The sequence below is a fragment of the Microbacterium sp. cx-59 genome (genome assembly GCF_020805625.1).
Lineage (GTDB): Bacteria > Actinomycetota > Actinomycetes > Actinomycetales > Microbacteriaceae > Microbacterium.
This window is the reverse complement of sequence record NZ_JAJHGO010000005.1, coordinates 1-57671: the sequence shown is the minus strand read 5'-3', so window position 1 is coordinate 57671 and position 57671 is coordinate 1. Positions and strand designations below refer to the sequence as shown.

47 protein-coding genes (1 of these 47 running past the window's edge) are annotated in these 57671 nt (G+C 69.5%); 24 read left to right on the top strand and 23 right to left on the bottom strand.

Features of this window, described 5'->3' with window-relative positions:
- The 3 genes in view from LMI96_RS06080 to LMI96_RS06070 are tightly spaced (each overlapping or abutting the next) and all read right to left on the bottom strand, a layout consistent with a single transcriptional unit that may run on beyond the window.
- Positions 1-427, bottom strand: partial view of a GNAT family N-acetyltransferase gene (locus LMI96_RS06080; protein ID WP_374197470.1) — the 5' portion only. Its footprint begins 173 nt before the window's first position; 427 of the gene's 600 nt are visible here — the first part of the coding sequence; it begins with the start codon at positions 425-427; its stop codon lies beyond the left edge, outside the window.
- Complete coding sequence (locus LMI96_RS06075) at positions 424-2121, bottom strand: phospho-sugar mutase (protein ID WP_228360840.1); 1698 nt, start codon at positions 2119-2121, stop codon at positions 424-426. Before LMI96_RS06075 ends, LMI96_RS06080 begins: the two co-directional genes overlap by 4 nt.
- On the bottom strand, positions 2118-2951 hold the full coding sequence (locus LMI96_RS06070) for a purine-nucleoside phosphorylase (protein WP_223721901.1): 834 nt from the start codon (positions 2949-2951) through the stop codon (positions 2118-2120). Before LMI96_RS06070 ends, LMI96_RS06075 begins: the two co-directional genes overlap by 4 nt.
- 85 nt (positions 2952-3036) lie before the next feature.
- Between LMI96_RS06070 and LMI96_RS06065 the strand changes: the two genes are divergently transcribed.
- A complete protein-coding gene (locus LMI96_RS06065; protein ID WP_223721902.1) occupies positions 3037-4488 on the top strand; it encodes an NAD(P)H-quinone dehydrogenase in 1452 nt (483 codons plus the stop codon).
- Between the two features lie 110 nt (positions 4489-4598).
- On the opposite strand, the gene LMI96_RS06060 is transcribed toward LMI96_RS06065, so the two are convergent.
- Positions 4599-6365: a biotin carboxylase N-terminal domain-containing protein gene (locus LMI96_RS06060; protein WP_223721903.1), complete on the bottom strand. Its 1767-nt coding sequence runs from the start codon at positions 6363-6365 to the stop codon at positions 4599-4601.
- 78 nt (positions 6366-6443) lie between these two features.
- A complete protein-coding gene (locus LMI96_RS06055) occupies positions 6444-7097 on the bottom strand; it encodes a nucleoside triphosphate pyrophosphatase (protein ID WP_223721904.1) in 654 nt (217 codons plus the stop codon).
- Positions 7098-7166: 69 nt separating this feature from the next.
- On the opposite strand from LMI96_RS06055, the gene LMI96_RS06050 reads away from it, so the two are divergent.
- From LMI96_RS06050 to LMI96_RS06035, 4 genes are read left to right on the top strand one after another with little or no spacing between them, the layout of a single operon-like run.
- Positions 7167-8450: a class I SAM-dependent RNA methyltransferase gene (locus tag LMI96_RS06050; RefSeq protein ID WP_228360839.1), complete on the top strand. Its 1284-nt coding sequence runs from the start codon at positions 7167-7169 to the stop codon at positions 8448-8450.
- A gap of 42 nt (positions 8451-8492) precedes the next feature.
- A complete protein-coding gene (locus LMI96_RS06045; protein ID WP_228360838.1) occupies positions 8493-9158 on the top strand; it encodes a response regulator transcription factor in 666 nt (221 codons plus the stop codon).
- On the top strand, positions 9148-10380 hold the full coding sequence (locus tag LMI96_RS06040) for a sensor histidine kinase (RefSeq protein ID WP_223721907.1): 1233 nt from the start codon (positions 9148-9150) through the stop codon (positions 10378-10380). The genes LMI96_RS06045 and LMI96_RS06040 overlap by 11 nt, the downstream gene beginning before the upstream one ends.
- Positions 10377-11423 carry a hypothetical protein gene (locus LMI96_RS06035; RefSeq protein ID WP_228360837.1) on the top strand — a complete coding sequence of 349 codons (1047 nt, stop codon included), beginning with the start codon at positions 10377-10379 and terminating at the stop codon, positions 11421-11423. The genes LMI96_RS06040 and LMI96_RS06035 overlap by 4 nt, the downstream gene beginning before the upstream one ends.
- 335 nt (positions 11424-11758) lie before the next feature.
- On the opposite strand, the gene LMI96_RS06030 is transcribed toward LMI96_RS06035, so the two are convergent.
- The 3 genes from LMI96_RS06030 to LMI96_RS06020 all read right to left on the bottom strand — a co-directional run bounded on the left by LMI96_RS06030 (position 11759) and on the right by LMI96_RS06020 (position 14844).
- Positions 11759-11980 carry an acyl-CoA carboxylase subunit epsilon gene (locus LMI96_RS06030; RefSeq protein ID WP_228360836.1) on the bottom strand — a complete coding sequence of 74 codons (222 nt, stop codon included), beginning with the start codon at positions 11978-11980 and terminating at the stop codon, positions 11759-11761.
- A complete protein-coding gene (locus LMI96_RS06025; RefSeq protein WP_223721910.1) occupies positions 11977-13566 on the bottom strand; it encodes an acyl-CoA carboxylase subunit beta in 1590 nt (529 codons plus the stop codon). The genes LMI96_RS06030 and LMI96_RS06025 overlap by 4 nt, the downstream gene beginning before the upstream one ends.
- A 402-nt stretch (positions 13567-13968) precedes the next feature.
- A complete protein-coding gene (locus tag LMI96_RS06020) occupies positions 13969-14844 on the bottom strand; it encodes a DNA/RNA helicase (RefSeq protein WP_228360835.1) in 876 nt (291 codons plus the stop codon).
- Positions 14845-15240: 396 nt separating this feature from the next.
- On the opposite strand from LMI96_RS06020, the gene LMI96_RS06015 reads away from it, so the two are divergent.
- From LMI96_RS06015 to LMI96_RS05990, 6 genes are all read left to right on the top strand, one after another.
- Positions 15241-16041: a biotin--[acetyl-CoA-carboxylase] ligase gene (locus LMI96_RS06015; RefSeq protein ID WP_228360834.1), complete on the top strand. Its 801-nt coding sequence runs from the start codon at positions 15241-15243 to the stop codon at positions 16039-16041.
- Between the two features lie 104 nt (positions 16042-16145).
- Positions 16146-16709, top strand: a complete 564-nt coding sequence (locus LMI96_RS06010) for a PH domain-containing protein (protein WP_228360833.1) — start codon at positions 16146-16148, stop codon at positions 16707-16709.
- 72 nt (positions 16710-16781) lie between these two features.
- Positions 16782-17918 carry a 5-(carboxyamino)imidazole ribonucleotide synthase gene (locus LMI96_RS06005; RefSeq protein WP_228360832.1) on the top strand — a complete coding sequence of 379 codons (1137 nt, stop codon included), beginning with the start codon at positions 16782-16784 and terminating at the stop codon, positions 17916-17918.
- Between the two features lie 124 nt (positions 17919-18042).
- Positions 18043-18510: a 5-(carboxyamino)imidazole ribonucleotide mutase gene (gene purE / locus LMI96_RS06000; protein ID WP_223722530.1), complete on the top strand. Its 468-nt coding sequence runs from the start codon at positions 18043-18045 to the stop codon at positions 18508-18510.
- A gap of 2 nt (positions 18511-18512) precedes the next feature.
- On the top strand, positions 18513-19985 hold the full coding sequence (locus LMI96_RS05995) for an LCP family protein (RefSeq protein WP_228360890.1): 1473 nt from the start codon (positions 18513-18515) through the stop codon (positions 19983-19985).
- Between the two features lie 63 nt (positions 19986-20048).
- A complete protein-coding gene (locus LMI96_RS05990) occupies positions 20049-21155 on the top strand; it encodes a glycosyltransferase (RefSeq protein WP_228360831.1) in 1107 nt (368 codons plus the stop codon).
- Between the two features lie 64 nt (positions 21156-21219).
- On the opposite strand, the gene LMI96_RS05985 is transcribed toward LMI96_RS05990, so the two are convergent.
- From LMI96_RS05985 to LMI96_RS05965, 5 genes are read right to left on the bottom strand one after another with little or no spacing between them, the layout of a single operon-like run.
- Positions 21220-22629, bottom strand: coding sequence for a bifunctional dTDP-4-dehydrorhamnose 3,5-epimerase family protein/NAD(P)-dependent oxidoreductase (locus LMI96_RS05985; protein ID WP_228360830.1), 1410 nt, complete (start codon positions 22627-22629; stop codon positions 21220-21222).
- 6 nt (positions 22630-22635) lie between these two features.
- On the bottom strand, positions 22636-23637 hold the full coding sequence (gene rfbB, locus LMI96_RS05980) for a dTDP-glucose 4,6-dehydratase (RefSeq protein WP_228360829.1): 1002 nt from the start codon (positions 23635-23637) through the stop codon (positions 22636-22638).
- A 4-nt stretch (positions 23638-23641) separates the two neighbouring features.
- Positions 23642-24511 (bottom strand): glucose-1-phosphate thymidylyltransferase RfbA, encoded by an 870-nt coding sequence (rfbA, locus tag LMI96_RS05975; protein ID WP_228360828.1) that lies wholly within the window; start codon positions 24509-24511, stop codon positions 23642-23644.
- A gap of 60 nt (positions 24512-24571) precedes the next feature.
- Entirely contained in the window at positions 24572-25315 is a 744-nt protein-coding gene (locus LMI96_RS05970) for an ABC transporter ATP-binding protein (RefSeq protein WP_228360827.1), read from the bottom strand.
- Positions 25299-26162, bottom strand: coding sequence for an ABC transporter permease (locus LMI96_RS05965; RefSeq protein WP_228360826.1), 864 nt, complete (start codon positions 26160-26162; stop codon positions 25299-25301). Before LMI96_RS05965 ends, LMI96_RS05970 begins: the two co-directional genes overlap by 17 nt.
- A 225-nt stretch (positions 26163-26387) precedes the next feature.
- Here LMI96_RS05965 and LMI96_RS05960 point away from each other — a divergent pair, with 225 nt between their 5' ends.
- The 3 genes from LMI96_RS05960 to LMI96_RS05950 all read left to right on the top strand — a co-directional run bounded on the left by LMI96_RS05960 (position 26388) and on the right by LMI96_RS05950 (position 31065).
- The gene (locus LMI96_RS05960) at positions 26388-29057 is read left to right on the top strand and encodes an LGFP repeat-containing protein (RefSeq protein WP_228360825.1); all 2670 of its coding nucleotides are present in this window, start codon (positions 26388-26390) and stop codon (positions 29055-29057) included.
- 62 nt (positions 29058-29119) lie between these two features.
- Positions 29120-30148, top strand: a complete 1029-nt coding sequence (locus tag LMI96_RS05955; RefSeq protein ID WP_228360824.1) for a GDP-mannose 4,6-dehydratase — start codon at positions 29120-29122, stop codon at positions 30146-30148.
- Positions 30145-31065: an NAD-dependent epimerase/dehydratase family protein gene (locus LMI96_RS05950; protein ID WP_228360823.1), complete on the top strand. Its 921-nt coding sequence runs from the start codon at positions 30145-30147 to the stop codon at positions 31063-31065. Before LMI96_RS05955 ends, LMI96_RS05950 begins: the two co-directional genes overlap by 4 nt.
- Positions 31066-31068: 3 nt before the next feature.
- On the opposite strand, the gene LMI96_RS05945 is transcribed toward LMI96_RS05950, so the two are convergent.
- From LMI96_RS05945 to LMI96_RS05925, 5 genes are read right to left on the bottom strand one after another with little or no spacing between them, the layout of a single operon-like run.
- Positions 31069-32166, bottom strand: coding sequence for a glycosyltransferase family 1 protein (locus LMI96_RS05945; protein WP_228360822.1), 1098 nt, complete (start codon positions 32164-32166; stop codon positions 31069-31071).
- A 9-nt stretch (positions 32167-32175) separates the two neighbouring features.
- Positions 32176-33468, bottom strand: a complete 1293-nt coding sequence (locus LMI96_RS05940) for a lipopolysaccharide biosynthesis protein (RefSeq protein ID WP_228360821.1) — start codon at positions 33466-33468, stop codon at positions 32176-32178.
- Positions 33465-34655, bottom strand: coding sequence for a glycosyltransferase family 2 protein (locus tag LMI96_RS05935; protein WP_228360820.1), 1191 nt, complete (start codon positions 34653-34655; stop codon positions 33465-33467). Before LMI96_RS05935 ends, LMI96_RS05940 begins: the two co-directional genes overlap by 4 nt.
- Positions 34652-35833, bottom strand: coding sequence for a glycosyltransferase family 4 protein (locus tag LMI96_RS05930; RefSeq protein WP_228360819.1), 1182 nt, complete (start codon positions 35831-35833; stop codon positions 34652-34654). The genes LMI96_RS05935 and LMI96_RS05930 overlap by 4 nt, the downstream gene beginning before the upstream one ends.
- On the bottom strand, positions 35830-37767 hold the full coding sequence (locus tag LMI96_RS05925; protein WP_228360818.1) for a DUF6541 family protein: 1938 nt from the start codon (positions 37765-37767) through the stop codon (positions 35830-35832). Before LMI96_RS05925 ends, LMI96_RS05930 begins: the two co-directional genes overlap by 4 nt.
- A gap of 153 nt (positions 37768-37920) precedes the next feature.
- On the opposite strand from LMI96_RS05925, the gene glf reads away from it, so the two are divergent.
- Genes glf through LMI96_RS05905 form a run of 4 tightly spaced genes read left to right on the top strand, consistent with a single transcriptional unit; the run spans position 37921 to position 42684 of the window.
- On the top strand, positions 37921-39057 hold the full coding sequence (glf, locus tag LMI96_RS05920; protein ID WP_228360817.1) for a UDP-galactopyranose mutase: 1137 nt from the start codon (positions 37921-37923) through the stop codon (positions 39055-39057).
- Between the two features lie 18 nt (positions 39058-39075).
- Positions 39076-41097: an acyltransferase family protein gene (locus LMI96_RS05915; RefSeq protein WP_228360816.1), complete on the top strand. Its 2022-nt coding sequence runs from the start codon at positions 39076-39078 to the stop codon at positions 41095-41097.
- A gap of 52 nt (positions 41098-41149) precedes the next feature.
- Positions 41150-41941 carry an ABC transporter permease gene (locus LMI96_RS05910; RefSeq protein ID WP_228360815.1) on the top strand — a complete coding sequence of 264 codons (792 nt, stop codon included), beginning with the start codon at positions 41150-41152 and terminating at the stop codon, positions 41939-41941.
- The gene (locus LMI96_RS05905; protein WP_228360814.1) at positions 41941-42684 is read left to right on the top strand and encodes an ABC transporter ATP-binding protein; all 744 of its coding nucleotides are present in this window, start codon (positions 41941-41943) and stop codon (positions 42682-42684) included. Before LMI96_RS05910 ends, LMI96_RS05905 begins: the two co-directional genes overlap by 1 nt.
- Here LMI96_RS05905 and LMI96_RS05900 read toward each other — a convergent pair.
- From LMI96_RS05900 to LMI96_RS05885, 4 genes are read right to left on the bottom strand one after another with little or no spacing between them, the layout of a single operon-like run.
- Positions 42669-43643, bottom strand: a complete 975-nt coding sequence (locus LMI96_RS05900) for a glycosyltransferase (RefSeq protein WP_228360813.1) — start codon at positions 43641-43643, stop codon at positions 42669-42671. The two genes, LMI96_RS05905 and LMI96_RS05900, sit on opposite strands and share 16 nt — an antisense overlap.
- Entirely contained in the window at positions 43640-45550 is a 1911-nt protein-coding gene (locus tag LMI96_RS05895) for a glycosyltransferase (protein WP_228360812.1), read from the bottom strand. Before LMI96_RS05895 ends, LMI96_RS05900 begins: the two co-directional genes overlap by 4 nt.
- A gap of 54 nt (positions 45551-45604) precedes the next feature.
- On the bottom strand, positions 45605-46933 hold the full coding sequence (locus LMI96_RS05890) for an O-antigen ligase (protein WP_228360811.1): 1329 nt from the start codon (positions 46931-46933) through the stop codon (positions 45605-45607).
- A complete protein-coding gene (locus LMI96_RS05885) occupies positions 46930-48330 on the bottom strand; it encodes an O-antigen ligase (protein WP_228360810.1) in 1401 nt (466 codons plus the stop codon). Before LMI96_RS05885 ends, LMI96_RS05890 begins: the two co-directional genes overlap by 4 nt.
- A 42-nt stretch (positions 48331-48372) precedes the next feature.
- Between LMI96_RS05885 and manA the strand changes: the two genes are divergently transcribed.
- The 4 genes from manA (at position 48373) to LMI96_RS05865 (ending at position 55205) form a co-directional block, all read left to right on the top strand.
- Positions 48373-49569, top strand: a complete 1197-nt coding sequence (gene manA, locus LMI96_RS05880) for a mannose-6-phosphate isomerase, class I (protein WP_228360809.1) — start codon at positions 48373-48375, stop codon at positions 49567-49569.
- A gap of 783 nt (positions 49570-50352) precedes the next feature.
- Positions 50353-50676: a WhiB family transcriptional regulator gene (locus LMI96_RS05875; RefSeq protein WP_223721937.1), complete on the top strand. Its 324-nt coding sequence runs from the start codon at positions 50353-50355 to the stop codon at positions 50674-50676.
- 255 nt (positions 50677-50931) lie between these two features.
- Positions 50932-53802, top strand: coding sequence for a glycosyltransferase (locus tag LMI96_RS05870; RefSeq protein WP_228360808.1), 2871 nt, complete (start codon positions 50932-50934; stop codon positions 53800-53802).
- Positions 53799-55205, top strand: a complete 1407-nt coding sequence (locus LMI96_RS05865) for a DUF5719 family protein (protein WP_228360807.1) — start codon at positions 53799-53801, stop codon at positions 55203-55205. The genes LMI96_RS05870 and LMI96_RS05865 overlap by 4 nt, the downstream gene beginning before the upstream one ends.
- Before the next feature lie 135 nt (positions 55206-55340).
- Here the strand turns inward: LMI96_RS05865 and LMI96_RS05860 are convergent, their stop codons facing one another.
- Positions 55341-55778 (bottom strand): metallopeptidase family protein, encoded by a 438-nt coding sequence (locus tag LMI96_RS05860; RefSeq protein WP_223721940.1) that lies wholly within the window; start codon positions 55776-55778, stop codon positions 55341-55343.
- A gap of 147 nt (positions 55779-55925) precedes the next feature.
- Here LMI96_RS05860 and LMI96_RS05855 point away from each other — a divergent pair, with 147 nt between their 5' ends.
- Complete coding sequence (locus tag LMI96_RS05855; RefSeq protein WP_223721941.1) at positions 55926-56132, top strand: DUF3499 family protein; 207 nt, start codon at positions 55926-55928, stop codon at positions 56130-56132.
- A gap of 63 nt (positions 56133-56195) precedes the next feature.
- Entirely contained in the window at positions 56196-57656 is a 1461-nt protein-coding gene (ahcY, locus tag LMI96_RS05850) for an adenosylhomocysteinase (protein ID WP_228360806.1), read from the top strand.
- The last annotated feature ends 15 nt before the right edge of the window (positions 57657-57671 follow it).

Below are 57671 nucleotides of genomic sequence, written 5' to 3'. Positions count from 1 at the left end.
GGTTGTGCCAGTGTGTGCGGAACTCCACCGCGATGCAGTCGAGGTCCTCGAACGCGCGCGTGAGCAGCAGCAGCTTCGCCGCCGGGTTGACCCCGGTGCTCTGCGCCGCCGCACCGATCCAGGTCGAGCCGATCTCCAGACGCCGGTTGGGGGCGTCGATGTTCATGTACGTGGTCATCCCCACGGCGCGACCGGTCGACACCGGCACGATCGCCCACGGCGCCATGGTCCCGCTCCGCTGCGCGGCGAGCCGCCGTTCGATCTCGGCCGGCACCGCGTCGGGCGCGGGGATGCGGGTGTACCAGGTGCGCCACAGGTCATCGACCGCGACCGCTTCCGCAAGGTCGGCGGCGTGCGAGAGCGCCAGCGGCTCGAGGCGAACGATGTCGTTCTCGAGCGCCGGCGTCGCGGCGAACCCCTCGCTCACGACAGGCTGTCGAGAAGCGCTCGTGCGCCGGAGGACAGCGCGTCCAGGCGGGTGCGGGCAGCATCCGCGGAGTCGCCCCGCACGTCGAGGTACAGCTTGAGTTTCGGTTCGGTACCGGAGGGGCGCACGATCAGGCGCCCGCCGCCCTTGACCGCGTACCGCAGCACATCGCCGGGCGGCAGGTCGCCGGATCCCTCGAGCAGGTCGTCGACGCGGGTGACCTTGGTCTCGCCGATCCGGGCCGGATGCTGCGCCCGCAGCGCAGCCATGATCCGGGCGATCGTCGAGACATCGTCGACCCGCACCGAGATCTGATCGCTCGCGTAGTACCCGAAGGTCTCGTCGAACTCGGTCAGCAGATCGGAGAGCGTGCGGCCGTCGGCGCGCGCCTCGGCGACGAGGCCGAGGATCGCGACCGCGGCCGAGATCCCGTCCTTGTCGCGCACGGTTCCGGGATTCACGAGGTAGCCGAGGGCTTCTTCGAACCCGTAGGCGAGGCCGGGGGCGCGCGAGATCCACTTGAAGCCCGTCAGGGTGGCGTGAAAGTCGAGCCCGTAGTGCGTCGCCACGGCCTCGAGGCCGGGGGAGGAGACCAGCGAGCACGCGAGCGCTGCGCCTTCGGTGGCATCGGATGCAGCGACCAGCCGCGCAGCGCGCCAGCCGAGCAGCAGCCCGACCTGGTTGCCGGTCAGGCGTCGCCATCCGCCGTCGGCGTCCGCATCCGGGATCGCGACCGCCAAGCGGTCGGCGTCGGGGTCGTTCGCGATGATCAGTTCGGCGTTCTCGCGCCGCGCGGTCTCGAACGCGAGGTCCATCGCGCCCGGCTCCTCGGGGTTCGGGAAGGCCACCGTCGGGAACGCGGCATCGGGCTGGATCTGCTCGGCGACCACGATGGGGGCCGGGTACCCCGCGGTCGACACGATGCGTCCGAGCGTCTCCGCTCCGACGCCGTGCAGGGCGGTGTAGACCCAGCGGAGCCCCTCGGCGCCGGCGACCGCGGGGGCGACGGCGGAGGTCGCCTCGACGTAGGCGTCCACGACGGACTCGGGCACCGTGCGGTAGGCGAGGGACCGCGGCAGTTCGCTGACGGGAGCAGATGCAGCGACCCGCGCGATGTGCGCGGCGATCTCGCCGTCGGCGGGCGGAACGATCTGCGAGCCGTCGTCGGCGCCGCCGAGGTACACCTTGTACCCGTTGTCGTTCGGCGGATTGTGGCTCGCCGTGACCATGACGCCGGCGTCGGCGCCGAGGGCGCGCACGGCGAAGGCCAGCACGGGCGTCGGCAGAAGACGCGGCAGCAGCACGGCATCGAAGTCGGCGCCGGCGAAGATCTCGGCGGAGTCGCGCGCGAAGACGTCGGAGTTCTTGCGCCCGTCGTAGCCGACGACCACGGTCGGCGTCCGGCCGGCCGGGGCGTGTTCCCGCAGGTAGCCCGCGAGTCCCGCGGCGGCCTGCGCGACGAGCACCCGGTTCATCCGCTGCGGGCCGGCGCCGAGCTCGCCGCGGAGGCCGGCCGTGCCGAACTCGAGTCGACCGTCGAAGCGGTCCGCGAGTTCGGCGGATGCGGCGGCGTCGCCCGCATCCGCCCGCTCCAGGATGGCCTCGAGCTCTGCACGGGTCTCCGGATCGGGATCCTGCGCGAGCCAGTCGCGTGCCGCAGCGGCGAAACCGCCCGCCGCGTCCGGGGCGCTCACAGCGCGCCGATCACGCGAGCGAGCAGGGCAGAGATCACGGGCTCCGCCTCGCGGCCCGCCTCGATCACCTCGGCGTGGCTGAGCGGCGTGGTCTGGATGCCGGCGGCGAGGTTCGTGATGAGCGAGAACCCGAGGATCTCCATGCCGGCCTGTCGCGCGGCGATCGCCTCGAGCGCGGTCGACATGCCGACGATGTGCCCGCCGATGATCCGCGCCATCTGCACCTCGGCGGGAGTCTCGTAGTGCGGACCGCGGAACTGCACGTACACACCCTCGTCGAGCGACGGGTCGATCCCGCGGGCCAGCTCGCGCAGGCGCGTGGAGTAGAGGTCGGTGAGGTCGATGAACGTGGCGCCCTCGAGCGGCGAGTCGGCGGTCAGGTTGATGTGGTCGCTGATGAGCACCGGCTGCCCGGGCGTCCACTCGCGCTTGATGCCGCCGGCGCCGTTGGTGAGCACCATCGTCTTCACGCCCGTCGCGGCCGCGGTTCGCACGCTGTGCACGACCCGGCGGACGCCGTGGTCCTCGTAGTAGTGGGTGCGCGCGCCGATGACGAGCACGTTCTTGCCGCCGGGCGTGCGGACGCTGCGGAGCGTGCCGACGTGTCCCTCGAGCGCGGGCTTGCTGAAGCCGGTCACCTCGGTCGCCGGGATCGTCGCGACGGTCTCGCCGATGAGCTCCGCGGCCTTACCCCATCCGCTGCCGAGGGTGAGCGCGATGTCGTGCTGGGCGACGCCGGTCAGGCGCGCGATGTCGTCCGCGGCTTGGCGTGCGACCTCGAACGGGTCGGCTGCGGGATCGTCGAGGGGGTGGGTGCCGGTAACTGCCATCCCCCCACCTTATGAATCCGCGCCCCGCGGGGCCACTCGGGCGCGCGGTTTCGCGCTGCCCGCGCGCGCGGGAGACAATGAGCACATGTCCGTCAGCTTCGAGAGTTCGCAGAGCGTCGCCATCATCGGTGGAGGGCCCGGCGGATACGACGCCGCGCTCGCCGCCGCCCAGCTGGGGGCCGAGGTGACGGTCGTCGAGCGCTCCGGCATCGGCGGCTCGGCCGTGATCACCGACGTCGTCCCATCCAAGACGCTGATCGCGACGGCGGATGCGGCGGTGTCGATCGCGGGTGCCGGCGACCTGGGCGTGCAGCTGTTCGCGCGGAACGGCGACGGCACGCCCCTTCAGCCCCACATCGCGATCAACCTCGCGGCCGTCAACCGCCGCACGCTCGCGCTCGCTCGCCAGCAGTCCGACGACATGCGCGCCACTCTCGTCGAGGCCGGCGTCCGCATCATCTCCGGGCACGGGCGCCTGGAAGGTCCGCGGGCTGTCGTCGTCTCGACGGGCCCCGGCGGCACCGATTTCGACCGCGTCGAAGCCGACACCCTGGTCGTCTCGGTCGGCGCCTCGCCGCGTGAGCTTCCGACGGCGAAGCCCGATGGCAGCCGCATCCTCACGTGGACTCAGCTGTACGACATGAAGACGGTCCCCGAGCACCTCATCGTGGTCGGCTCGGGCGTGACCGGCGCCGAGTTCGCTTCGGCGTACATGAACCTCGGCGCGAAGGTGACCCTCGTGTCGAGCCGCGACCAGGTGCTCCCGGGTGAGGATGCGGATGCGGCGGCGGTGCTCGAGAAGGTGTTCGCCCGCGGCGGCATGACGCTTCTCGCGAAGGCGCGCGCCGACCGGGTCGTGAACACGGGTTCGGGTGTCGTCGTGACCCTTTCCGATGGGCGGACCGTCGAGGGCAGCCACTGCCTGATGGCGGTCGGGTCGGTACCGAACACCGCCGGCATCGGGCTGGAAGAGGCCGGGATCGAGATGACCGAGTCCGGCCACATCCGGGTCAATCGGGTCGCCCGCACCTCCGTGCCGAACATCTACGCCGCGGGGGACTGCACGACGTTCGTGCCGCTCGCGTCGGTCGCCTCGATGCAGGGGCGCACGGCGATCTTCCACGCGCTCGGCGATGTCGTCATCCCGCTCGACCAGCGCCGTATCGCCGCCAACATCTTCACCGCGCCCGAGATCGCGACCGTCGGGTGGCAGGAGAAGGACATCGCGGAGGGCACCGTCAACGGCGTCGTCCGCAAGCTCCCGCTCGCCGCGAACCCGCGCGCGAAGATGATGGGCATCAAGGACGGCTTCGTCAAGATCATCGCCCAGAAGAACAGCGGCACTGTGCTGGGCGGCGTGATCGTCGGACCCCGCGCATCCGACATGATCTACCCGATCGCGATCGCCGCCGAGCGCCGCCTGACGGTCGACCAGGTCTCTCGCGTGTTCGCGGTGTACCCGTCGCTCTCGGGCAGCATCACCGACGCGATGCGCGCGATGCACGTCGTCGAGCGCTCCGGCGAAGACGAGGACTGACCCCGCGCGGGCGGGTGCGGCCCGCCCCCGTTCCCGCAGTCCCTTGTCGCGCGCTACTTTTCTGCTCCCGCGCCACAGATCTGAGGCGCGGGAGCAGAAAAGTGGCGCGCCTAGGTGATCGTGAGCAGTCGGTGGCCGGCGGAGACGGTCGTGCCGGGGGCGGCGTCGATCCCGCCGACCACGCCGTCCTTGTGGGCCTGGATCGGCTGCTCCATCTTCATGGCTTCGAGCACGACGACGAGGTCGCCCTTGACGACCTGCTGGCCGTCCTCGACGGCGAGTTTCACGATCGTGGCCTGCATCGGAGCCTTGACCGCGTCGCCCGATGCTCCCGCGACGACCGAAGTCTGGTGCGAGCGGCGCGAGGGCGGCACGATCGCGGGGCGTCCGGATGCGGCGGGCGCCGCAGCGATGCGGTCGGGCAGGCTCACCTCGAGGCGCTTGCCACCGACCTCGACGACGACCGTGTGGCGCGCCTCCGCCGGGGCCGGGTCGCCCAACTCGCCGTCCCACGCGGGGATGTCGTTGTCGAACTCGGTCTCGATCCAGCGGGTGAAGACGCCGAATTCGCCGCTCTCCGCGGTGAAGGCGGGGTCGCGGACGACCTTGCGGTGGAAGGGGATCACGGTCGGAAGCCCGGCGACCTCGAACTCGTCGAGCGCGCGGCGGGCGCGAGCGAGCGCCTCGTCGCGGTCGCGACCGGTGACGATGAGCTTCGCGAGCAGCGAGTCGAACGCGCCCGAGACGGCATCGCCCGCGGTCACTCCCGAATCGAGTCTGATGCCGGGACCGCCGAACGTCTTGAAGACGCTGATCGGGCCGGGCTGGGGCAGGAAGCCGCGGCCGGGGTCTTCGCCGTTGATCCGGAACTCGATCGAGTGGCCGACCGGCGCCGGGTCGTCGTATCCGATGAGCTCGCCCTCGGCGATGCGGAACTGCTCGCGGACGAGGTCGATCCCGGTGACTTCCTCCGAGACCGTGTGCTCCACCTGCAGTCGCGTGTTGACCTCGAGGAAGGAGATCGTGCCGTCGGCGCCGATGAGGAACTCGCACGTGCCGGCGCCGAGATATCCGACCTCGCGGAGGATCGCCTTCGACGACTCGTAGAGGATGCGGTTCTGCTCTGCGGTCAGGAACGGCGCGGGCGCCTCCTCGACGAGCTTCTGGTGGCGACGCTGTAGAGAGCAGTCGCGGGTGGAGATGATGACGACGTTGCCGGCCGCATCCGCTAGGCACTGCGTCTCGACGTGGCGGGGCTTGTCGAGGTACTTCTCGACGAAGCACTCGCCGCGACCGAACGCGGTGATCGCCTCGCGGGTGGCGGATTCGAACAGTTCCTCGACCTCGTCGAGTTCGCGCGCGACCTTGAGGCCGCGCCCGCCGCCGCCGTATGCCGCCTTGATGGCGATCGGCAGCCCGAACTCCCGAGCGAACGCGACCACTTCGTCGGCACCGGACACGGGCCCCGGCGTGCCGGGGGCGAGTGGCGCGCCGACCTTCTCGGCCACGTGGCGGGCGGTCACCTTGTCGCCGAGCGACTCGATGGCGTCGGGGGACGGCCCGATCCAGATGAGCCCCGCTGCGATGACCGCGCGGGCGAACTCGGCGTTCTCCGCAAGGAAGCCGTAGCCGGGGTGCACTGCATCCGCCCCCGAACGGCGGGCGATCGAGAGGATCTTCTCGATGGAGAGGTACGTGTCGGCGCTCGTTGCGCCCTCGAGTGCGTAGGCCTCATCGGCGAGGCGGACGTGGAGGGCGTCGCGATCCTGGTCGGCGTAGACGGCGACGGACGCCTTGCCGGAGTCGCGAGCGGCACGGATGATGCGGACGGCGATCTCGCCGCGATTCGCGATGAGGACCTTGGCGATTCGAGGCATGGGTGCCAGCCTACCGAGCGTTTCCCGACTGTTTTTGACCGAACCTCACAAAACGGCGGACAAACCGTGGGTGGGTTCCTACGACACGTCCCACAGGTCGGTCCAGGTCACGTCGAGTTGCCGGCAGAGCTGCCGGAGAGTCGACAGCGACATGCCGACGACGGTCGAGGGGTCGCCCTCGACCCGCGTGATGAAGGCCCCGCCGAGGCTGTCGACCGTGAACGCGCCCGCGACCAGCAGCGGTTCTCCGGTGGCGACGTACGCCGCGACCTCGCCGTCGGTGACGTCAGCGGCGAAGGTGACGGATGCGGCCGCCACCGCGTGCGCCTCCTGCGGGGGTCGTCCGGGAGAGAGTCGCACGACGCTGTGGCCGGAATGCAGCACGCCGGTGCGCCCGCGCATCTGGTGCCAGCGGGCCGTGGCCGCCTCCGGCGTGTAGGGCTTGCCCAGGATCTCGCCGTCGATCTCGAACATCGAGTCGCCGCCGATGACGATGCCGTCGAACGCGGGGTCGTCGGCTTCGACGACGGCGGTGACGGCGGCCGCTTTCCGGCGAGCGAGCAGCAGGACGTGCTCGTCGGGGGCGAGTGTGCGCCCCTCTCCGGCCTCGACGGCGGCGATGACGGCCTCTTCGTCGACGTCCGGTGCCTGCGTCTCGGGTTCGATGCCGGCCTGGCGCAGCAGCATGAGCCTGGCGGGAGACGTGGAGGCGAGCAGCACGCGAAGGGGCATGATCTCCACGGTAGTGCGCCCCGGTCCGCCCGGCGATCGGCCCGCCACGGCATGTGACAGGCTCGACGTATGGACACCGGTGACGTCATCGACCTCGAGATCACGGATGTCGCCCACGGCGGCGTCTTCGTCGGCCGCCACGGCGAGCCCGGCGAGAAGGGGCGTGTCGTGTTCGTGCCCGACACGATGCCCGGCGAGCGGGTGCGGGTGCGTCTGACCGATACCCGCAAGCCCGCGTTCTGGCGTGGCGAGGTCGTCGAGGTGCTCGACGCGTCGCCGCACCGCCGGCCGCACGTGTGGGCGCAGGCGGGCCTCGACCACCCGGCCGACGATCGTCCCGGCGGGGCCGACTTCGGGCACATCGCGCTGGACGAGCAACGCGCCCTCAAGCTCCGCGTCGTCGAGGATGCCCTCGCGCGGATCGGCAAACTGGACCTCCCGGCGACGATCGAGCCGCCGCGTCCGGTGACCGACGCCGCGGGCGCCGTGCACGAGGAGTCCGAGGACGGCACCGGCTGGCGTACGCGCGTCAGCCTGCACGTGGATGCGGACGGCCGCATCGGACCGTTCGGCGCGCGCAGCCATCGGGTGGTTCCGGTCTCGGAGCATCCGTTGGCGACCGCTGCGATCGCGAATACCGCCGCACGCCTCGATCACGGTCGGCCGGGACGGATCGACCTCGTCCAGCCCGCCGACGGGCGTGTGCGCGTGCTGCCGCGCCCCGACGCTCGGCCGGCGCGCCGGGCGACCCCGGAGGTCGTCCGCGAGATCGTCGGCGAGCGGGAGTTCCGCGTGGACGCCGGCGGATTCTGGCAGGTGCATCGCCTCGCGCCCCGCACCCTGACCGATCTCGTCACCGACGCGTTGCGCGAGGTCGGAGCGGATGCGGACGGCTGGCACCTCGACCTCTACGGCGGTGTCGGCCTGCTGGCCGCGGCCATCGGTGGCGTCGTCGGCCCGCTCGCGCGCATCACGACGGTCGAATCCGACGCTCGGGCGACCGAGCACGCGGGGGAGAATCTCGCGGAATGGGTCGGCGCGCGTGCGGAGACGGCCCGCGTCGAGCGCTGGGTCGACGCGCTGGCGAGCGGCGCGAGCGCCGCGGAGCAGGAGCGGCTGCAGCGCGGTGTCGTGGTACTCGACCCGCCCCGGTCGGGTGCGGGAACGCAGACGACGCGCGCGATCGCCAGGCTCGCTCCGCGCGCGATCGTCTACGTCGCGTGCGACCCGGTCGCGCTCGCCCGGGACCTCGCGGTTTTCCGCGAGGAGGGCTACGAGGCCGCCACGGTGCGGGCCGTCGATCTGTTCCCGCACTCGCATCACATCGAAGCCGTCGTCGCCCTCACCCGGTGACGCCTCGCCATCCGGTGTCGGTGCCGCGGTTAGCATGAGCGCATGACGCGCGTTGCTTTCGTCGATGACCACGAGTCCGTCCGGCTCGGGGTCGAGGCGGCGTGCGCACGCACCGGCACCACCCAGGTGATCTTCTCGGGTGCCACCGTCGACGCCTACCTCGCGTGGCGCCGTGAGGACGGCGGCGCCCCGGCGGATGTCGTCGTGCTCGATCTGACCCTCGGCGACGGAACGACGGTCTCCGAGAACGTCAACCGCCTCGTCGACGACGGCAGCGCGGTCATCATCTACAGCGTCGCCGACCGGCCCGCCGCCGTTCGCGAGGCGCTCCAGGCGGGCGCGGCCGGCGTCATCAGCAAGGCCTCACCCGTGCACGACGTCGTCTCGGCGATCGAGACGGTCGCGGCCGGCGACGCGCTGAACACCGTCGAGTGGGCGAGCGCCATCGAAGGTGACCGCGCGTTCGCCGACGCGCAGCTCTCGATCCGCGAGCGCGAGGTGTTGCGGCTGTACGCCGCGGGTCTGCCGCTGAAAGCCGTCGGCGAGCGGCTCGGGATCGCGTTCTCGACCGCGAAAGAGAACATCACCCGCATCCGGATCAAGTACGTCGAAGTCGGGCGCCCCGCGCCCACGAAGGTGGACCTGCTGCGCCGCGCGCTCGAAGACGGCCTGCTCGAGGAGTACTCGGTGGGCGCCAATGGCGGCTAAGGCCCCCGCGGCGCCGACCGTCGACGAGTACGCGGGAATCCCGGGCATCGCATCCTTCACACGCGAGCGCGTGGAACGGGTCATGGCGGTGTCCGTGGCGATCGGAATCCTGGCCCTCGGGGCCCAGGGGTTCTTCGCCTCGATCGGGGCGCCCGATGTTCGTCCGGGCTGGCTGCTGCCGCTACAGCTTCTGACCTTCGTTCCCCTCGTCCTCACCGTGATCTCGTTCTTCTCCGGCACGGCGGTGAGAACGTTCGGCACGATCTTCGTCGCCGCGTACGTGATCGTGCTCCTGCTCTGGCCGATGGCGACGGCCGGATCGCAGACCGCCATCACCTTCCAGCCGTGGATCTACTTCATCGTGAACGTGGCCACGGTCGCCGCGGTGATCGTCATGCCGTTCCGGGTGCACCTCGTCGTCACCATCGCGATTCCGGTGCTGTACTGCCTGGTGCGGATGGTCGAGGCGCAGTTCGTCCCCGAAGCGTGGATCGCGGTCGTGCTCGACAGCTCCTACTCGCTCATCCTCGGGAGCGTCCTGATGATGGTCGGGTGGACGTTCCGCACCGCCGCGACCACGATCGACGATCGACGCGCGCGCGCCGTGTCGTCCTACGCGCAGGCCGCCGCGGTGAACGCCACCGAGCGGGAGCGCGTCGCGGTCGCGGCGCTGATGCACGACAGCGTGCTGGCGGCGCTCATCGCGGCGGAGCGGGCCGAGACCCCCCGGGAACGCGACCTCGCCGTGTCGATGGCTCGCGAGGCGCTGACCCGGTTGGCCAACACCGACCGCGACGTCGGCGAGGGCAGCGATGCGCCGGTACCGGCCGACTCGATCGTCGACGGCATCCGGAACGTCCTGGTCGAGATGCGGGCGGATGCAGACATCCGGGTGCAGATGCATCCGGACACCCCGACCGTGCCCGGACGTGTGGCGCGCGCACTCGTGCTGGCGGCGACCCAGGCGCTGGCGAACGCCGTCGAGCACGCCGGCGCCGCCGACCTGACCGTCACCGTCGAGGGACGCCCGGCACCCGAGGGCGTCATCATCACCGTGCAAGACGCCGGAGGCGGCTTCGACATCCGCAGCGTGCCCGCCGATCGGCTCGGCATCCGGGCGTCGATCCTCGCCCGGGTGAGTGCGTTCGGTGGCGAAGCCGTCGTCGACTCCGACGAAACCGGCACCCGCATCACGATGGTCTGGCGAAGCGGGGCGGCATGATCAGCATCCGTTTCGTCATCTCGATGCTCGGCGTCGCTTTCACGTCGTTCCTGATCGCGCGCGCGGCCTGGCTCACCGGGCCCGTCGACAATCTGCCCCTGCTCTACACGACGATGGTCGTCTACCTCGTGAGCGCGTGGCTCTGCATCTTCTGGGGACTATCGTGGCGCACCGCGGCCCGCACGAACAGCGTGTCGGTCGGGCGCGGAAACGAACGGCTGCCGGTGTGGGTGTGCCTGGTGGCGTTGGTCGTCGCGATGATCCTCCCGCCGGCGGTGAGCCTCGGCGTCGGCAGCGGAGCGCTGACCGAGCAGTACGCGACCTGGTACATCGGCGGCATCGGCGCGACGATGACGATCCTCGTCGTCCGCCGCCGTCCGTGGCCGGCGTGGAGCGGTACGGCTCTGCTCGCCGGCCGGTCGATGTTCCTGCTCGGCCCGGGCGATGCGCTCGGTCTCGGTCTGGTCGGGTCGGTCGTCTGGGTCGCGGGCGCGCAGTTCTTCACCTTCGCACTGGATCGCGCGGCGCGCGACACCGAGCGGCTCAGCGAGCTGCAGCGCAAGGCATCCGCCGTGCACGCCGCACAGAGCGGGCAGCAGCGGGAGCGCCGCATCCAGGTGCAGCGGGCGCTCGCCGTCGCCGGGCCCGTTCTCGGCCGCACGATCGCGAGCGGCGGATCGCTCACCCCGGAGGAGCGCACCGAGGCGCGGATCGCCGAGGGGCGGCTGCGCGACGAGCTGCGCGGACCGCGCCTTCTCGACGAGGCCGTGCGGGAGGCGCTGGACGCGGCGCGGCGCCGTGGTGCGCTCGTGACGGTGCTCGACGAGGGCGGCCTGGACGGTCTCGACGACGGGCAGCTCGGCGAGATCCGACGCGAGCTCGCCGACACGCTGCGGAGCGCCCGCTCGGAACGGCTCTACATCCGCACGTCCCCCGACGACCGCGTCGCGGTGACGGTCGTGGGGCGGGCCGCGTCGGCGCTCGGACTGTCGGACGAAGACAGCGTCGACCTCTGGCGCGAGATCGAACACCCCGTTCGCTGAGCGCGCTTGCGGGTGAGGGTGCGGTCGCGGCCGCGCGCATGAACGGATGCGGCGGCACGCGCTCGAGAAAGTGGCACGCACGCGAGAGAGCGGCACGCACGCGAGAACGTGACCCGCGCGATCGTCGCGGTGAAGGGGAGGGGAGCGGGAGGCGGCGAAACGCACGCCCCCCGCCCCGGGCAGACGGTTACCCGAAAACCGTCTGCGAGGCCGGTCCCGTCTGTCTACCCTGGTCGACAGCGGAACGACCGAACGCGAAAACGCGTTCCAGCGGTTCAAGTATCGCTAGCGGTGCGCGCGTCGTCTGTAGGTCTTTTGGGGGACATTTTCCGGGCTCAGCCGGAGAATCCGCCCCAGCCCAGATCCCGGCGCAGGGGGGAGCGGAGCCCGCGCTGCGAGATCTCCCACCGCGAGCGGCGGCTCTCATCGGCGCGGGCGTCTTCGGACTCCTCCACGTAGCCGGTCGTGACGACGGCGATCACCGCGGCGAGTTCTTCCTCGGTGGGGTGTCCGCGCCGAACATCCACCCTCAGACCGGGGGCAGTCTCAGCGGTCACAGGGGGATGTTCCCGTGCTTCTTGGGCGGCAGGCTGGCGCGCTTGCCGCGCAGCGAACGCAGCGCCTTCGCGATCGCGACACGCGTCTGCGCGGGCTCGATGATGCTGTCGAGCTCGCCGCGCTCTGCTGCGAGGAAGGGCGACGCGACGTTGTAGGTGTACTCGTTCGCGAGCTTGGTGCGGACCGCGGCGACGTCTTCGCCGGCCTCTTCGGCGCGCTTGAGTTCGCCCCGGTAGAGGATGTTGACCGCGCCCTGACCGCCCATCACGGCGATCTCCGCGGTCGGCCACGCGAGGTTCACATCGGCGCCGAGCTGCTTGGAGCCCATCACGATGTACGCGCCGCCGTAGGCCTTGCGGAGGATGACCGTCACGAGCGGCACGGTGGCCTCTGCGTACGCGTACAGCAGCTTCGCGCCGCGACGGATGACACCCGTCCACTCCTGGTCGGTGCCCGGCAGGTATCCGGGCACGTCGACGAGCGTGACGATCGGGATGGAGAAGGCGTCGCAGAACCGCACGAAGCGGCTGGCCTTCTCGCCCGCGTCGATGTTCAGCGTGCCGGCCATCTGCGACGGCTGGTTCGCGATGATGCCGACCGAACGGCCCTCGACGCGACCGAAACCGATCATGATGTTCGGCGCGAACAGCGGCTGGACCTCGAGGAACTCACCGCCGTCGACGATGTGCTCGATGACCTGACGGATGTCGTAGGGCTGGTTGGCCGAGTCGGGGATGACGGTGTTGAGGAAGCGGTCCGCATCCGTCGTCTCGAACTCGAACGCGCTCTCGTACGTCGGGATCTCGGCCATGTTGTTGTCGGGCAGGTACCCGAGCAGCGAACGGACGTAGTCGATCGCGTCGTCTTCGTCGTCGGCGAGGTAGTGCGCGACCCCGGAGCGGGAGTTGTGGGTGTGGGCGCCGCCGAGTTCTTCCATGCCGACGTCCTCGCCCGTGACGGTCTTGATCACGTCGGGGCCGGTGACGAACATCTGGCTGGTCTTATCGACCATGATGACGAAGTCGGTGAGGGCGGGGGAGTACACCGCGCCGCCGGCCGCGGGGCCCATGATGATCGAGATCTGCGGGATGACCCCGGATGCGGCGGTGTTCAGCCGGAAGATCTCGCCGTACTTGCCGAGGGCGACGACGCCTTCCTGGATGCGGGCGCCGCCGGAGTCGAGGATGCCGATGCAGGGCATGCCGCCGCGCAGGGCGAACTCCATGACCTTGATGATCTTGTCGCCCGCGGCCTCGCCGAGCGAGCCACCGAAGGTGGAGAAGTCCTGCGCGTACACGGCGACCGTGCGGCCATGGATCGTGCCGACGCCCGTGACGACGGAGTCGCCGTAGGGGCGGGACTTGTCCATCCCGAACGCGGTCGTGCGGTGACGCACGTACTCGTCCATCTCGACGAAGCTGCCGTGATCGACGAGCATCTCGATGCGCTCGCGCGCCGTCAGCTTGTTCTTCGCGTGCTGCTTCTTCTGGGCGGCGTCCTCGGCGTCGAGAACCGCTTCCTGGTAGCGCTGGCGCAGATCCGCGATCTTGCCGGCGGTGGTCGAGAGGTCGGGGGTGTCCGTCACGCGTTCCACCCTATCGGCGGGGATGCCGGCGGCCTTGGAGGGTGGGCACAGCGGTTGGCCGGATCCGCTGTGCGCATGCTCCGCGCCGGTGGGGGTGGGGGATGGGTGCGTGAGTCGGTCGGGGCGTGCAGCGCGGGACGAGTCGCGGCCGAGGTGAGGGGATTCCGCCGAGGTGAGGGTGCGTGCGCCGCATCCGCCCTCATCTGGGCGGATCATCCTCATCTGAGGAGGCTCCGGATGCGGATGCGTGGTGTGAGGAGCGGGTGCGCGGTGCGGAGCGTGGGGTGTGGCGCGTGCGCGGCGCGCGGGGTGCGGCGCGCGACGAGTCGCGGCCGAGATGAGGGGATTCCGCCGAGACGAGGGTGCGTGCGCCGCATCCGCCCTCATCTGGGCAGATCATCCTCATCCCAGGAGGCGCCGGGAGCCGTGACCGGATGCGGATGCCGCCCGCAGGGGCGCCAGATGCAGGCCCTGCGCCATCGCTTCGAGAACCTCCCGCTCCATCTTCTCGGCGACGTGGATGGTCTGGAAGTAGTCGTATCGGAAGACCGTGCAGCCGAGCAGGCGGAGCGCGCGATCGTGCGCGAGGTCGCGACGGCGTTCGGCGGCCCGGTGGAAGGAGAGTCCGTCGAACTGCAGCACCAGATGAGTGCCGACGAGACCGTCGACATCGTGTCCGGCGAGCCGCACCTGCTGGCGGACGGGCACCCCCGCGCGTCGGAGCCGTGCGACGCCGATCGTCTCCACCCCGGAGTCCGAGAGGTCCTCGACCTCGGCGCTGAGAGCACGCGCCCGCGTGCCGGGCCAGGTGACGGCCGCAAGATGCTCCGGTGTCGCGATGCCCCGCGCGACGGTGGATTCCCACGCCGCTCGCGCGTGATCGAGCGGCTGGCACACGGCGATCGCGGCCAGGACGTTCTCGATCGGCTCGACCAGCGAGCGCGGATGGGCGGGAACGATGGGCCGGGCGCGGTGCACGCGGAGGCCCTCGACGCTCGCGCTCGCGTGCGGCGGCAGCCAGAGGTGCGGGCCGGAGGGTTCATCCGATACCCACACATTCCGGACCGCCGCGGCGCTGACGCACGTGAGTCGCGCGCCCCGTGACGCCGCCGCGCGGATGGCGGCATCCGCATCCGGATCGACGACCCACTTCCGGCGGATCAGCAGCAGGCCCTCCTCGGACACCGCGCGGCGGATGCGCTCGGCGGACCACCCCGCATCGACGAGATCACCGCGATGGATGTAACCGAGCGGATGCAGACGCGCGCGAATCGACATCGCCCCAGCCTGCGTCGTGCAGGCCACCCGGAAACTCTCTGCACAGGCGCGATGCGGCAGGGTGGCGCCGGGGAGGACCAGTGGGCGGGGTGCGATCCGGGCGCGGACGACCTCCGCGCCGTCGGGGACCGAGGCGATGCGCCCCGCCGAGCGGAGGGGTTTCTGCCGAGACGAGGGCTTTTGCGCCGCATCCGCCCTCGCCTCGGCAGATCATCCTCATCTCGGCGGGTGGCGTGGTGCATCCCGGCGCGCAGCGCGGCGCATCCCGGCCTGCGGCGCGGCGGCCCGCGGCGTGGCACAACCCCGCGAGCGGCGCGCCGCGCGAGCACTACGCCCCGCGCACCGCGGCGTGTCAAGTCGACACCACCGGATGCGGCCGCGCGTAGGGTGGGCGCCATGTCGATCCCCGCCGAGGGCTTTCCGCTCGCCGCTGCCATCAGTCCGCGTCTGCAGGTCGTGGAGACGACCGATTCGACGAACGCGGATGTGGTCGCGGCGGTCCTGCAGGAGGACGCCGGATGGCCGCACCTCTCCGCTATGCTCACGACCGATCAGCGGCATGGCCGAGGCCGCCTGGACCGCACCTGGACGGCGCCCGCGGGCACGGCGCTGGCCGTGTCGGTCGTCGTGCGCGTGCCCGGGATTCCGGCGCAGGCGCGCGGTTGGGTGCCGCTGATCGCGGGTGCGGCGATGACCCGGGCGGTCGCCGCCCAGCTCCCGGAATCGCACGACGTGGGACTCAAATGGCCGAACGACGTGCTGGCCGACGGCGGCAAGATCTCCGGTATCCTCGCCGAGGCCGTGCCGAATCATCCGGATGCGATCGTCATCGGTGCGGGCGTGAACACGCGGATGCCGCAGGCCGACCTGCCGGTGTCCACCGCCGTGTCCTTCGAGGTGCTGGGGCGAGCCGCCGACGATGACCGTCTGCTCGCCGACTATCTTTCTGCGCTCGACGAACTGCTCCAGAAGCTGATCGCGGCAGGCGGAGACGCCACCGCATCCGGGATCCGAGACGAGATCACGCGGATGTGCACGACCATCGACGCGCGGGTCCGGGTGTCGTTGCCCGACGACACCGTGCTCGAGGGACGCGCCGATCGCCTCGACGAGGCGGGCCGGCTGGTCGTCGTCACCAACGGCGCCGAGGTTGCCGTCGCCGCCGGCGACGTGACCCACGTCCGTCCTACCCCCTGACCTCGGCCGATGGGGCCCATCCGAGCGGCAACGAACACGCACCGATCGACGTCGCCGTGCGTGTGCTGCGACGCGGTGTCGGTGACGCACGTCAGAATGAGGGCATGATCCAGCCGACCGGTCTCGGCCTGTCCCGACCGCTCACGCCCGCGCCCGGCGTTCCGACGCCCGAGCGCCGCATCGTGCGCACGCGGCATCATGCGCGCCGGCTCACCTGGTCGGCGCTGATCCTGATCGCCGTGGCCGGTGCGGTCGGCTTCTTCTACAGCAACCTGCCGTCGCCCTTCGAGGACTGGATGCTGCTCACCGCCGCGGGCGTCGTGGTCTTCCTGTTCGTGCTGCTGCCGTTTCTGGTCTGGTGGTCGCACACGTACGTCATCACCACGCGCCGCGTGATCGAACGCTCCGGAATCCTCCGACGTCGGGGGCGTGAGCTCACCCATGTCCGCGGTTACGCGATCACCGAACGCCGCGGAACTCTGCAACGCATGTGGCGGACCGGTTCGCTGAGCCTCGACGACGGGGTGGAACGCCCTCTCGTCATCCGCAACATCCCGCACGTCGCGCTCGTGCACGAGGTGCTCGTCGACCAGGTCGAGGTGAACCAGATCCTCGCCCATCGCGACGGGCAGTCGCTGCCGCCCGCGCCGCCGCTTCCCGGGCGTTAGGCCGGCACGACGCGGCGCCGAGAACACGGCGAAGCGGTGTGGGGGAGAATGGCCGGGACGAAAGGGAGTCGCATGACCGTGCGTGTCGGTGTGGTGGGCGGAGGACAACTCGCCCGGATGATGATCGCCCCGGCGGTCGAACTCGGACTCGAGATCCGGGTGCTGGCCGAGCAGGAGGGGATGTCCGCATCCCTGGCCGCGACCCAGGTCGGCGACTACCGCGACCTCGACACCGTCCGGGCGTTCGCCCGTGAGGTCGATGTCATCACGTTCGACCACGAGCACGTGCCGCAGGACGTGCTGCGCGCGCTCGTCAGCGAGGGCGTCGCGGTGCGCCCCGGGCCCGACGCGCTGCAGTTCGCACAGGACAAGCTCGTCATGCGGGCGCGACTCGCCGAACTCGGGATGCCGCAGCCGGACTGGGCCGCGGTCACATCCGCCGGCGAATTGCAGGTCTTCCTCGACGCCCACGGCGGCCGCGCCGTCGTGAAGACGCCGCGCGGCGGCTACGACGGCAAGGGTGTGCGGGTCGTCGACGCCGCGACCGAGGCCGACGACTGGTTCGCCGCGCTCGCCGAAGACGGGCGGGGCGGTGCGTTGCTCGTCGAGGAGCTCGTGGAGTTCACCCGCGAGCTCGCGCAGCAGGTGGCGCGGCGCCCGTCCGGTGAGATCGTCGCGTACCCCGTGGTCGAGACGGTGCAGCAGGGCGGCGTCTGCGCCGAGGTGGTAGCACCCGCCCCGCGCGCCGGCATCCGGCTCGCTCAGGTGGCCGAGCGCATCGGTATCGCGATCGCCGAGGGCCTCGGCGTCACCGGGATGCTGGCGGTCGAGCTATTCGAGACGGTCGATGATCGTGTGCTGGTCAACGAACTGGCGATGCGACCGCACAACAGCGGCCACTGGACCCAGGATGGCGCCGTCACGAGCCAGTTCGAGCAGCACCTGCGTGCCGTGCTCGACCTGCCGCTCGGCGACCCTTCGGCGCGTGCGGACTGGTCGGTCATGATCAACGTGCTGGGCGGCCCGTCGCAGGGAACCCTCGATGACCGCTTCGCCGACGCGATGGCCGCGCACCCGCGGGCGAAGATCCACACGTACGGTAAAGCGCCGCGCCCGGGCCGCAAGGTGGGGCATGTCACGGTGACCGGCGACGACCTCGAGGACGTCGTGTACGAAGCGCGCGCCGCCGCATCCGTCTTCCTCGACTGAACGCGAAGCGGGCGCGGATCGATGCGGGTGCGCGCCGTTGCCGCGAACACACAGCAGTGCGGCCTACCCTGAACGGGTGACCCGGCCACTGCATTCCTCCGACGCGCCTCTGGTCGGCGTCGTGATGGGTTCTGATTCCGATTGGCGCGTCATGAGCGCGGCCTCCGAGGCGCTGACCGAGTTCGGCGTGCCGCACGAGGTCGAGGTCGTTTCCGCCCACCGCACGCCCGACAAGCTGCACCGGTACGGCCGTGATGCGCGCGCCCGCGGACTCAAGGTCATCGTCGCCGGAGCCGGCGGCGCGGCGCACCTCCCCGGGATGCTGGCGTCGGTGACGCCGCTGCCGGTCATCGGTGTGCCCGTGCCGCTCGCAACTCTCGACGGACTGGATTCGCTTCTCAGCATCGTGCAGATGCCGGCGGGGATTCCGGTGGCGACCGTGTCGATCGGCGGCGCGAAGAACGCGGGGCTGCTGGCCGCCCGCATCCTCGCGGTCGCGGACTCCGCGCTCGCGGATCGGATCGAAGCGTACGCGCGGGAGCTCGAAGACGTCGTCGAGCAGAAGAACCAGCGTCTGAAGGATTCCCTGTGAGCGTGACGAGCGCCGCTCGTCCGCGCGGTGCCGGTGCTTCATCGCGGAGCGTCGTCAACCCGTATCCGCTCCGCTATCCCGACAGCTCGTCGCGCGCGGGCATGACGCGCCGCGCGTGGTGGCTCGTCGGGATGAACATCCTCGTTCCGGGGTCGGCGCAGGTTCTCGCCGGTAATCGGCGTCTCGGTCGCATCGGTCTCGGTGCGACGCTGTTCCTCTGGGTCGTCGTGATCCTCGGCGGCGCGATCGCGCTGCTGTCGCCGAGCGCGATCATCGGGATCGCGGCCGCGACGTGGATTCCGGAGTGGCTGAGCGCGCTCCGCAGTCTGCCTCTTCTGATCGCACAGGGCGTGCTGCTGCTGTACGGCGTGCTCTGGGCGGTGCTCACCATCGACACGCTGCGTCTCGTGCGGTTCGTGAAGATCGAGCCCTGGGCGCGGATCGGCACCGGAATCGTCGCGATCGTCGTCATGGTGCTGAGCACCGGCGGCGCCGTCTACGCGTCGAACGCGACGGGGGCCGTCCGCGACACGCTCAGCTCCGTCTTCACCCAGTCCGGCCCCGCGATCCCGCCGGTCGACGGGTACTACAACATCCTCCTGCTCGGCGCCGACAGCGGCGAGGGGCGCGATTCGATGCGCTTCGACAGCATTTCCGTGGTCTCCATCAACGCCGACACGGGCGCCGTCAGCATCTTCGGCATCCCGCGCGACATGCCGAACTTCCCCTTCGCTCCGGGTCCGATGCAAGACAAGTACCCCGACGGTCATGAGAGCCACGACAGCAAAACCTGCGGCTGGGGGAGCGGCATCAACCAGCTCCGCACCGAGGTCGAGGTGTGCCAGGACGGCAACGAGCTGTATCCGGATGCGGTGGACAACGGCTCCGAGCCCGGTGTCGAGGCGACGAAGGACGCGGCCGAGGGCATTCTCGGCATCGAGATCCCTTACTACGCGTTCATCGACATGGACGGTTTCGCGGCGCTCGTCGATGCCCTCGGAGGCGTGAACATCACCGTGACCGAGCGGCTCCCCGAGGGTGGCGGCCCGGCGTACGCGGGGCAGCCGGCCGAGGACTGGGCCATCGGCTGGATCGAGGCCGGCGAGCAGCACATGGACGGCAACACCGCGCAGTGGTACGCCCGCTCCCGGTACACGACGAACGACTGGGATCGGATGCGGCGCCAACGCGAACTGCAGGAGGCGATCCTCGCGCAGGCGACGCCGGCGAACGTCCTGACCCGCTTCCAGGAAGTCGCAACGGCCGGGCAGCACCTGGTCAAGACCGATATTCCGCAGTCGATGCTCGGCTACTTCGTCGAACTCGCGATGAAGGCGAAAGAGCAGCCGGTCACCACGGTCGAGATGACGCCCGCGACGGGGATCGACGATCGCAACCCCGACTACGCGTACGTGCAGGAGCTCGTGCAGCAGACGCTGCATCCGGTCGCGGCGACGGAGACTCCCGCGGGCTGAGTGATTTCGTCCCTCTGCGGTGTCTCTCAGGGGCGGCGGACGGGTGCTCGTTAGTCTCGGAGGGTGACCGTCTCTCTGCGCGTGGTGCTCGACCAGCTCGTCGACGTCGTCGACGCGGACGTGGCGGAGGCCGAAACGCAGATCGCCCGCGCGCTCGTGGCCACCGCGCCCCGGGGCTGCGTCGTCGAGGCGATCGTGCCGGCTGGGTCGGAGGGAGCAGTTCCGGATGCGGCGGCCGTCGCCGAGGTGACGAAGGCGCCGCTCACGCGCGCCAAGCTGTCGGCTGCGTGGCAGCTCGGGATCGCCCCGGGCCTGAATCGCGGGCTCATCCACGCGCCCTCGCTGATGGCGCCCCTCGTGCGGCACGACCGTGTGAACGACAACGATCAGACGGTCATCACGGTCTGGGATCTGTGCGCGTGGGAGGTGCCGGACGCGATGCCGCGGGGCGCGGTCGCGTGGCATCGGTCGATGGTGAAGCGTGCGGAGAAGTACGCGGATGCCGTGATCGTGCCCGCGCACGCTCTTGCCGAGCGGCTCTCCGAGGCATCGCCGAAGCTGCACTCTCGCATCCGCGTGATTCCCGGTGCCGCGCCGCTCGGGTTCGCCGTGCCCTCGGATGCGGTCGGTCGTCGTCGCGAGCTGATGCTGCCCGATGAGCTGATCGTGCTCGCCGCTGGTCGCTGCGATGATGCCGCGCTGGCCGCGGGCCTGGCCGCGATCGCGTCGTTGGGCGATGAGCATGCGGTGGTCGTGCTCGACATCGCCGAGGGCGGAGAGTCGCGGGTGGAGGACCTCGCCGCGGCCGCGGGCCTTCGCGCCGAGGTCGTGCACTCGCGGGCTTCGCTGTCACCCGCGGATCGTGCCGCCGTCTTCGGTGCGGCCCTCGCCGTCGTGGCCCCCTCCGCGTTGACCGCGTTCCCGTGGCGTGTCGTTGACGCTATGGCCCTGGGGGTTCCCGTTGTCGCGATCGCGTCGCCGATCCACCAGGAGATTCTGCTCGACGGCGGCTCGCTCGCGCCGGCGGAAGGCCTGGGCGAAGCGCTCGCCGAAGTGCTGTCGACCGACGCGAACCGACGCCGCGCATCGGTGCGTGCCGCCGACCGCGGCAGTTCGTTTTCATGGCGCGATCACGCGGAGAGAGTCTGGGCGCTGCACGCGGAGTTGTAGTCTGGTCGCCGCGTGGTCGACTTGGACAACATCTCGAGAGAAGGCGAGTTTCGGCGCAGACGCCTCAGCGCCTGGTCAGATAGCCCCTGACCGCGACGAGGTACTCCTGAGCGTGGAATCCGGCGTTTTCTACCTTGACGGCTGACAGCACGCTGTTGCGTGGTCGGGGTGCGATGGGGGTCGTCGCTGCGGAGAAGTATTCGTGGGTGGTGACGCCGGTGACGCGGTCGGGGTCGTGTCCGGTGATGTTGTAGACGTCGCGGGCGATGTCGTACCAGGTGTGGGGTTCGCCGTGTCCGGTGAGGTTGTAGGTGCCGTGTTCAGCGCTGGTGTCGAGGAGGTGGTGGATGCCGCGGGCGATGTCGGTGGTGAAGGTGAGGCGGCCTACCTGGTCGTTGACGACGTTGGGGTTGATGCCGCGTTCGGCGAGGCCTGCCATGGTGCGGACGAAGTTGTTGCCGTCGCCGATGACCCAGCTGGTGCGGATGATGTAGTGGCGGGGGACGGTGGCGGCGATGGCGTCGCCGGCGGCTTTGGTTTGCCCGTAGACGCCGAGGGGGGAGAGGGGGTCGGTTTCGGTGTAGGGGCCTGGTTTGGTGCCGTCGAAGACGTAGTCGCTGGAGACGTGGACGAGGGTGATGCCGTAGGTCGTGGCGATGCCGGCGAGGGAGGTGAGGCCGGTGACGTTCGCGGCCCACGCGGCGGTGCGTCCGGTGGGGGTTTCGGCGGTGTCGACGGCGGTGTATGCGGCGGCGTTGATGATGGTGTCGTAGTCCCGCCACCGGCGTGCGGAGCCGAGGCCGGGTGCGGTGAGGTCGAGGGTGTTCCGGGTGGTGTACTCGACCCACGGCACGTTGCCGTATTCGGTGCGGAGGGCGGTGCCGAGTTGCCCGTTCGCGCCGATGACGAGTGTCTTTTTGCGGGGGATCGGGGTGACGCCCGCAAGGCGGGGGTGGTTTTTGTCTTTCTCGCTGATCTCGACTTGATCCAGCGGGATCGGCCAGGTGATGCCGGCGGTTTCGTCGGCGAGGTTCAGGAACGAGTACGACGCGTTCGGTGACCAGTGATCGTTGACGAGGTACGTGTACGCGGTGTCGGGTTCGAGGGTCTGGTAGCTGTTGCCGACACCGCGGGGGACGTAGATCGCGCGGGACGGGTCGAGTTCGGTGGTGTACACGGCGCCGAACGTGGGGCCCTCGCGTAGGTCGACCCACGCGCCGAAGATCCGACCGGTGGCGACGGACACCCATTTGTCCCACGGTTCGGCGTGGATTCCGCGGGTGGTGCCTGCGGCGTCGTTGAAGGACACGTTGTTCTGCACGGGACCGAAGTCGGGAAGGCCTGCGGCGACCATCTTCTCCCGCTGCCAGTTCTCCTTGAACCAGCCGCGCGAATCCCCGTGCACGGGCAGATCGAACACCACCAACCCGGGGATGGGGGTAACGGTCTGCGCGAGCTGCTTGCCGAACTCCATGATGGTCTACTGACCCCTGGTTGCGTAGAAGGCTTCGACGCCGTCTTTGGTGGGGGCCCACCAGGGTTCGTTGTTTTGGTACCAGGTGATGGTGTTGGTGATGCCTTGTTCGAAGTTTTGGTACTTCGGGGTCCAGCCGAGTTCTGTGCGGAGTTTGGTGGAGTCGATCGCGTAGCGGAGGTCGTGTCCGGGGCGGTCGGTGACGTGGTCGTACGCATCACGCGGCTGTCCCATCGTGGTGAGGATGAGTTCGACGACGTCTTTGTTGTTCTTCTCCCCGTCGGCGCCGATCAGGTACGTCTCACCGATGACACCGTTGTTGAGGATGGTGAGGACGGCGGAGGAGTGGTCGTCGGCGTGGATCCAGTCGCGGACGTTTTCGCCGGCCCCGTAGAGCTTGGGGCGGATCCCGCGGATCACGTTCGTGATCTGGCGGGGGATGAACTTTTCCACGTGCTGGTAGGGGCCGTAGTTGTTGGAGCAGTTGGAGATCGTGGCTATCACGCCGAACGACCGCACCCACGCCCGCACCAGCAGATCCGAGCCCGCCTTGGTGGACGAGTAGGGGGAGGACGGGTTGTAGGGGGTGTTCTCGGTGAACCGGGCCGGGTCATCGAGTTCCAGGTCCCCGTAGACCTCGTCGGTGGAGATGTGATGAAACCTGCGGTCGTGTTTCCGTGCGGCTTCCAGAAGCGTGTACGTGCCGATGATGTTCGTGTCCAGGAACGGGCGCGGGTCGTTCAGGCTGTTGTCGTTGTGAGACTCCGCGGCGTAATGCACGACCGCATCGACCTCACCGAACAACGTGTCCACCAGGCCCTGGTCGGCGATGTCGCCTTCGACGAACCGGAACCGGTCCTCGGGGAGCCCGTCCAGGGAGGCGAGGTTTCCGGCGTAGGTGAGTTTGTCGAGGACGGTGACGTGGTCATCGGTGTGGGCGAGGACGTGGTGGACGAAGTTCGAACCGATGAACCCGGCCCCACCGGTCACGAGAAGTTTCCGGACCATGCGTTTACTTGCCCCTCTTCAAAATATCCAGCAGGTACGCCCCGTACCCGGACTTCACCAACTTCACCGCACGCTCTTCCAACTCCGCATCCGACAGGAACCCCTGCCGCCACGCGACTTCCTCGGGAACACCGATCCGCATCCCCGTGCGCCGTTCCATGGTTCGCACGTACTCGCCCGCGTCGAGCATCTGATCAAACGTCCCCGTGTCCAACCACGCCGTCCCCCGAGGGAGAACCTCGACCTGCAACTTCCCCGCATCCAAATACGCCGAGTTGATGTCCGTGATCTCGTACTCACCGCGCGGGGAGGGCTTCAGGCCCCGTGCGATCTCCACCACATCGTTGTCGTAGAAATACAACCCCGGCACCGCATAATTCGACTTCGGGGCCACCGGCTTCTCCTCCAACGACACCGCCCTGCCCGCATCGTCGAACTCCACCACCCCGTACGCGGACGGCTCTGCCACCCAATACGCGAACACCGCACCACCATCAACATCGCTGTACCGCTTCAGCTGCGTGCCCAATCCGGGTCCGTACAACAAGTTGTCGCCGAGGACGAGGGCGACCTTGTCGTCGCCGATGTGGTCCGCGCCGATCGTGAACGCCTGCGCCAACCCATCCGGCGACGCCTGCACAGCGAACGACAACGAAATCCCGAGGTGGGACCCATCGCCCAGCAGTCGCCGGAAATGCGGCGCATCGTGCGGAGTTGTGATGACGAGGATTTCCGTCGTACCCGCGAGCATCAACGTCGTCAACGGGTAATACACCATCGGCTTGTCATAAACCGGAATCAGCTGCTTCGACACCCCCAACGTGATCGGATGCAACCGAGTCCCCGAACCACCAGCCAAAATGATGCCGCGCATGGGCACATCCTGGCACGTCCACGTCAGGACCTTGGCTCGCAGGACCTGCGGCACACTCTCTCAAGAGCGCATGAGCGCGACGGCGTCGTGGCTGGGGCCGTCAAAGGCGACCTTGCCGTCGCGGAGCAGTATCCCGCGCTCGCACAGGTCCGACACCATATTGAGATCGTGCGAAACGACGACGAGTGTCTTGCCCGCGGCGTGGAGCTCGCGGATGCGGGCCAGGCACTTCTGCTGGAACGGCTCGTCTCCGACCGAGAGGATCTCATCGATCAGGAGGATGTCCACCTCGGTGTGGATGGCGACTGAGAAGGCCAGGCGGAGGAACATCCCCGAGGAGTAGTGCTTCACCTCGGTGTCGATAAACTGCTCGATCTCACTGAAGGCGACGATCTCGTCGAACCGTGCCTGCGTCTCCTGTCGGGTCATCCCGAGGATGGCCGCGTTTAGATAGATGTTCTCACGGCCCGAAAGGTCCGGGTGGAATCCTGCACCGACCTCGATCAGCCCCGCCACGCGCCCGCGTGTCAGCACCTCGCCGGTGTCCGGGCGCAGCACGCCGGAGATCATCTTCAGCGTGGTCGATTTTCCGGACCCGTTGAACCCGAGCAGCGCGACGGCCTCGCCCTGCTGAACCTCGAACGAGACACCATCGAGAGCATGAAAGCGCGACGTCAGAGGCTTCCGTCGCGCTGCCGCGACGAACGTCTCCTTGATCGAGTGTGTGTGCCGGAGCGTGAAGACCTTGCGAATGTCGTCGACCACGATGCGCGGGACGGCGCTCGACTCAGAGATCCTGGGCAAAGCGGCCCTCCAACCGGTGGAAGACGAACTGTCCGATGGTGAGGATGGCAAGCGAGGTGCCGAGAGCGATGCCGCTGTAGAACCATAGGTCGGGGATCTGTGCCGCACCGGCGGGCTCAAGCGGCATCCATAGGCCGTAGTGGAAGAGCTCTACTGTCGGCGTCACGGGGTTCAGGCGGTAGAGGACAAAGAGCCATTCCGGCAGCTCCCGCTGCACCATCTGCCACTGGTACATCACCGGTGAAGCCCAGACGGACATCATCGCGATGATCTCCACGAAGCTCTGCGCGTCGCGGAACGTCACGTTGATCGCGCCGAACAACAGCCCGAGACCGGTCGAGAGCAGCGCGACGATCACGAGGGCGAGGATGACGGCCGCGATGCTGAGCAGGCTCGGCGTCCATCCGAAGACCAGAGCGATCGCCACGATCACGATGATCTGCGGAACCGCGTTCACGATTGCGACCAGGACGCTCGCGATCGGAAACATCTCGCGAGGCAGATAGATCTTCTTGATCAGGGCCGCGTTGTCGACCAGCGACCGCGTACCGTTCGAAAAGGCCTCGTTGAAGAACGTCACGATCGTGATACCGGAGAGCAGGTAGATCGGGTAGAACTCAATCGACTTGTTCAGCCCGAGGAAGACGCCGAGGGCGACGAAGAACACCACGAACTGCACGAGTGGCTTGACGTAAGACCACATCCATCCGAGGACGGAACCCCGATACCGGATGCCCACCTCTTTGCGGACGATCAGCGAGAGGAGATAACGGCGCCGGAGCACGTCTACGATGCCGATGCTCCGCCCCGGAGACACAAGCATCTCCTGGGATGCGGATGATGACATGGTCGTGCTCTCGATCGGGTGTGGTCGGGTCAACCGATTCTAGCCGCGACTCACTGGACACGCGGCGCGGCGCGGCGAGACGTCGATGACGCTCGATGCTACAGACTAAACGGCAGCGCCATGAATCCCGGGCCGATCGAGTCGGGGAGTCTTCCGCATCCGTCCGCGGGTTCGTCTCGATCGGAAGGGGATCGTGGCCACGAGGACCGCCCGACCGAGGTAGATATGCATTCTGTTCCCCATTCCCGGCACTACGTGCCTCGTCCCGGGGCGGCCCGTCGGCTGGTCGCCGCGGTCGCCACGTTGGCGGTCGTCTTCTCCGGGCTCCTCGTTGCGGCTCCCGCCGCATCCGCCGCAGTGTCCCCGAACACGACGGCACCCGGCGCGACGTCCATGGGGACGAGGTCGGTGGATGCCGGCGCGTCGGCGGCCGTGACCGACACTGTGGGGTCCGTCATGCCGCGGATGTCGCTGGACGGCTTCGACTCGTCGAACCTCATCGATGATGCGGTCTTCTACGACGGCGCGGCCATGACCTCCGTACAGATCCAGACCTTCCTCGACCAGCGAATCGGCACCTGCCAGAGCGACCGGTGCATCAACGTCCTGTCGGTCTCGATCTCCTCCCGGGCCGCGCGATACTCCACATCCACGGGTGCGCTTGTGTGCAACGCGATCCAGGGCGGGTCGATGCGCGTCTCCGAGCTCATCTACCGGATGCAGAGCGCGTGCGGGATCTCGGCCAAGGCAATCCTCGTCATCCTCCAGAAGGAGCAGGGGCTCGTCACCAGTCGCAATCCCAGCGACTGGAACCTGTCGGCCGCCATGGGGCAGGCATGCCCTGACACCGCACCCTGCGACCCCAACTTCGCGGGCGTGGGGCCGCAGATCGTCGCCGGCGTCACACAGCTGAAGACGTACATGGCCGCGCGGTTCGGCAAACAGCCCGGCAACAACTTCATCCAGTACAACCCGAACGCAGGGTGCGGCGGCACGGTTCTGAACCTGCAGAACTACGCCACGGCGGCGCTGTACAACTACACCCCGTACCAGCCGAACTCCGCCGCTCTCCGTGCCGGATACGGGCTCGGTGACGCATGCTCGTCGTACGGCAACCGGAACTTCTACAACTACTACACCGACTGGTTCGGGAGTACGCGACTGCCTCCCGCCATCAACCAGCGCTACGTCGCGCTCGGCGGAGCCGACGGTCGACTCGGTGAAGCCGTGGGGCAGGCCACGTGCGGCCTCGCATCGGGCGGCTGCGCGCAGAACTATCGCAACGGCACCATCTACTGGACTGCGGCGACCGGTGCGTGGGAGTCCGTGGGCTCCGTCCGCACGCGCTGGGGCGCGCTGGGCTACGAGAACGGGAGGCTCGGATACCCGACGACCGGCGAGTCGTGCAGCGACACCGGATGCTCGCAGGGCTTCCAGGGCGGCGCCATCTACTGGTCCGCCGGGACCGGCGCATGGGAGTCCACCGGCGGCATCCGGGCGCGCTGGGCGCAGCTCGGGTACGAGGCGGGAGTGCTCGGCTACCCCTCGTCCGCCGAGACATGCACCGCATCCGGATGCTCGCAGGCCTACCAGTCGGGTGCGATCTACTGGTCGTCGGCGACAGGGGCATGGGAGTCCACGGGGCCGATCCGCGCGCGCTGGGGTGCCCTCGGCTACGAGAGCGGACAGCTGGGCTACCCGGCATCCGCTCTCGCCTGCACGGCTGCGGGATGCACGCAGTCCTACCAGCGCGGCGACCTGTCGTGGTCGTCTGCCACGGGTGCCTGGGTCACGACCGGTGCGATCGGAGCCCGCTGGAACCAGCTGGGCCGCGGCGCCAGCTCCCTCGGCTACCCGACCGCCGACCAGACGTGCGACACGACCACGTGCTCCCAATCGTTCTCGGGCGGGTCGATCTTCTGGTCGACCGCCACGGGTGCGTGGGACATGAACACGGCCATCCGCGAACGGTGGACCGCGCTCGGCGCGGCCAGCGGACGGATGGGCTACCCGACGTCGGGGACCTCGTGCTCGGCATCCGGGTGCGCGCAGGCCTACCAGGGTGGGGCGATGTACTGGTCGTCCGGCGCCGGCGCGTGGGAGTCTGCGGGAGCGATCCGCGCACGCTGGGCGGCCGTCGGATACGAGTCGGGTGCCATGGGCTACCCAGCCGGCGCCGAGACCTGCACCGCCACCACGTGCTCGCAGAAGTACGTCGGCGGCACGATCTACTGGGCATCCGGCGCCGGGACGTGGGACGTCGGGTCGAAGCCCGACGCGCGCTACCAGGCGCTCGGCGGCCCGCAGGGCACCCTGGGGTTCCCTTCGGGTGCGGCGTCTTGCAGCGCTTCCGGATGCGCCCAGGTCTTCCGCGGCGGTGTCCTCTACTGGACGCCGACCACGGCGGCTTTCGAATCGCGCGGGACTATCCGCGACCGCTGGGGCGCCAGCGGGTACGAGTCGGGCCGCCTGGGCTACCCGATCAGCGGCGAGCAGTGCACGACGGACGGATGCTCGCAGACCTACCAGGGCGGCGTGATCGCGTGGTCCGCGCGGACCGGGGCGCACGCGACCGTGGGGGCCATTGGGGCGCGTTACGCGCAGATGACCGGGGTCGCGAGCACGCTGGGCTTCCCCGCAGCGGAGGAGCAGTGCGGCACGACCACCTGTGTCCAGCGGTTCGCCGCCGGCTACATCTACTGGTCCGCGGCGACGGGCGCGTGGGAGTCCACCGGTCCGATCCGCGACGCCTGGGCCGCCGTCGGCTACGAATCGGGACGGCTGGGACTGCCGATCTCGGCCCAGAACTGCACCTCGTCGCAGTGCACACAGACCTACCAGGGCGGCGTGATCACCTGGACGCAGGGCCAAGGATCGTCGGTCGCATACCGGTGAGGGCACGACCCGCGGGCCGGGCCGGTCTGCGGGCGGAGCCGCCGGGCAATTAGGGTAGATCCATGATCGATGGAGGAACGATGGTTGATGGTCGACGCGCGCTAATCACGGGCATCACGGGGCAGGACGGCGCTCATCTGGCCGAGCTGCTGCACGCGAAGGGGTACGACGTCTACGGCCTGATCCGCGGTCAGAACAATCCGCGTCGCGAAGCCGTGGAGCGCGAGTTCCCCTTCGTCACCCTGATCGAGGGGGATCTGACCGACCCGACCTCGCTGGTCCGCGCCGTCGAGACGAGCGATCCGGCGGAGCTGTACAACCTCGCCGCCATCAGCCACGTGGGCTACTCCTTCAAGAACCCGACGCTGACCGCCGACGTGACCGGCAAGGGCGTGCTGAACGTCCTCGAGGCGGTCCGCGTGACGGGTCGCGTCGAGCAGACGAAGGTGTACCAGGCATCGACCTCCGAGATGTTCGGCGGCCTCGACTACAACCGTCCCGGCGACGGATACGACGAGGAGTCGCTGTTCCACCCGCGCAGCCCGTACGGCGTCGCGAAGCTCTACGGTCACTGGATCGCCAAGAACTACCGCGAGAGCTACGGCATGTTCGTGTCCTGCGGCATCCTCTTCAACCACGAGGGCGAGCGACGCGGTCAGGAATTCGTGACCCGCAAGATCACCCACGCGGTCGCACGGATCAAGCTCGGTCTGCAGCCGCACATCGAGCTCGGCGACCTCTGGCCCAAGCGCGACTGGGGTTATGCGGGTGACTACGTCGAGGGCATGTGGCGGATGCTGCAGCACCCCGAGGCGGACGACTTCGTGCTCGCCACGGGTGAGACCCACTCGATCGAGGAGTTCCTCACGCTCGCATTCGGTGCCGTCGGCATCGACGACTGGCGCCCGTACGTGAAGCAGAACCCGGCATTCATGCGTCCGGCGGAGGTCGACATCCTCCTCGGAAACCCCGCCAAGGCGGAGAACGTGCTCGGATGGCGTCGTGCGGTCGACTTCCCGGGTCTCGTCTCCCGCATGGTCGACCACGATCTCGCCGAGCAGGCGCGGATCGCCGGGACGAACGTGGCGTGAGCGCCCCCATCCTCGTCCTGACGGGCGCGAACGGGTTCGTCGGAGGCCATGTCGCCGCGGAGGCGACCGCCGCCGGATACGACGTCTGGGGGGTCGGCCGCGATGCCGGCCCCTCGGAGGCCTTCGCCCGCCACGGCGGGCGCTACATCTCCGCAGACCTTGCGGAATCGTGGCCGGTCGACGCCGAGGTGTCCGCCGTCGTCCACCTGGCCGGTCTCGCGGCGGTCGGGCCGTCCTTCGACGCGCCGCAGCGGTACATCACCGTGAACAGCGCCATCATGACCGCGATGTGCGAGTCGCTCATGGCGCGATCGCCGCGGGCGCGCTGCGTCGTGGTGAGCTCCGGGGCGATCTACGCCCCGCCGGCCGATTCCGCGCCCCTGCACGAGGAGTCGCCGCTGTCGCCGTCATCGCCGTACGCGGTGTCGAAGATCCTCGTGGAGACGCAGGCGCAGTACTACCGCGGACGCGGATTGGATGCCGTCGTCGCGCGCCCGTTCAACCACATCGGTCCCGGACAGGGGCCGGGCTTCCTGCTGCCGGACCTGGCGCACGCCCTCGCGGAGCTCGGGCCGGATGATGAGCTGTCGGTCGGCAACCTGGCTGCCGCGCGCGACTTCACGGATGTCCGCGATGTCGCTCGGGCATACGTCACGCTGGCCTCATCGGACGAGAACGCGCACGGGGTCTACAACGTGGCCTCGGGGGCGGCCCACACGGGCCGAGAGGTCCTCGACACGCTCTGCGAGGTCCTGGAGAGTCCGGTTCCCGCGACGCGCACGAACCCCGCACGGCTGCGGCCGAACGACCCGGCCCTCATTGTCGGGGACGCGTCCCGCCTCCGCGACGAGCACGGTTGGAGTCCGCGTTACAGCTGGCGCGATTCCGTCCACGACTTCGTCGCGTCGTCGGTCTAGGCCTCAGCGACCGCGGGTCGTGCGTGCGACGTCGTCGAAGACGGCGAGGAGCTCGTCCGCCGTCCGATCCCAGCTGAAGAGCGTGGCACGCTCGAGGCCGAGCTCGGCGTTCCGGGCGAGACCCGCGGGGTCCCGGAGTGCCGATTGAATCGCGTCCGCCATCGCGGCGGCATCCGTCGGATCGAAGTAGGCGGCGGCGTCGCCCGCGACCTCGCGCAGCACGGGGATGTCCGAGCAGATGACCGGGCAGCCGCGTTCCATCGCTTCGAGTGCGGGGAGTCCGAACCCCTCGAAGAGGGTGGGGAACACGACGGCGGTCGAGGTGGCGTAGAGGTCGTCGACCTCTTCACGCTCCAGCCACGAGCGCAGCTGCACCCACTTCTCCAGCGAGTGCTCGGCCACGACGGCCGTCAGGGGATCCTCGGCGTGGCTGCCGGAGATCGTCAGGACCGGGCGACGGTCCTCGGGGATGAGGGCCAGCGCCTCGATGAGTCGCGGGAAGTTCTTGTGCGGCATCCGGTTGCCGAGGGTGAACAGGCGGTCGGGCGCCCGCTCCGCGGTGCCGGACGGCCGTGCACCGGAACTGCCCGGCATCACGACGCTGACACGCTCCGCGGGGATGCCCAGCAGGTCCACGATGTCGTTCTGGGACGCGACCGAGTCGGTGACGATGTGCGCGGCCGACCGTGCCGCGGACCGGATCAGCAGCTGAGTGGGAATCACGCCCACCCTGCTCGGCAGGAACTCGGGATGCTTGAAGGCGAGGGCGTCGTGCAGCGTCAGCACGAGCGGGACGCGCGTGCGCGGCGGACCGAAGTTCGCGGGGGAGTGGATGAGGTCCGCCTGGGTCGCGCGCGCCGCGCGTGCCACGCCGGTCACCTCGCCGAACGCCCACTGCGCCCGCTTGGTCGTCGTCAGACCGGAGTCGATGAGGCGACCGGGGAACCAGTCGGCGCCCTTCGCGTAAAGCTCGCTGCTGGCGTAACCGACGAACTCCCAACCGGGCCGGTCGAAGAACCGGGAGTACACCTCGCGTGCGACGGTCTCGGTGCCGCCTTGCTTACCCGTGAAGAAGAGAAGGTCGACCAGTACCCGAGGCATCAGGCCATTCTATGCGGCGGCGCCGTCACGCGGAAAAGGCCGCTCGGACTCCTCGCGGAGGCGGCGGATCGTCGCGATCGTCAGCGGCAACAGGATGGCGGTGGCGACGAGCTCGGTGGCGGCGTAGCCCACCGCGACACCGACGGGGCCGACGGTCCAGGCCATCGCGAGCATCGCGGGGATCCCGATGACCGTGCCGATCAGCGTCGCGCGCATCACGGCGATCTGATACCCGTACGGGAAGAGCAGGTGCCGGGTCATGGAGGTGCGCACCGAGTACAGCGCGAAGGCCGCGCCCAGGATGACGCAGATCATGGTCGGCGTCTGCGAGCCGGGTGCGAGGAACTCGCTCACCCAGGGCCCGAGGAGCGACAGGGCCGCCCACCCCACGATTCCCAGGACGCCGTGGGCCACGATCGCCAGACGGATGCGCCGCACGCGGTCGTCGCCGTGGCTCTCGACGGTCCATGACTGGAAGGCGTTGGCCAGGGTGATGGGGATGAACTGACCGAGCTTCAGCATCTTGTCGCCCGACGCGTACCCGGCCGACAGGTCGGGTGTCGCGATGTGCACGAGCGGGGTGGGGACGGCGGAGTACGCGCCGAGTGCGGCCTCGTTCATCGCGACCGGCAGACCCGTGCGGAAGCGCAGCGGCCACTCGCGAGGAGGGCTCCAGGGGCTCGGATACCGGCGCAGGATGCGTACGGTGTACCACCCCGTGCCGATCAGCGTGACGGCGATACCCGAGAGCGGGTACAACTCGACCACACCCGTGCCGGCGATCAACGCGGCCGCGAGCACCGCGGTGATCACGCGCGGGATGGCATCGAACGCGGCGATGGCGCCGGGCTTCGCGACGCCGACGGCGAAGAACGTGAACGAGAGCGCGATCAGCGCCCCCTGCACGCCCATGAGGGCCGACAGCAGACCGTAGCCGGGGGAGGCGGTGACCGCGCAGAGGACGATCGTCACTGGAAGGACGACGACGGCCAGGAGACCGCGGACGACGAGGGCGTCCCGGTACAGGCGACCGCGGACCGTGTCGTCGGGAGCGGCGGCGACCAGCGCCGGCCCGATCGTGCCCCACCCGAAGGCGATGACGATCGCGGCGAACGTCCCGATCGACTCCCCGGCGATGGCGCTCGCCCATCCCTCGGGGCCGGCGGCGCGGCCAAGGAAGGGCAGCGCGATGAGCGGTGAGATCGCGGCGATCGCCGGCAGCATCGAGAAGCCGAGAAGTCGTCGCCACAGAGGGGACGGGATGGTCGGATCCTCCGCTGCGGCGTCCCCGCCGCGGCTCACGGCTCGAGGGGGGTCGGCGGCACCGGGCGGTGCGGCACGAGCATGACGCCCGAGAAGAGGCTCATCAGGATCGTCTGGAAGCCGAGCATGATGCCGAGCGAACTCGGGATGGCCGCGCGGAGCACCTCGGTCGCCTGCAGCTCCCCGAAATCGGTGCTTCCCCAGCTGGCCACCTGGGCGATACCCGCGATGGTGCCGACGAGGAAGAGAAAGAGCCCGACGAGCAGGCCGCGTTCCTGAGTCCAGATGGACGCCAGCCGTTTAAACCGTGGACCGGTCGGCAGGAAACCTTCCTGGGTGGCGTAGAGCTTCGTGAGCCAGGCGAAGAGCAGGGATTGGAACCCGATCACCGTCAGCGCCGCGGCGTAGACCATGGTCGTCACCCCGAAGCCGACGCCCGCGATCTGGAACGGCCCGACGGCGAGGGCCGCCACGAGAAGCGCGCCGATGAAGAATGCGGCCAGACCCGGGTAGATGAAGAGCCAGCGCGGCGCGAACATCATCAGGAAGCGCAGGTGGCGCCATCCATCGTGCCAGCTGCGCAGGTGCGGGGGCCGCGAGCGGCCGTCCTTCTTCAGCGTAGTGGGCACCTCGTCGATGCGGTAACGCGCCAGCGAGGACTTCACGACCATCTCGGAGGCGAACTCCATGCCCGTGGTCTGCAGGTGCAGCTCCGCCATCCGTGCGCGGTTGAACCCGCGCAGACCGCAGTGGAAGTCGCCGATGTTCGGGCGGAAGAAGAGCTGTCCGATCCCGGAGAGGACGGGGTTGCCCAGGTAGCGGTGCAGCGGCGGCATGGCGCCGGGGGCGATGCCGCCCTGGAACCGGTTGCCCATGACGAGGTCCGCGCCGTCGCGGAGCCGCTCGAAGAAGGGCTCGAGGTTCTCGAAGTCGTAGCTGTCGTCGGCGTCGGCCATGATCACATACGTGCCGCGCGCGTTGGCGATGCCGTTGATCAGGGCGGCGCCGTACCCGCGCACGGTCGTTCCGACCACACGCGCCCCGAGGCGGCGCGCGATCTCCTGCGAACCGTCGGTGCTGCCGTTGTCCGAGATCAGGACTTCGCCCGCGACGCCCGCCCGCTGGAGCGACGCCTGTGCCTTGCGGATGCACACCTCGAGCGTCTCCGCCTCGTTCAGGCACGGCATCAGGACGGTGAACTCCACCGCGTCGGTCGGTTGTGTCATCGTGGTGCGTCCTTCGTCGTCGGCGCGTTCGCATCCAGCGCTCGCGCGATGTTCTCTGTAGTGCGGCGTACGGTTCGGGTCCGAAGTGCTTCTTCGTACCAGGATCGTGCGGAAGCCCGCAGCGGCTGCCCCGCCCGCACTGCCGCGACAATCTCGTGAGCCAGGTCCGCCGGGGCGGCCGAACGTGCCACGAATCCGTTGCGTCCCGGCTCGACGAGTTCGGTCGCCGCGTTCCCGTCGTCGTCAACCAGTATGACGGGCGTTCCATGTGCAGACGCCTCGACGACCACCAGCCCGTACCCCTCCCGTCGCGACGGGTTCACGAGGGCCGCGGCTCCGCCGACGAGCCGGGAGAGCTCCTCTTCGGAGACGAATCCGGGCATCCGCACCCACGCGGCTCCGTCCGCGTCGGCGACAGCCGCCCGGATGTCGTCGCTCGTCGGTCCGCTGCCGAGGATCACGAGCTCCAGCCCGGGGAGTTCGCGTCGCGCCTGCGCGACGGCGGCGGGGATGGTCTCCACGCGCTTGTCGGCGATGTGGCGACCGGCGTAGATGACGTAGGCAGGGTCGTCGGCGGGGCGCGGCGTCACGTCGCTCGCGCCGTCGATGAGCCCGGGGCTCACGAGCAGACGCGAACGCAGGCCCTCGCGGCGCAGCTGGCGAGCTGTCAGCTGCGAGTGGCAGGTGGCGATCGGCGTGATCCGGACGGCGGCTCGCTGGAGCGCCCAGGCGACGTTGCCCCACAGACCACCGGCGTACTCGACCCACTGCGCGCGGCCCCACACCTCGAGGTAGTCGGCGACCAGACGGGTGCGGGATCCCGCCAGGGCGATGCGTGCGGCGAAGACGTTCAAAATCGGGAGTGCGCCGACGATGACCGCGTCGTAGGAACGGCGGTGGCGCAGGAGATGGCGGAACAGGCCGAATGCGAACGACAGCGCTGCGGCGTTCCTGCGCACGCCTCGCCCGTCGTAGAGCCGGAGTCGTCCCACCACGGGCGTCACGGTGAACGCGTCCTCCGCAGGCGGAGCGCCCTCCCACTGGACGGCGGTCAGATAGTCGACATCCCACCCCAGGTCGTCGAGATGCTCCGCGTAGGAGCGGTAGAGTCGTTCGCCGCCACCGGTCGTGTACGGGAACAGGCAGTCGTAGGCGATGGCGATCCGCGGCGCGCTCACGAGCCGCCACATCCTTCGATCCGCAGCAGACGGGCGTCAGGGCCTTCGGCGTCGACGACCACGAGGTGCGCGGACGGCGGGATCGACTGGATGCCGTCCCAACTCGCCGCGGCGGCGGGGTCGGAGAAGACGTTCTGACTGCCGAAGTCGAGGACATAGTCGACGCCGAGCGCCTCGACCGCCTCGCACACCTTCGAGTCGGAATCGATCGCCGCGAGGTTCTGGTCGAGGTAGAGCTCGTCCGCCGTCCGCGTGCCGAAGATGTGCTTCTCGGTGACTTCGCGCCCCGTCAGGGCATAGGCCAGAGAAGCTCCGGTCCAGGGGCTGCCGATGATGAGCGCGTCGTCGGGCACCTCGTCATCCAGGCGGGAGAGCAGGCGCACCTCGGCATCCGTCAGCAGGGCCGACGTCGCATTCATCGCGTAGGCGCCGCGCGCCTGCTCCGCCGTGCTCGTCACGTTCGGGCCAATGGCAACGGTGAGGAGGGCGATCAGAGCGACGGCGGTTGCCACGGTGCGCAGAACGCCCCGACCGGGGAAGCGCGTGAAGAGCGCCGTCGCGGCGTCGACGACCACGAGGGCGCCCAGTGTCGCGATGGGGATGACGGCCATCGGCAGGAGCGCCGCCAGGCGGTAGGGGTCGTTGTACCAGGGGTTCGTGAACGCCTCTCGGAGCAGGTTGCCCGAGGTGAAGCCCGAGACGAGCACGAAGAAGAACGCCACGACGACGAACGGCACGATCACCGTCGACCAGCGGGCGGGCTGTCGGATGAAACGCAGCAGGCCCAGGATGATGAGGAAGGCGACGAGCAGGGTCACCGGGTATCCGCGCGGGGAGCCCAGGATGGCCTCGCCCGCGGCCTGCGCCGGGCTCTGCCAGGCGCCCCAGCGGGACATCGCGTACGGCGTCCGCGCGTACGCCCAGATACCTGCCGCGCCTACGAGGAGGAGCACGACGATCCCGACCCGGATCGTGATCGCCGTCCTCCGGGGTCGTGCCGGCCAGTTCCGCACGAAGGTCAGGATCGTCAGGGCGATGCCGATGGCGTACAGGGCGAGCATGGCGTTCGGATGCGCCAGGGCGATGCCGGCGGTGACGACCAGGAGCAGGACGAGCGCACGCACGCGCCCGGCCAGCGAGGTGGCAGACAGCGCCCAGATGATGGTGGCGATCCCCGCGGGCAGGAGCGCGTAGGCCATCGCGTTCGGGTAGAGGACGCCGAAGTAGTAGAGCAGGATCGGGAACGCGCCGAAACCAGTCGACAGGATCGCAGCGATCACGACCGCCGAGGCGCGACGCGGGAACAGGGCGGAGGCCATCGCGACGGTCGAGACGGGCCAGGCCAGCGCGCCGATGGCCATGTTGCTGGCGTTCACCGCGACGGGGACGCTGACGTGCGTGGTCACAGCCGTGAGCGAGGCGAGGCTGTGCCAGGCGTTCGGGTAGAAGGGCACGTCCGAGGTCTTGCCGACCGAGAACGCGGACGCGTTCTCGGTCTCGATCGCGTACTGCACCGAGTTCAGGTGCACGATCGCGTCGAAGGTCTGGGAGATCGAGTCGGGCGAGATGAAGACGAACCGCAGTTGCAGACCCACGATCACGGTGGCGACGGCGACGGCGGCGAGCACCAGGGCGACCGTCAGGGGGCGGGGTCGGGGGGACGCTGCGTCGGGTGCCCAGCGCCCGAGGACGAAGGCGACGACGCATGCGAGGACCGTGAGCAGGCCCACGGGCAGCCAGGACCAGGTCAGCCCGAGCCACGGGGCGACCACCGCGGCGACAGCGAGGAGCGCGGCCGAGATGGCGGGAGAAAGGGCGAACAGCCGGAGATCGCGGAAGCGCCATCCGCTGACGATCACGAGGGCGCCGGGCACGCTGAGGGCGATCATCGCCACGGCGATCGAGGAGAGGGCGTCGAGCCAGGACTCACTCATCTGCATCTGATCTCTCGCACAACATAGAGATCGTACCCGACGGTGGCTGGCAACGAGGGATGCGGGATGTTGGGCGTGGCCGCTTAGACTTGCGGCAGCTCCCCGCTCAGCCTCGAGTCTGCGGGCGGAGCCCGCGAACGAAGGTAGAACTCCATGGATCTTTTGGTTGTCGGCTCGGGCTTCTTCGGCCTCACGATCGCGGAACGCGCGGCTGCCGCGGGTCGCAAGGTCACGGTCATCGACCGCCGCCACCACATCGGCGGCAACGCCTACACCGAGAACGAGCCGGTCACCGGGATCGAGGTGCACCGCTACGGCGCGCATCTCTTCCACACCTCGAACCCCACCGTGTGGGAGTACGTCAACCGATTCACGGCGTTCACGAACTACGTGCACCGCGTCTACACGACGCACAAGGGGATCGTCTTCCCGCTGCCGATCAACCTCGGCACGATCAACCAGTTCTTCCAGGCCGCCCACACGCCGGCCGAGGCGCGCGCGCTGATCCAGGAGCTCGCCGGCGAGTTCGATCCGAAGCAGGCGCAGAACCTCGAGGAACGGGCCGTCGGACTGATCGGTCGCCCCCTCTACGAAGCGTTCATCCGCGACTACACGGCCAAGCAGTGGCAGACGGACCCGAAGGACCTGCCCGCCGAGGTCATCTCGCGGCTCCCCGTGCGTTACACCTACGACAACCGCTACTTCAACGACACGTGGGAGGGCCTGCCGGTCGACGGTTACACGGCATGGCTCGAGCGGATGGCGGATCACCCGAACATCCAGGTGAAGCTCGAGGTCGACTACTTCGACGAGAGTCAGCCGCTGAACAAAGCCGCCACCGTGGGTCAGGTTCCCGTCGTCTACACAGGTCCGGTCGACCGGTACTTCGACTACGCGGAGGGTGCCCTGTCGTGGCGGACGCTCGACTTCGAGCAGGAGGTCCTGGACATCGCGGACTTCCAGGGCACGAGCGTCATGAACTACGCGGACGCGGACACTCCGTACACCCGCATCCACGAGTTCAAGCACTTCCACCCGGAGCGCGCGGACCGCTACCCGACCGACAAGACGGTGATCGTGCGGGAGTACTCGCGCTTCGCCACCCGCGAGGACGAGCCCTACTACCCGGTCAACACGCCCGAGGATCGGGCCGGGCTGCTCGCCTACCGCGACCTGCAGAAGGGCGAGCAGGGCGTGCACTTTGGAGGTCGACTGGGGACGTACCAGTACCTCGACATGCACATGGCGATCGGCGCGGCGCTGTCGATGTGGAACAACAGCCTCGCCTGAGGCGGCCCGCACGAATCGATGGTCCTCCTCCGCTCGTCCGTCACTGCGCCGCGCCGCGGTGCTGATGCGCCCGTCCACCGGCATGACGTCGACGGACTCCGAGCGGTCGCGATCCTCCTCGTCGTGGTGTACCACGTCTGGTTTGCTCGGGTCTCGGGCGGCGTCGACGTCTTCCTGATGCTGTCGGCGTTCTTCCTGACCGGTTCGTTCCTCCGGAGGATGCACGCCGGGCAGCCGATCGCCCCCGGCCGGTACTGGTTGCGGACGTTCGGTCGGCTTCTCCCGGCCGCCGCGGTGACGCTCCTTGGTGTGCTCGTCCTGGCGCTCGTCATCTACCCGGCGACCCGGTGGTCGTCGATCTGGGAGCAGACGCTCGCCTCGCTGACCTACACCCAGAACTGGGTTCTGGCCGCGAACACCGTGGACTACTACGCTCGGTCCGAGGCGACGAGTCCCCTGCAGCACTTCTGGTCGTTGTCGGTGCAGGGGCAGGTGTTCCTGCTTTGGCCGCTGCTCCTCTCCGCCGCGGCGATCATCGTGCGACGTTTCCGTCTGTCCCCGACGGTCGTGGTCGGGGCGATCTTCGGCGCGATCTTCGTCGTCTCGCTCGGTTACTCGGTCGTCCGGACTGCGAACGATCAGCAGTTCGCCTATTTCGACACCGGAGCGCGGCTGTGGGAGTTCGCCGCCGGGTCCCTGGTCGCCGTGCTGCTGCCGTTCCTGCGCCTGCCGGCGCGGGTCCGTGCGGTGGCGGGATGGCTGGGGCTGGCGGGGATCGTGCTGTGTGGGTTGCTCATCGACGTGCGGGGCGGCTTCCCGGGATACCTCGCGCTGTGGCCCGTGCTGTGTGCCGCCGCCATCGTCCTCACCGGCGGTTCCGGCGTGCGCGGCGGCCCGAACCGCCTGCTGGAATCACGACCGTTGCGCGCAATCGGGAGGGACGCGTACGCGCTCTACCTCGTGCACTGGCCGATCCTCGTCACCTGGCTCGTGGTGACCGAGCGGACCGAGGTGGGACTCGCCGGGGGCATCTTCCTGCTCGCCCTGTCACTGGTGCTCGCGCGCGTCGTCACCTTCGTCGTCGACCGACCGCTGCGCCGGTGGAGCGCGGCGAATGGTTCGCGGTGGGTTTCGGTCGGGCTGATCGCGGCTTCGGTCGGGGTGGTGGCCATCCCGGTTGTCGCGTGGGATATGGTGACGAAGGTCCAGTCCAGCGAGGCGGCCGCGCAGGCCGCCTACCTGAACCCGGGTGCGGCCGTCCTGATCGATCCGGATTGGCCGGATGTTCCCGATGCGCCGCTCATCCCGGTCGCCACGGAGCTCGACGCCGACTGGATCCAGTTGGGGCAGCCATGTGCCGGGCGCCTCGCCGAGATCGATCCGATCCTGACCGGCACGTGCGCCCAGACGCCGGATGCGGAGCGGGCGGGGCGCCTGCTCGTTGTGATGGGCGATTCCCACGCACAGCAGGTCACCGCCGCATTCCTTCCCGCGGCGCGGGAGCACGGGTGGGGTGTCGTCATGCTTGTGCGCGGAGGATGCGCCATGGGCATGGACGAGCCGGGCGCCGATGAGGGATGTCCGCAGTGGCGCGACGCCGCGATCGCCCATGCCGAGGCGCTCGCCCCCGACGCGGTGGTGACCGTCGTCACGCGTGCCGACGCGGGCGAGGACGACGAGGCGCTCCGCCCCGGGATCGAGTCCTTCATCGATCGGATCCGCGCTGCCGACATCGACATCGTCGCTGTACGCGACAACCCCCGGTTCCCGTTCGACATGTACGAGTGCATCGGCGCGAGCGGTGTCGAGGCGTGCGCCGTTCCGCGCTCCAGCTCGTTGGCGGAGACGAACCCGGCAGAGGTCCTGGCGGGGCCCGGCATCGCGCTGCTCGATCTGACGCCCTACCTGTGCCCCGACGACTTCTGCCCGCCCGTCGTCGGGAACGTCGCGGTGTACCGCGACGACAACCATATGTCGGGGGCGTACTCGCGGACACTCGCACCCGTGATCTCTGGGCGAGCGGATGTGGCGCCGTTGTGACGCGACCGCCGCGGATCTTCTGCCGAGGGACTTGGCATCTAGACTCGTCCAGATGACCACCGCCGCCGTAGGAGCTCCCGGATCCCCGCGGCGCTACCTCCACTCGCTGTGGCTGTTGTCTGCTCGCGACTTGCGGGTGCGCTACGCGACCAGCGCACTCGGGTACCTGTGGTCGGTCCTCGATCCGCTCGTCATGAGCGGGATCTACTGGTTCGTCTTCACGCAGGTGTTCGGGCGGGGCGTCGGCGAAGAGCCGTATATCGTCTTCCTCATCACAGCGCTCCTGCCGTGGGTATGGTTCAACTCCGCGGTCACGGATTTCACGCGAGCGTTCAACAAAGACGCGCGTCTCGTGCGATCGACTGCGATCCCGCGGTCGATCTGGGTCAACCGGATCGCCCTCAGCAAGGGGATCGAGTTCCTCTGTTCGCTGCCCGTGCTCGTGCTGTTCGCGGTCGTCTCCGGCGCCACCGTCGGGTGGGGGTTGCTCCTCTTCCCGGTCGCCGTGCTCCTGCAGGCCGTCCTCCTCGTCGGGCTCGGCCTGATCGTCGCGCCGCTCTGCGTGCTCTGGGGCGACCTGGAGCGCACGACGCGGCTCATCCTGCGCGCGCTGTTCTACGCGTCGCCGATCATCTACGGTGTGACCGATCTGCCAGGAGTCTTCGCCGACCTCGCCGCATTCAACCCGCTGGCGGGCATCTTCACGCTCTACCGGGTCGGGTTCTTCCCCGACCAGTGGGATGCGCTGAGCGTGGGAATCGGGGCGGTCACCAGCATCCTCATCCTGATCATTGGCGTGCTGGTCTTCCGTCGCCTGGAGCGATCCGTGCTGAAGGAGCTGTGATGTCAGACGCTCTCGCGATCGAGGTCGGCGGGCTCGGTGTGCGCTTCCGTCGCAACCGGCGCGGTCGACGTACCCTCAAGGATCTTTTCTCCGGATCGTCGCGGCGTTCGCGCCCGGGCGAGTTCTGGCCGCTCCGAGGCGTGTCCTTCGATGTGCGGCCGGGGGAGTCCATCGGGGTCGTCGGGCGGAACGGTCAGGGCAAGTCGACGCTCCTCAAACTCGTCGCGGGCGTGCTCCTGCCGGACGAGGGTCACGTGCGTGTGCACGGCGGGGTGGCGCCGCTCATCGAGATCACCGGCGGGTTCGTCGGCGATCTCACGGTGCGCGAGAACGTGCGCCTGACCGCGGGCCTGCACGGCATGCCGCGCGCGGAGGTCGCGCAACGTTTCGACGGGATCATCGACTTCGCCGAACTGCGCGAGTCGGTCGACACCCCGTACAAGCACCTCTCGAACGGGATGAAGGTGCGCCTGGCCTTCTCGGTCGTCTCGCAGCTCGAGGAGCCGATCCTGCTCGTCGATGAGGTGCTCGCGGTCGGCGACAAAGCGTTCCGGGAGAAGTGCTATCGCCGCATCGATGAGCTTCTCGCGGACGGGCGGACGCTCTTCTTCGTCAGCCACAACGAGAAGGACCTGCGCCGCTTCTGCACCCGCGGTCTCTACCTCGACAAGGGTGCCCTGAAGATGGATGCGCCGATCGCCGAAGTGCTCGATCGGTACAACGCCGATTACAACGCGGGCTGAGCCGCATCCAGCGGCGGCATCGGCCGCCACGAGCGATCGCGCGCGATCTTGCGACCGTCGCGGAGCCCCCGGAACAGGTGCCGGGTACCGCTGACCTTCCGCTCCACCACGAGGAGTCGGATGATCTCCTTCGCGAACGTCAGCGCCGTGCCGGCGCCGAACAGCACGGGGCTGTATGCGCCCACCGTGCGGTAGTAGCGCTTGATGTGGGCGCGGTTGCGCATGATGTAGTAGCGGTAGGCGTCGCTCGACGCATTCATGTGCCGGATGCCCATGTCCCACTGCTTGATCTCGCGTGTGCGACGCAGCACGAACTCGTCAACGATGACGGATGTGGTGATCCGCGACGCCAGCCAGCCGTACAGCTGGTCGTCCCAGTAGATGAAGAAGCGCGGGTCGGGCAGACCGATCCGGCGGACGATGTCACGGTGGATGAACATGCCCTCGAAGCATCCGGAGTTCATCTCCTTGTAGCCCGACGGGCCGAACCCGGCCGGGGCGAAGGGGATCGGAATGCCCATTCGGTCGGCGACCCGGTACTGCCAGTAGAACTCGCTGCCGTCGTAGTCGTACCGGCGCCCCTGGATGCTCTGGAACCGGGGTGCCCACACGCCCATCCGTGCGAGTCCGTCCGGAAGCACCTCGACATCGTCGTCCATGAGCCAGATCCACTCGGAGCCCAGCTCGTAGGCGATCCGCATCCCCTCGCTGAACCCGCCCGATCCGCCGGTGTTCGTGTCGAGCTTGCGATAGACGATCTCGCTCCCGATGCGACTCCGAAAGGACTCCACGACGGCGGTCGTGTCATCGCTCGACGCGTTGTCGACGATCACGATGTGGCCCGGCTTCGGGTCCATCACCACGAGGCTCTCGAGCAGGCGCGTGAGCAGTGCGGAGCGGTTGTAGGTGACGACCGCGATCGTGGCGGAAGCCGGGTCGAACGGTGCGGCGGCGCTCATCGAATGTTCTCGAACGTCTCCGCCCAGCGGCGCGGGGAGGTCAGTTCGGGCTGCGCCGTGCGGTAGCTCCGGGAGAGCACCGTCCACCGTCGACGCAGTTGGCGGTGGAGCACGACGCTGTCGACCAGCATCCGACGGAACGCCGCGCGGTCCCGCGTGTAGATGTTCTTGCCGGCTCCACTAGCGGCGCTAACGAGCGCGCTGTCGTAGTTCGGGATGCGCCACCACTGTGCGTCCTCCTTGCCGAATTCCACTTCGGGCTGCGCGACGTTCTCCGGCCGGGGCGCGTGCAGCCAGTGCGCAATCAGCGTGGACAGCGTGAACCATCGCAGGCGGACGCCGGTGGGGTTGTTGAACTGGCGGCGATTCACGCGGGAGAAGACCTGGCGGCCGTGCCGGGCGCGGAGGGGGACGCCGGAGTCCTTGTGTGTCACCGTCTCCGGGTAGTCCGCCGCGAGAGAGCGTGCGTCCGGCATGGCCGTCGCGAGGTTCCGCCACATGTGGTCAGGTCCGGAGAGGATGTCGCGGAGGGCGCGATGGCGAAGTGCCACCGCGTAATACTGCATCATCATCAAGTGCTTCAGGTCGAGTCGGCGACTGTGCCGAATGAGAGTTCCGCCGTCGGGGGTGCGGGAATGCAGCAGGGCCGCGACGATCCGGTTGCGAGCGTGGAAGTACGCCTGCCAATCGATCGAGTCGTCCTTGCCGACCCAGGACACATGCCAGAGCGCGACGCCCGGGACCGACACGGTGGGATAACCGGCATCCCGGGCACGGACGCAGAACTCCGCGTCGTCCCACTTAATGAAGGCAGGCAGCGACAGGCCGATCTCACGGATGATCTCGACCGGGATGAGACACATCCACCAGCCGTTGTAGTCCGCGTCGAGACGCATGTGCAGCTGCGGGGACTGGCGGAGGTTCGCACGGCTGAAGTCGTGTGGCAGCTTCTCTTGGTACAGCGCGCGCCACATGAAGGGGGCGTCGTCGACCACCTCGGCCCACGCGTGCAGCTTCGGGCGGTCAAGGAGGTCGAACATGTGGGCGCCGACGATCGTTGGGACGGACGCGAATCGACCGAACACGATGGAGCGTCGAATCGACTCCGGCTCGATCCGAACGTCGTCGTCGAGCAGCTGCACGAAGTCACTCTCCGGGCGGGCGAGGGTCTCGCTCATCGCGCGCGAAAAACCGCCCGACCCACCGAGGTTCGGCTGAGTGATGACCTGCAAGGTTTCTCCGAGCGCCGCGGCCATAGTCGGGTACTCGGGTTCGGCGTCGACGCGCTGCGTGCCCTGGTCCACCACGAAAATGCGGTCGATGACATCGAGGACGCCCGGGTCGCCGGCGAGGGCCGACAGGGTCTCGATGCAGTACTCAGGCTTGTTGAAGGTCGTGATCCCGATGGAGGCCTTGCCCGCGCGCATCGGCTCCTGCTCGGTCGCCCATTCCGCGCCCTCGAAGATGGCGTTACTCTCGTCCGCGGCGACGTCGAACCAGATCCATCCACCGTCGCTGTACTGGTCGAGAGTGATCGGAAACGTCGAGGTCGTTTCGCCGTCGACCTCGCGGGTCGCAATGCGCTGCTTCGTACCGCTACCGGTGGAGCGGTAGACGAGAACAGTGGCCGGACCCGACGTGTGAACGGAGAGCGTGACTTCGCGCACACTGGTCCAATGCTGCCAGTAGGAGGCAGGGAAGGCGTTGAAGTAGGTGCCGAACGAGACGCGACGGCCCGCCACAATGCGTGCACGCGTACGCCCCAGAATGTTGCCGAGCTGCGCGACGCTAGAGACGCGGACCGGCTCGTCGTCAACGACCGACCAGGTCTCCGGGTCGACATAGAGCGGCAGCAGATCGGGGTCGCGGTCCAGGGGGAGGACGGCGTTCTGCAGAACATAGGTCACGTGAGAGCTCCGGTTCGGTCGGCGATCGCGGTGGCGTCGAGCCGGGAATGAAGCCTACCGCCCCTTCCCGTCCTCGCCCTGAATGCCGCTCGGCAGCTCGGGGGGCACGGCCGTCTCGTCGCGCACACGATCGCGCCACGAACGTGACCGGCTTGCTCGTGCGGCGCACAGCACGAGCAGCATCCACCCGTAGCCGACCAGCGTGAAGCTCTCGAACATCGAATCGACCAGCAGCGCGACGAGCATCAGCGGCGTCCAGGTGTAGACCACCGAGCGCCGGTTGCTCGCCTCGACCCAGCCCCGGACCAGCGCGATGCCGCAGACGAGCAGGAACAGCAGCAGGCCGAACCAGCCGATCTGCAGCAGCACGTCGAAGTAGGCGTTCAGCGCCGACGCGTGGCGCTCACGGAGGAAGAGGTTGATGGGGAGGAACGGGAGCTCCGTCGTCGTCCACGAGCCGAACCACCCCCACCCTTGCACCGGGTTCATGCGGACGAAATCGAGGATCGTGTTCCAGAGATCCGCGCGGGTCGAGAAGTCCGAGCCGGCGCCGAGGAACGCGATGATGCGATTGCGGGCGGCGTACGCCAGCACAAGGCCGACGACCACCGTGCTGCCGAGAGCGATCTGCAGGGAGGGGCGCCGTACGGCCGGCGCGTGCCGGACGGCCATAAGAGCGAGTGTGGCGAGCCCGACCACGATTCCGATCACCAGCACGGTGGGGGAGTCCGAGAGCACCGCCATCCCGCCCGCCAGAACCACCGAGAAGATCGAGAGCCCCGGCCGCACCGACGACGTGCGCCACTCCACGACGAACGTGATGAGGGCGAGCACCGCGATGAAGCCGAGCGCGTTGCGAGTGCCGAAAATGCCCTGCACCGGCCCGAACTGGGCGATGTTGCCCTGCACACCCAACAGCCGGAAGGGCATGTCGAGCAGGATGCCGAACAGCACCTCGACCCCGAGCGAGACCCCGAGCAGCCACCGCATGACGTCGCCGACGGCGCGCGCCGTCTGCAGCGTGTCGCGCACGTGACCGATCGTGATCGCCAGCAGGGCGAACGCGAGCAGCGAAACCCACCCCCACGCGGACTTGGGTGGGTCGGACGACCAGACGACACTGATCCCGGCCCAGACGATCAGAATGACGACCGAGAACGGCACCAGCCGCAACAGCGACAACTCCGCCCGACGAGCGACCAGGATGCCGACGGCCACCGCGCACAACCCCGCGATGATCGTCACGTACGTGATCCGACCGGCGAGCCGTTCGATCGCATAGGCACCGAATGCCGCGGCGATCGTCGTCAGTGTGAACGCGCGAGCGAGCGCCGCCGAACGCAGCAGGTCGCCGGCCTGGCGGACGGCGGCCGCATCCGTCATGCGGCGTCCGACACGGCTTCGCCCCGCTCGATGGCGAGCGACTGCTCGGCCGGACCGACGCCCACGAGCGGCGACTGGGTGACCTTGAACCCGAGCATGACGATGAACAACCAGCCCCAGAGGAGCAACGGCCCCGACTCGGCGAGTCCCTGCACGAGCAGCACGGTCGCAACGAGCGTCGGCAGCAGCGTGAGGGGAGAGTAGGGGCGATCGTCGCGCAGATCGAACCGCGGGCGGTCGATCGCGAAGAACCACGCCCGCCAGATGAACGCGATGTAGATGCCGGCGATGATCAGCACTCCGATCAGGCCGAGCTGCAAGAACACATCCACCCACATGTTGTGCGCCTGCATGACGGTCTCGCCGTGGTCGACGATCCAGCCGTCGAACATCGGGTCCCAGGGAAGCCACGGGGTCGCGAAGCCCCATCCGATCACCGGATGCTGCTGCGCGCGCTCGAGGACGCTCTGCCAGATTCCCTCGCGACCCGTGAGATCGCTCGAGCGGCCGAGCGCGTCGAAGATGACGCTCCGTCCGAACCAGAGCACGGCCGCGCCGGTGACCGCGACGGCGGAGTAGAGCACGTAGTACTTCGTGCGACCGCCCGGCCGGTTGACCGTCCGCATCAGCAGCACCGTCACGAGGACGACGACGACAGCCGCGGCCGACAGATACGCCGTCGCCGACCCGGCGCGAACGAAGAGGAACGCCGCGAGCACGAACCATCCGACGAGCAGCACGCGCCGCGGGGCGCGGGCCGTGAAGCGGATGGCGAAGACGATGAGACCGAGAAGCGCCACGACGGCGAGCAGATTCGCGTTGCCGAAAAGGCCCTGGATGCGGCCGCCGTCGAACAGGTTGTCGCGTGACCAGTAGACGATCGGATCCATCTTCTCGGCCGGCAGGATGAAGCCGGGCAGAAGCGGCCCGCGCACGAAGATCGAGATGCCGAGTTCGAACAGCAGGGAGAGGGCCAGCACCCACTTGAGTGCGCCGGCGATCGCCGCGACCGTCTCTTTCCACGTGAGCATCGCCGCGACGAAAAGGCCCTGCAGGGTGGTGATCGCGAGCAGCAACCAGGTGAGAGCCGTGGTGCCCGGCCACGCCGACCACAGGATGGAGGCCGCCGCCCAGGCGACATAGCCGAGGACGAACCAGGGCAGCCGTCGCGCGTTGATCGCCGGTCGAACGCTCACCCAGACGGCGATCGAGACGAGCGCGCTGACGACGGTCACCACGATCGTGATCGTGTTGCCGAAGGCGTGCACCCAGCCGACACCCGCCAGCGCCTGGAACAGCACGAAGACGCACCACGCGCGCAGCAGGAGGTGCGAGGTCCGCTCGCGCACCGGTGGCGCGGGCGGCGAGCCGACCGGATGCAGGGTGTGAACCGCCATGATGCACTCAGGGTATCCCGGCGTCACCCCTAGGCTGGGGGCGTGCTGGCTGCGCTGACGAACACGCCCCGTGACTACGCCTGGGGATCGACCACTCTTATCGCGGGTCTGGAAGGACGCGCGCCCACGGGCGTGCCCGAGGCGGAGATCTGGTTCGGCGACCACCCGGGCTCGCCCGCCCGGCTCGGCACCGACGGGAACCCGACGCTCGCCGAGTGGCTGAGCGCGCACGGAACGGATGCGGAGACCCCCGCCCGGCTCCCGTATCTGCTGAAGCTGCTGGCCGCCGCATCCCCCCTCTCGATTCAGGTGCACCCCTCGAAGGCGGAGGCCGAGGCGGGCGTCGCGCGCGAAGACGCGGATGGCGTCGCCGCGGACGCTCCGCACCGCAACTACAAGGACGACAACCACAAGCCCGAGGTGATCGTCGCGATCTCCGAGCGCTTCGAGGCGCTCGCCGGCCTCCGCGACCTCGACGCGACCCGCCGGCTCGTTGCGGCCCTCGGCGACAGCGCCGGGGTGCGTGCGCTCGCCGACTCCCTCGAGGGCGAGGGCGATGGCGATGGCTCCCTCGGCGGTGACGCGTCTGCCGCGCTCCGCCGCACGATCGCGTGGCTGCTCTCCGGATCGGCGCAGAACACGGTCGACGACGTCATCGCCGCGCTCGGCACGGCGATGACGGCCGAGTTCGAGCCCGAGATCGCGGCCGTCCGCGCGATCGCCGAGGCCTACCCGGGCGACCCCGGCGTCGTCGTTGCGCTGCTGATGAACTACGTTTCGCTCACGCGCGGCGAGGCTGTCTTCGTGCCCGCCGGAGTGCTGCACGCCTACCTCTCGGGACTCGGCGTCGAACTCATGGCCGCGAGCGACAACGTGCTCCGCGGCGGACTGACCCCCAAGCACATCGACGTCGACGAACTGCTCCGGATCGTGGACGCGCGCCCGGATGCCCCGCCGCGCCTCGCTCCGCAGCCCGTCGCCGAGGGCGTCGAGGTGTTCGCGCCCGGAATCGCCGACTTCGAGCTGTGGCACATCACGTCCGGCGCCGACGACGAGCGGCGCGTGCCGCTGCACGGCCCCGGCATCGCACTGGCGGTCGCCGGCGAGCCCGTGGTGCGCACCGCATCCGGCGCCGAGGTGTCGCTCCGCCCCGGAGCGGCAGCCTTCGCAACCGCGGACGAGCACGAGCTCGTGATCAGCGGTGCGGGCGAGGTCTTCGTGGCCCAGCCCGGGCGCTGACCCGGGCGCGGCGCGGTGTCCGGTGCGGCGCTGTGCTGTGCTGCGCGGTGTCCGGTGCGGCGCGGTCTGCCCGACGCAGCATCCGGTCGTCGTGGCGCAGCTTCGGTGTGGTCGCAGCCTGCCCGGCGCAGCCTGCCCGGCGCAGCATCCGGCGCAGTCGCGGTCAGTCTGGTGCAGCATCGGGCGTTCGAGGTGAGGGGAATCTGCTGAGGTGAGGGCTTTCGGATGCGGAGCGTCCTCGTCTGGGCGGAATCCCCTCGCGTCGGCCGCGCGCGGGGAGGGCTGTGCGCGCGGCACCTTGGCCGCCCGCACCATGCCCGTGCCGCACTGGCGCGCCGGTCTCGGCCTGAAGCGAGGGAATCTGCCCGAGCGAGGACGAATCGGCCCGAGACGGACCTCGCTTCGGCAGATCACCTCGCTTCGGGCTGGCGGCCACGCACCTCGCTTCGGGCCGGCGGCCACGCCCTCGCGATGGCGGGCGGACCGGGGTGGGCCGCCTCGCCCGCGTGCCCAGATGTCGTCCCGGGCGCGTCGCGCACTACGGGGGAATCGATCTCCGGATGCGGCGACACGCCGTCGCCTCCGTCGAGTTCCGCCCGGAACACGCGGAACGCGCTGTGGCGAGGTAACGAATCCGCCGCATCCGACACGCCGTCGGCGCGTCGTGAAGTTTCGAGCGCGGGTTGAGGGTTTACGATCTGCGACTTGATTTCAGCGAATCACACCTGTGTAATTCATACATCCGCTTCCTTCGAGCGGAGTTCGGACGAGTGGGGAGACCAGATGACGGGCGCACAGTACCGTTCGGGCGTTCCCGACAATTGGTTCGTCGATCCGGTGTTCCTGGGTGTTCCCGGGGTTCGCCGTGAGGCGCCTGCCGAGGAAGAGAACACTCTCTCCTGGCAGACCGATGCGCTCTGCGCACAGACGGACCCGGAGGCCTTCTTTCCGGAGAAGGGTGGATCCACGCGAGACGCGAAGCGCATCTGCACGACGTGCGACGTTCGCGACCAGTGCCTCGAGTACGCGCTGCAGAACGACGAGCGCTTCGGCATCTGGGGTGGCCTCAGCGAACGCGAGCGCCGCAAGCTCAAGCGACGCGCCTGACCGTCGACTCTGTCGCCAGCCAGCCAGCCAGCCAGCACGCGGCGACGACACGCTGTCGCGAGCGCGCCTCGGCGCACGCGGTCTTGCGACCCGCTCAACCCCAACCTCGAGCTCTGCCCGTCGCGACGACGACCCGCTCGGTGACACCGGTCGTCCGAGCACCCAGTCCCGCGAGCGACGCCCCCACCCGTGACATTGCCGTTGTCGGCGCGTGCGCCCGGTTCGTTCGGTCGACGCGCTTAGGCTGACCAGGCCATGCCCGCCCGTGTACATGCTCTCCTCGTCGTGCGCCCCGATGGACGCAAGGCCGCCGCGACCCATCTGCAGCACACCCTCGACGCCCTTTCCGCGCAGACGCGCCCCGCGGATGTGCTGACGATCGTGCTGTGCGGCCCCGACCGTGCGCTCACCGAGGCGGCGGCCGCATCCGGAGCCGAGGGCGTCATCACCGCGAACGGGTCCACGAGCTTCGCGGATGCGGCGCGCCTCGCCAGCCCGCGACTGACGGGGGACGCGATCTGGCTGCTCGCGCAAGACACCGCCCCCGAGCCGCACGCGCTCGCGCGGCTGCTGGCCGGTCTCGAGCGGGCACCGTCCGTCGGGATCGTCGCCCCGAAGCTCGTCGATGCGGAGGATCCCGCGCGCATCGTGTCGCTCGGCGTGACGATGACGCCGTACGGGCGAACGGTCGGCCTCGCCGACAACGAACTCGACCAGGGTCAGCACGACGCCGACGAGGACGTCCTCGGGGCGGACGTTCGCGGACTGCTCGTCCGAGCCGAACTCTGGCGCCAGCTCGTCGGCATCGATCCGTCGCTCGGCGGCGCCGACGAGGGCCTCGATCTCGGCGTGCGCGCCCGCCTCGCCGGGCACCGCGTCAGCCTCGTCCCCACCGCGCACGTCGCGGTGAACGGCGACGGTACCGCCGGGCTCCCGGCGCCGACCAGCCGCCGTCGCCGTCGCCGTCGCGCGTACGCCATCCGGCTCGCTCAACTGCACCGCCGCATGGTCTACGCGCCGGCGGCGACCGTGCCCCTGCATCTGCTCTCGCTCATTCCGCTCGCACTGTGGCGCGCCGCGGCGCTGCTCGTCGCCAAACAGCCCGCCCGCGTGCTGCCCGAGTGGGGCGCGTCGATCGTGGTGTTCTTCCGCTGGGGAGCGATCGCGCGGGCGCGCGGAATCATCCGCCGTTCACGAACCAGCTCGTGGGCGCAGCTCGCGGCGCTCCGCATCACGCGGTCGACACTCCGACAGCGTTTCGACGCGGATGCGGATGCCGACGCGTTCGATCGTCCGATCCGCGAAGAGCTCCGCTTCTTCACCGGCGGCGGCGCCTGGCTCGTCCTCGCCGCGCTGCTCGTCGCCGTCGTCGCGTTCCCCTCGCTCCTCGTGTGGCCGGTGCTGGGCGGCGGCGGCCTCGAGCCGCTGCGTGCGACGCTCGGACAGCTCTGGGCCGACGCCGCCTACGGGGTGCGGTCGGTCGGTCTGGACACCGTCGGACCCGCCGACCCGTTCGCGGCGCTGATGGCCCTGATCGGCTCGTTCTGGCCGGGCGACCCCTCGCGGGCGCTCGTTCTGCTGTGGATTGCGGCGCTTCCGCTCGCCACCGTCGGCGGCTGGTTCGCCGCCACCCGGCTCACGCCGAACTCGCTGCTGCGCAATACGGCCGCCGTCGCCTGGGTGCTGGCGCCGACCTTCTGGACCGCACTCATCGATGGCCGCCCGGCCGCGGTCATCACCCACTTGCTGCTGCCGTGGCTGTTCTACGCGGGTGCGGTCGCGCACCGGTCGTGGGCGGCAGCGGGCGCCGCATCCATCCTGCTCGCCGGCGTCGTCGCGGCGTCTCCGTCGCTCGGACCGGCCCTCATCGCCGTGTGGGCGCTGCTGGTGATGCTCGTCGTCATCGCCCGCGCGGGCCGCGGCGTCGGCCACATCGTCTGGATCGGCGTGCCGTCGATCGCGATCTTCGCGCCCCTCGTCTGGGTGCAGGTGCACGCGGGAACGCCGTGGGGTCTGCTCGCCGATCCCGGCGTGGTCTGGGCGGGGCCGCAGGCCGCAGCGGATGCGGCCGGGCGCCTCGCGCTCGCCGGCGGGTTCCCGACGCAGGACTTCGCCGGGTGGACGACGCTCCTCTCGAGCACGACCCTCGCGGGTCTCGCTCCGTGGGTGCTCGTCCTGGTCGCCCCGCTCGGGGTGCTCGCGCTCCTCTCTCTTCTCACCCCGCGCTGGATGATCTCCGGCGTCCTCGTCGTGATCGCTCTCCTCGGACTCGGTTCGGCGTTCGTCCTGGTGGGCGTCGCGGTGGCGGCGAGCAGCGCGGCTGCGGCCGTGCCGATCTGGCCGGGCGGGGCGCTCAGCCTCGCGTGGCTGGGCGTCGTGGGCGCGGCCATCGTCGCGCTCGACGCCGGGATCCCCGTCCGGCGGCGCGCGCTGCGCGTGGTCGGTGCGGGCGTCGTGATCGGCACTCTGTTGGTCGTGGCCGTGCCGTCGGCGACCTCGATGCTGCGGGGAACCGCGCTTCTGCAGAATGGTCCGAGCACGACGCTTCCCGCATACGTCGCGGCGCAGGGGGCGGACGACCTCTCCGTCGGCACGATCCTGATCACCCCGCAGAACTCGGGTGCCGTCGCTGCCCGCGTCGTCTGGGGCGGCAGTGACACGCTCGGCGGCCACTCCACCCTCACCGCCACGCGCCCGGCACCGACCGAGGACGACCGTGAGGTGGCAGCGCTCACGGCCGACCTGGTGTCGGCGTCCTCCGAGGATGTGGTGCGCCGTGCCGCAGCTCTCGGCATCCAATTCGTCGTGGTCGCACCTGAGTCCGCGACCGAGTCGGATGCGGCCCGCGCCCTGCGCTTGACCGCCGAGACCGCGCTCAACGAGCGCAGCGACCTCGACGCCGTCGGACCGACACCCAAGGGAACGCTCTGGCGGATCTCGACCGACGTGGCCGATCGACCCGGTGCCTCCGCGGCGGACGACCGGCTCACGCTCGCGATCTCGCTCATCCAGTTCGTCGTGTTCGCGGTCGCTCTGCTGCTCTCCGTGCCGACGGCGGCATCGCGCCGGCAAGCCCGGCGCATGCCGCGCACCGTGGGTCCGCGGGCCCGGGAGGAAGAACGATGACCCGCCGCCGCGCCCTCGTCTGGGCTGCCACCAGTACCCGGCTCGTCGTCGGAACCGCCCTCGCGGCGGGCGTCGTGCTCGCGGTCGGCGTCGGAGTCGCCGCACCCTGGCCGACCCACGAGACGCAGCCGGTCAGCCTCTCCGTCACCCCGACCCCGGCCGACACCGTGCTCGCCTGCACCGGGCCGCTTCTCGCGCTCGGTCGGGACGCCTCGGATGCCGGCGGGCTCACCTCGGCGGCATCCAGCCAGACGGTGTCCGCATCCGACGGGTCTCCACTGGACACCGTTGCGCTGACGGCGTCGCCCGCGATCAGCGGTGATGCCTCGGCCTCGGCCCTCGTGGCTGCCCCCGACGGCGATCGCCGCTCCGACGCAGCCGCCGCCGCAAGCGCATCGGTCGAGGCCGACGATCTGCGCGGATACACCGCATCCGCCTGCCGGCAGCCGCTTATCGAGTCCTGGCTCGTGGGAGGCGCGACGACGACCGGTGCGGCGGACCTCGTGGTCCTGTCGAACCCGTCCGACGTCGCGGCGACCGTGCAGCTCAGCCTCTACAGTCCGACGGGCATGGCTGTGCCCGCCGGTGGCGCCGGACTCCGCGTCGACCCGCGAACCCAGCGGATCGTTCCGCTCGCGAGCCTCGGCGTCGGCGAAGAAGCGCCGATCGTGCGGGTCACCGCATCCGGTGCCCCCGTGTCTGCCGTGCTGCAGTCGAGCCTCACGCGCATCCTGCTTCCGGGCGGTGTCGAGCAGACCGGACCGGTCGTCGCCGCCGAGACCACCCAGGTGCTGCCGGGGGTGCAGGTGCTGCAGAGCGCCGTCGACGCCGGCCCGAGCGGTGCGACGACGGTGCTCCGCGTGCTGTCACCGGGAACGGCGACGACCGTCACCGTCACGGTGCGGGACGAGCGCGGAGACGAGGTACTCCGCCAGGAGGCACCGCTCGAAGCGGATCTGCCCACCGAAGTGGAGCTCGCGGGCCTCGCGGTCGGCCGGTACACCGTGACTGCCGCCGCCGACGCGCCGATCACGGCGGCGGTGTGGCAGACGACCGGATTCGGCGAAGGGGCCGACTTCGCCTGGTACACCCCGGCGCCCCTGCTCGCTGCGCCGACGCTCGTCGCCGCCCCCGCCGGTCCGTCGCCCACGATCTTCCTCGTCGGTGGGGGAGCGGCGGCCGACGTCACGCTCGAACCCGTCCAGGGCACAGGCGACGCGATCGACGCGAACGTCTCCGCCGCCGGCGTCACCGTCGTGGCCGCCACCGCCGGCACGGTCTACCGCCTGCAGACCGACGCGCCCGTGCGGGCGTCGGTGTCGTACGCGAGCGCGGGTCAGCTCGGCGGATTCCCGATCTGGCCGGCGGATGCGGCAGCCGCAGCACTCACCGTCTACCCCTGAGCCTTCGGGTCGGAGGATGCGGCGCTGCTGCGCTGCTGCGCTGCTGCGCTGCTGCGCTGAGGATGCGGCGCTGAGCGCTGCTGCCCTGAGGATGCGGCGCTGAGCGTTTTGCCCTGAGCGTTCTGCGGCGCTGCGTCAGAGGTCGCGGAAGCGATCCGGACCGAGGTCCCACGGATCGCGGCCGAGATAGTCGGCCGCGGCGCGGAACACGCAGCTCTCGATCATCATCCGGCGGTGCGCCTCATCATCGCGATGCAGGTGGCTGAGCCGTTCGATGGGCAGCCGGTACAGCACGATCCGCTTCTCGGCGGGCAGAGCGGTCCACCGCGGGATGCCGTCCGCATCCGTCGCCGGCGGCATGTCGGCCATCTCGAACCGCACGTCGCGAAGGTCTTCCCACGAGCCGCGCAGGAACTCCGCCGCCGACCCGACGGCCATGTCGAAGCGTTCGACGCGGGTCTCCAGCGGCGGAAGCGGCGGGCGGACGACGGCGCTGCGACCCTCACGCCCGTGTCGCCCGTGCCGACCGGGCCGGGAACGCGTGGGGGTGGTGCGGGACCGCCGGCGGATCATGCTCTCATCTTAGGCGGGGTATCCCGGCTTGCCGGCGGCGCATCCGAGTCGGGGCGGGGCTGGGTAAGGCGGGCTCCCGGGCCCCGGCTCCGGCCCGCGCGGCGCGGCGAGCCGGGGGCGCCGCATCCGCTGAGTAGGGTCGATCAGGTGCAAGACAGACTGTGTTCGAAGGTGGCGTGCGCGCGCGAGGCGGTCGCGACGCTGACCTACGACTACGGTGACCAGATGGCCGCGGTCGGCCCGCTCGGCCGCGCCGGTGACGTGCATGCGCACGACCTCTGCGCCATCCACACCGAACGTCTGTCGGTGCCGAAGGGGTGGCTCGTCATCCGTCACGAGACGCTCCGCGCCTAACACGCCCCATCCTGCCCCGGTAATACGCTCCGCACCCGTGCGCACGTGGGGGACAATAGGGGCATGGCCACCCCCACGCAGACCACGATCGACCACGCCGTCCGCGACCTCGCGCTCGCCGAAGCCGGTCGCCACCAGATCCGCCTCGCCGAGAACGAGATGCCGGGACTCATGGCGCTCCGCGAGGAGTTCGGCCCGACGCAGCCGTTGAAGGGCGCCCGTATCGCGGGATCGCTGCACATGACGGTGCAGACCGCGGTGCTCATCGAGACGCTCGTCGCCCTCGGCGCGCAGGTGCGCTGGGCGAGCTGCAACATCTTCTCCACCCAGGACGAGGCCGCGGCCGCGGTCGTCGTCGGCCCCTACGGCACCGTCGCGGAGCCTCAGGGCGTGCCGGTGTTCGCGTGGAAGGGCGAGACCCTCGAGGAGTACTGGTCGCTCGCCGACCGCATCTTCGACTGGAGCGCCGAAGGATTCGACGGGCCCAACCTCATCCTCGACGACGGCGGCGACGCGACGCTGCTCGTGCACCGCGGTGTGGAGTTCGAGAAGGCCGGTGCGGTTCCGGATGCGGAGGCCTCCGCATCCGCCGAGTACCGGGTCGTTCTCGACACGCTGCGGGCCTCGCTCGCCGCCGACCCGCAGCGCTTCACGCGGATCGCTGCCGGACTCATCGGCGTCACGGAAGAGACGACGACCGGTGTGCACCGCCTGTACGAGCTCGCAGCGGACGGCAAGCTCCTCTTCCCGGGCATCAACGTCAACGACTCGGTGACGAAGTCCAAGTTCGACAACAAGTACGGCATCCGACACTCGCTGCCCGACGGCATCAACCGTGCCACCGACGTGCTGATCGGCGGCAAGACGGCATTCGTCGTCGGCTACGGCGACGTCGGCAAGGGCGCCGCGGAAGCACTTCGCGGCCAGGGTGCGCGCGTGATCATCGGCGAGATCGACCCGATCTGCGCCCTGCAGGCCGCGATGGACGGCTACCAGGTGGCCAAGCTCGAGTCCGTCATCGACAGCGTCGACATCGTCATCACCGGCACCGGGAACACCCGCGTCGTGACCGTTGAGCAGCTCCAGGGGCTCAAGCACCTGGCCATCGTCGGCAACGTCGGCCACTTCGACGACGAGATCGACATGGCCGGGCTGGAGGCGATCCCCGGTGTCGAGAAGATCGAGATCAAGCCGCAGGTGCACGAATACCGTCTGCCGAACGGACGCAGCATCCTGGTCCTCAGCGAAGGCCGGCTGCTCAACCTCGGCAACGCGACCGGGCACCCCTCGTTCGTCATGAGCGCGTCGTTCGCCAACCAGGTGCTCGCCCAGCTCGAGCTCTTCACCCGCCCCGAGGAGTACCCGGTGGGTGTCTACGTGCTGCCGAAGGCGCTCGATGAGAAGGTTGCACGCCTGCACCTCGCCGCGCTCGGCGTCGAGCTGACGACGCTCTCCGACGAGCAGTCGGCCTACCTCGGCATCCCGGCCGATGGCCCGTACAAGCCCGACCACTACCGCTACTGAGTCGCGCACCGCCGG

Coding starts and splice junctions, on each gene's coding strand:
- LMI96_RS06070 (WP_223721901.1), bottom strand. CDS start 2,951: ATGGCAGTTACCGGCACCCACCCCCTCGACGATCCCGCAGCCGACCCG.
- LMI96_RS06065 (WP_223721902.1), top strand. CDS start 3,037: ATGTCCGTCAGCTTCGAGAGTTCGCAGAGCGTCGCCATCATCGGTGGA.
- LMI96_RS06060 (WP_223721903.1), bottom strand. CDS start 6,365: ATGCCTCGAATCGCCAAGGTCCTCATCGCGAATCGCGGCGAGATCGCC.
- LMI96_RS06055 (WP_223721904.1), bottom strand. CDS start 7,097: ATGCCCCTTCGCGTGCTGCTCGCCTCCACGTCTCCCGCCAGGCTCATG.
- LMI96_RS06050 (WP_228360839.1), top strand. CDS start 7,167: ATGGACACCGGTGACGTCATCGACCTCGAGATCACGGATGTCGCCCAC.
- LMI96_RS06045 (WP_228360838.1), top strand. CDS start 8,493: ATGACGCGCGTTGCTTTCGTCGATGACCACGAGTCCGTCCGGCTCGGG.
- LMI96_RS06040 (WP_223721907.1), top strand. CDS start 9,148: ATGGCGGCTAAGGCCCCCGCGGCGCCGACCGTCGACGAGTACGCGGGA.
- LMI96_RS06035 (WP_228360837.1), top strand. CDS start 10,377: ATGATCAGCATCCGTTTCGTCATCTCGATGCTCGGCGTCGCTTTCACG.
- LMI96_RS06020 (WP_228360835.1), bottom strand. CDS start 14,844: ATGTCGATTCGCGCGCGTCTGCATCCGCTCGGTTACATCCATCGCGGT.
- LMI96_RS06015 (WP_228360834.1), top strand. CDS start 15,241: ATGTCGATCCCCGCCGAGGGCTTTCCGCTCGCCGCTGCCATCAGTCCG.
- LMI96_RS06010 (WP_228360833.1), top strand. CDS start 16,146: ATGATCCAGCCGACCGGTCTCGGCCTGTCCCGACCGCTCACGCCCGCG.
- LMI96_RS06005 (WP_228360832.1), top strand. CDS start 16,782: ATGACCGTGCGTGTCGGTGTGGTGGGCGGAGGACAACTCGCCCGGATG.
- purE (WP_223722530.1), top strand. CDS start 18,043: ATGGGTTCTGATTCCGATTGGCGCGTCATGAGCGCGGCCTCCGAGGCG.
- LMI96_RS05985 (WP_228360830.1), bottom strand. CDS start 22,629: ATGGAGTTCGGCAAGCAGCTCGCGCAGACCGTTACCCCCATCCCCGGG.
- rfbB (WP_228360829.1), bottom strand. CDS start 23,637: ATGGTCCGGAAACTTCTCGTGACCGGTGGGGCCGGGTTCATCGGTTCG.
- rfbA (WP_228360828.1), bottom strand. CDS start 24,511: ATGCGCGGCATCATTTTGGCTGGTGGTTCGGGGACTCGGTTGCATCCG.
- LMI96_RS05965 (WP_228360826.1), bottom strand. CDS start 26,162: ATGTCATCATCCGCATCCCAGGAGATGCTTGTGTCTCCGGGGCGGAGC.
- LMI96_RS05960 (WP_228360825.1), top strand. CDS start 26,388: ATGCATTCTGTTCCCCATTCCCGGCACTACGTGCCTCGTCCCGGGGCG.
- LMI96_RS05955 (WP_228360824.1), top strand. CDS start 29,120: ATGATCGATGGAGGAACGATGGTTGATGGTCGACGCGCGCTAATCACG.
- LMI96_RS05945 (WP_228360822.1), bottom strand. CDS start 32,166: ATGCCTCGGGTACTGGTCGACCTTCTCTTCTTCACGGGTAAGCAAGGC.
- LMI96_RS05935 (WP_228360820.1), bottom strand. CDS start 34,655: ATGACACAACCGACCGACGCGGTGGAGTTCACCGTCCTGATGCCGTGC.
- LMI96_RS05925 (WP_228360818.1), bottom strand. CDS start 37,767: ATGAGTGAGTCCTGGCTCGACGCCCTCTCCTCGATCGCCGTGGCGATG.
- glf (WP_228360817.1), top strand. CDS start 37,921: ATGGATCTTTTGGTTGTCGGCTCGGGCTTCTTCGGCCTCACGATCGCG.
- LMI96_RS05915 (WP_228360816.1), top strand. CDS start 39,076: ATGGTCCTCCTCCGCTCGTCCGTCACTGCGCCGCGCCGCGGTGCTGAT.
- LMI96_RS05910 (WP_228360815.1), top strand. CDS start 41,150: ATGACCACCGCCGCCGTAGGAGCTCCCGGATCCCCGCGGCGCTACCTC.
- LMI96_RS05905 (WP_228360814.1), top strand. CDS start 41,941: ATGTCAGACGCTCTCGCGATCGAGGTCGGCGGGCTCGGTGTGCGCTTC.
- LMI96_RS05900 (WP_228360813.1), bottom strand. CDS start 43,643: ATGAGCGCCGCCGCACCGTTCGACCCGGCTTCCGCCACGATCGCGGTC.
- LMI96_RS05890 (WP_228360811.1), bottom strand. CDS start 46,933: ATGACGGATGCGGCCGCCGTCCGCCAGGCCGGCGACCTGCTGCGTTCG.
- LMI96_RS05885 (WP_228360810.1), bottom strand. CDS start 48,330: ATGGCGGTTCACACCCTGCATCCGGTCGGCTCGCCGCCCGCGCCACCG.
- LMI96_RS05875 (WP_223721937.1), top strand. CDS start 50,353: ATGACGGGCGCACAGTACCGTTCGGGCGTTCCCGACAATTGGTTCGTC.
- LMI96_RS05870 (WP_228360808.1), top strand. CDS start 50,932: ATGCCCGCCCGTGTACATGCTCTCCTCGTCGTGCGCCCCGATGGACGC.
- LMI96_RS05865 (WP_228360807.1), top strand. CDS start 53,799: ATGACCCGCCGCCGCGCCCTCGTCTGGGCTGCCACCAGTACCCGGCTC.
- LMI96_RS05860 (WP_223721940.1), bottom strand. CDS start 55,778: ATGATCCGCCGGCGGTCCCGCACCACCCCCACGCGTTCCCGGCCCGGT.
- ahcY (WP_228360806.1), top strand. CDS start 56,196: ATGGCCACCCCCACGCAGACCACGATCGACCACGCCGTCCGCGACCTC.